Source organism: Halobacillus litoralis, assembly GCF_009856415.1.
GTDB classification, from domain to species: domain Bacteria; phylum Bacillota; class Bacilli; order Bacillales; family Halobacillaceae; genus Halobacillus; species Halobacillus litoralis_C.
The window spans coordinates 114,307-171,102 of the sequence record NZ_WMEZ01000007.1 but is presented as its reverse complement, the minus strand read 5'-3'; the positions used below and the strand labels follow the sequence as shown (position 1 = coordinate 171,102).

At 43.2% G+C, this 56,796-nt stretch carries 62 protein-coding genes, 1 tRNA gene, 1 riboswitch and 1 other annotated feature (2 of these 65 cut by a window edge); of the genes, 24 read left to right on the top strand and 39 right to left on the bottom strand.

What is annotated here, in order from left to right; translation table 11 throughout:
* Together GLV98_RS16195 and GLV98_RS16190 are read right to left on the bottom strand one after the other, a co-directional pair.
* Positions 1-85: the beginning of a gamma-type small acid-soluble spore protein gene (locus tag GLV98_RS16195; protein ID WP_089653790.1), read on the bottom strand. Its footprint begins 92 nt before the window's first position; the window shows 85 of its 177 coding nt (coding positions 1-85); its start codon is at positions 83-85; its stop codon lies off the left edge, out of view.
* Positions 86-195: 110 nt separating this feature from the next.
* Positions 196-1,248, bottom strand: coding sequence for a LysM peptidoglycan-binding domain-containing protein (locus tag GLV98_RS16190; protein ID WP_160917110.1), 1,053 nt, complete (start codon positions 1,246-1,248; stop codon positions 196-198).
* Positions 1,249-1,513: 265 nt separating this feature from the next.
* On the opposite strand from GLV98_RS16190, the gene GLV98_RS16185 reads away from it, so the two are divergent.
* The gene (locus tag GLV98_RS16185; RefSeq protein ID WP_160917109.1) at positions 1,514-1,738 is read left to right on the top strand and encodes a cytosolic protein; all 225 of its coding nucleotides are present in this window, start codon (positions 1,514-1,516) and stop codon (positions 1,736-1,738) included.
* Here the strand turns inward: GLV98_RS16185 and mutY are convergent.
* Positions 1,728-2,816, bottom strand: coding sequence for an A/G-specific adenine glycosylase (gene mutY, locus GLV98_RS16180; RefSeq protein ID WP_160917108.1), 1,089 nt, complete (start codon positions 2,814-2,816; stop codon positions 1,728-1,730). The genes GLV98_RS16185 and mutY overlap by 11 nt on opposite strands.
* A 64-nt stretch (positions 2,817-2,880) precedes the next feature.
* Here mutY and GLV98_RS16175 point away from each other — a divergent pair, with 64 nt between their 5' ends.
* Positions 2,881-3,870: a metal-dependent hydrolase gene (locus GLV98_RS16175; protein WP_160917107.1), complete on the top strand. Its 990-nt coding sequence runs from the start codon at positions 2,881-2,883 to the stop codon at positions 3,868-3,870.
* Positions 3,871-3,948: 78 nt separating this feature from the next.
* On the opposite strand, the gene GLV98_RS16170 is transcribed toward GLV98_RS16175, so the two are convergent.
* Positions 3,949-4,215: a YfhJ family protein gene (locus GLV98_RS16170; RefSeq protein WP_160917106.1), complete on the bottom strand. Its 267-nt coding sequence runs from the start codon at positions 4,213-4,215 to the stop codon at positions 3,949-3,951.
* A gap of 108 nt (positions 4,216-4,323) precedes the next feature.
* On the opposite strand from GLV98_RS16170, the gene sspK reads away from it, so the two are divergent.
* A complete protein-coding gene (gene sspK / locus GLV98_RS16165) occupies positions 4,324-4,500 on the top strand; it encodes a small acid-soluble spore protein K (protein ID WP_370632777.1) in 177 nt (58 codons plus the stop codon).
* Positions 4,493-4,636 carry a YpzG family protein gene (locus GLV98_RS16160; protein WP_160917105.1) on the top strand — a complete coding sequence of 48 codons (144 nt, stop codon included), beginning with the start codon at positions 4,493-4,495 and terminating at the stop codon, positions 4,634-4,636. The genes sspK and GLV98_RS16160 overlap by 8 nt, the downstream gene beginning before the upstream one ends.
* 34 nt (positions 4,637-4,670) lie before the next feature.
* Here GLV98_RS16160 and GLV98_RS16155 read toward each other — a convergent pair whose 3' ends face one another.
* On the bottom strand, positions 4,671-5,012 hold the full coding sequence (locus GLV98_RS16155) for a YfhH family protein (protein ID WP_160917104.1): 342 nt from the start codon (positions 5,010-5,012) through the stop codon (positions 4,671-4,673).
* A gap of 90 nt (positions 5,013-5,102) precedes the next feature.
* On the opposite strand from GLV98_RS16155, the gene GLV98_RS16150 reads away from it, so the two are divergent.
* Entirely contained in the window at positions 5,103-5,762 is a 660-nt protein-coding gene (locus GLV98_RS16150) for an SDR family NAD(P)-dependent oxidoreductase (RefSeq protein WP_160917103.1), read from the top strand.
* A gap of 155 nt (positions 5,763-5,917) precedes the next feature.
* On the opposite strand, the gene GLV98_RS16145 is transcribed toward GLV98_RS16150, so the two are convergent.
* The 3 genes from GLV98_RS16145 to glcT form a co-directional block, all read right to left on the bottom strand.
* The gene (locus GLV98_RS16145; RefSeq protein ID WP_089653809.1) at positions 5,918-6,184 is read right to left on the bottom strand and encodes a phosphocarrier protein HPr; all 267 of its coding nucleotides are present in this window, start codon (positions 6,182-6,184) and stop codon (positions 5,918-5,920) included.
* A 15-nt stretch (positions 6,185-6,199) separates the two neighbouring features.
* A complete protein-coding gene (gene ptsG, locus GLV98_RS16140; RefSeq protein ID WP_160917102.1) occupies positions 6,200-8,236 on the bottom strand; it encodes a glucose-specific PTS transporter subunit IIBC in 2,037 nt (678 codons plus the stop codon).
* A gap of 267 nt (positions 8,237-8,503) precedes the next feature.
* Entirely contained in the window at positions 8,504-9,346 is an 843-nt protein-coding gene (gene glcT / locus GLV98_RS16135) for a glucose PTS transporter transcription antiterminator GlcT (RefSeq protein ID WP_160917101.1), read from the bottom strand.
* Between the two features lie 188 nt (positions 9,347-9,534).
* Here glcT and GLV98_RS16130 point away from each other — a divergent pair, with 188 nt between their 5' ends.
* Positions 9,535-10,353, top strand: coding sequence for an HAD family hydrolase (locus tag GLV98_RS16130; protein ID WP_160917100.1), 819 nt, complete (start codon positions 9,535-9,537; stop codon positions 10,351-10,353).
* Between the two features lie 21 nt (positions 10,354-10,374).
* On the opposite strand, the gene recX is transcribed toward GLV98_RS16130, so the two are convergent.
* On the bottom strand, positions 10,375-11,187 hold the full coding sequence (recX, locus tag GLV98_RS16125; RefSeq protein ID WP_160917099.1) for a recombination regulator RecX: 813 nt from the start codon (positions 11,185-11,187) through the stop codon (positions 10,375-10,377).
* Between the two features lie 109 nt (positions 11,188-11,296).
* Between recX and GLV98_RS16120 the strand changes: the two genes are divergently transcribed.
* The 5 genes from GLV98_RS16120 (at position 11,297) to GLV98_RS16100 (ending at position 15,948) form a co-directional block, all read left to right on the top strand.
* Positions 11,297-12,202, top strand: coding sequence for a TIGR01777 family oxidoreductase (locus GLV98_RS16120; protein ID WP_160917098.1), 906 nt, complete (start codon positions 11,297-11,299; stop codon positions 12,200-12,202).
* Positions 12,203-12,302: 100 nt separating this feature from the next.
* Positions 12,303-13,424: an amidohydrolase gene (locus GLV98_RS16115; protein ID WP_160917096.1), complete on the top strand. Its 1,122-nt coding sequence runs from the start codon at positions 12,303-12,305 to the stop codon at positions 13,422-13,424.
* A 218-nt stretch (positions 13,425-13,642) separates the two neighbouring features.
* Complete coding sequence (locus GLV98_RS16110; protein ID WP_160917093.1) at positions 13,643-14,443, top strand: DUF4397 domain-containing protein; 801 nt, start codon at positions 13,643-13,645, stop codon at positions 14,441-14,443.
* A complete protein-coding gene (locus tag GLV98_RS16105; protein WP_160917091.1) occupies positions 14,444-15,124 on the top strand; it encodes a class F sortase in 681 nt (226 codons plus the stop codon).
* 275 nt (positions 15,125-15,399) lie between these two features.
* Entirely contained in the window at positions 15,400-15,948 is a 549-nt protein-coding gene (locus GLV98_RS16100; RefSeq protein ID WP_160917089.1) for a GNAT family N-acetyltransferase, read from the top strand.
* A 181-nt stretch (positions 15,949-16,129) separates the two neighbouring features.
* On the opposite strand, the gene GLV98_RS16095 is transcribed toward GLV98_RS16100, so the two are convergent.
* The 4 genes from GLV98_RS16095 to GLV98_RS16080 all read right to left on the bottom strand — a co-directional run bounded on the left by GLV98_RS16095 (position 16,130) and on the right by GLV98_RS16080 (position 19,522).
* Positions 16,130-16,813, bottom strand: a complete 684-nt coding sequence (locus GLV98_RS16095) for an RsiV family protein (RefSeq protein ID WP_160917087.1) — start codon at positions 16,811-16,813, stop codon at positions 16,130-16,132.
* Between the two features lie 155 nt (positions 16,814-16,968).
* Positions 16,969-17,973 carry an aliphatic sulfonate ABC transporter substrate-binding protein gene (locus GLV98_RS16090; protein ID WP_160917085.1) on the bottom strand — a complete coding sequence of 335 codons (1,005 nt, stop codon included), beginning with the start codon at positions 17,971-17,973 and terminating at the stop codon, positions 16,969-16,971.
* An 18-nt stretch (positions 17,974-17,991) separates the two neighbouring features.
* Positions 17,992-18,750 carry an ABC transporter permease gene (locus GLV98_RS16085; protein WP_160917083.1) on the bottom strand — a complete coding sequence of 253 codons (759 nt, stop codon included), beginning with the start codon at positions 18,748-18,750 and terminating at the stop codon, positions 17,992-17,994.
* On the bottom strand, positions 18,734-19,522 hold the full coding sequence (locus GLV98_RS16080) for an ABC transporter ATP-binding protein (protein WP_160917081.1): 789 nt from the start codon (positions 19,520-19,522) through the stop codon (positions 18,734-18,736). Before GLV98_RS16080 ends, GLV98_RS16085 begins: the two co-directional genes overlap by 17 nt.
* A 206-nt stretch (positions 19,523-19,728) precedes the next feature.
* On the opposite strand from GLV98_RS16080, the gene GLV98_RS16075 reads away from it, so the two are divergent.
* Both GLV98_RS16075 and GLV98_RS16070 read left to right on the top strand, forming a co-directional pair.
* Positions 19,729-20,088, top strand: coding sequence for a Lin0512 family protein (locus GLV98_RS16075; RefSeq protein WP_160917079.1), 360 nt, complete (start codon positions 19,729-19,731; stop codon positions 20,086-20,088).
* A gap of 122 nt (positions 20,089-20,210) precedes the next feature.
* Complete coding sequence (locus GLV98_RS16070; protein ID WP_160917077.1) at positions 20,211-20,570, top strand: Lin0512 family protein; 360 nt, start codon at positions 20,211-20,213, stop codon at positions 20,568-20,570.
* A gap of 55 nt (positions 20,571-20,625) precedes the next feature.
* Here the strand turns inward: GLV98_RS16070 and GLV98_RS16065 are convergent, their stop codons facing one another.
* The 6 genes from GLV98_RS16065 to GLV98_RS16040 form a co-directional block, all read right to left on the bottom strand.
* A complete protein-coding gene (locus GLV98_RS16065; RefSeq protein WP_160917075.1) occupies positions 20,626-21,300 on the bottom strand; it encodes a TraR/DksA C4-type zinc finger protein in 675 nt (224 codons plus the stop codon).
* Between the two features lie 100 nt (positions 21,301-21,400).
* On the bottom strand, positions 21,401-22,537 hold the full coding sequence (locus GLV98_RS16060) for a bifunctional cystathionine gamma-lyase/homocysteine desulfhydrase (RefSeq protein ID WP_160917073.1): 1,137 nt from the start codon (positions 22,535-22,537) through the stop codon (positions 21,401-21,403).
* 4 nt (positions 22,538-22,541) lie between these two features.
* On the bottom strand, positions 22,542-23,459 hold the full coding sequence (locus GLV98_RS16055) for a PLP-dependent cysteine synthase family protein (protein WP_160917070.1): 918 nt from the start codon (positions 23,457-23,459) through the stop codon (positions 22,542-22,544).
* A gap of 21 nt (positions 23,460-23,480) precedes the next feature.
* Positions 23,481-23,942 (bottom strand): S-ribosylhomocysteine lyase, encoded by a 462-nt coding sequence (locus GLV98_RS16050; RefSeq protein WP_160917068.1) that lies wholly within the window; start codon positions 23,940-23,942, stop codon positions 23,481-23,483.
* Positions 23,943-23,946: 4 nt separating this feature from the next.
* Entirely contained in the window at positions 23,947-24,588 is a 642-nt protein-coding gene (locus GLV98_RS16045) for a class I SAM-dependent methyltransferase (RefSeq protein ID WP_160917066.1), read from the bottom strand.
* Between the two features lie 166 nt (positions 24,589-24,754).
* Entirely contained in the window at positions 24,755-25,927 is a 1,173-nt protein-coding gene (locus tag GLV98_RS16040) for a DEAD/DEAH box helicase (protein ID WP_202410098.1), read from the bottom strand.
* A gap of 676 nt (positions 25,928-26,603) precedes the next feature.
* On the opposite strand from GLV98_RS16040, the gene GLV98_RS16035 reads away from it, so the two are divergent.
* Positions 26,604-27,791 (top strand): M14 family metallopeptidase, encoded by a 1,188-nt coding sequence (locus GLV98_RS16035; RefSeq protein WP_160917063.1) that lies wholly within the window; start codon positions 26,604-26,606, stop codon positions 27,789-27,791.
* 60 nt (positions 27,792-27,851) lie between these two features.
* On the opposite strand, the gene GLV98_RS16030 is transcribed toward GLV98_RS16035, so the two are convergent.
* The 3 genes from GLV98_RS16030 to GLV98_RS16020 form a co-directional block, all read right to left on the bottom strand.
* On the bottom strand, positions 27,852-28,190 hold the full coding sequence (locus GLV98_RS16030) for a hypothetical protein (RefSeq protein WP_160917061.1): 339 nt from the start codon (positions 28,188-28,190) through the stop codon (positions 27,852-27,854).
* A 107-nt stretch (positions 28,191-28,297) separates the two neighbouring features.
* Positions 28,298-29,671, bottom strand: coding sequence for an argininosuccinate lyase (gene argH / locus GLV98_RS16025; protein WP_160917059.1), 1,374 nt, complete (start codon positions 29,669-29,671; stop codon positions 28,298-28,300).
* Positions 29,664-30,899: an argininosuccinate synthase gene (locus GLV98_RS16020; RefSeq protein ID WP_160917057.1), complete on the bottom strand. Its 1,236-nt coding sequence runs from the start codon at positions 30,897-30,899 to the stop codon at positions 29,664-29,666. Before GLV98_RS16020 ends, argH begins: the two co-directional genes overlap by 8 nt.
* A 52-nt stretch (positions 30,900-30,951) precedes the next feature.
* Positions 30,952-31,164: a binding site (T-box leader), on the bottom strand.
* 771 nt (positions 31,165-31,935) lie between these two features.
* Positions 31,936-31,980, top strand: a riboswitch (PreQ1 riboswitch).
* 86 nt (positions 31,981-32,066) lie between these two features.
* Here GLV98_RS16020 and queC point away from each other — a divergent pair.
* From queC to queE, 3 genes are read left to right on the top strand one after another with little or no spacing between them, the layout of a single operon-like run.
* Positions 32,067-32,732, top strand: a complete 666-nt coding sequence (queC, locus tag GLV98_RS16015; protein WP_160917054.1) for a 7-cyano-7-deazaguanine synthase QueC — start codon at positions 32,067-32,069, stop codon at positions 32,730-32,732.
* A complete protein-coding gene (gene queD, locus GLV98_RS16010) occupies positions 32,732-33,199 on the top strand; it encodes a 6-carboxytetrahydropterin synthase QueD (protein WP_160917052.1) in 468 nt (155 codons plus the stop codon). The genes queC and queD overlap by 1 nt, the downstream gene beginning before the upstream one ends.
* Positions 33,192-33,920 carry a 7-carboxy-7-deazaguanine synthase QueE gene (queE, locus tag GLV98_RS16005; protein WP_160917050.1) on the top strand — a complete coding sequence of 243 codons (729 nt, stop codon included), beginning with the start codon at positions 33,192-33,194 and terminating at the stop codon, positions 33,918-33,920. The genes queD and queE overlap by 8 nt, the downstream gene beginning before the upstream one ends.
* 44 nt (positions 33,921-33,964) lie before the next feature.
* Here queE and GLV98_RS16000 read toward each other — a convergent pair whose 3' ends face one another.
* From GLV98_RS16000 to GLV98_RS15960, 9 genes are all read right to left on the bottom strand, one after another.
* Positions 33,965-34,132, bottom strand: coding sequence for a YqaE/Pmp3 family membrane protein (locus GLV98_RS16000; protein ID WP_160917048.1), 168 nt, complete (start codon positions 34,130-34,132; stop codon positions 33,965-33,967).
* Positions 34,133-34,139: 7 nt separating this feature from the next.
* The gene (locus GLV98_RS15995; protein ID WP_160917046.1) at positions 34,140-34,883 is read right to left on the bottom strand and encodes a phosphatase PAP2 family protein; all 744 of its coding nucleotides are present in this window, start codon (positions 34,881-34,883) and stop codon (positions 34,140-34,142) included.
* Positions 34,884-35,200: 317 nt separating this feature from the next.
* Positions 35,201-36,460: an L-lactate MFS transporter gene (locus tag GLV98_RS15990; RefSeq protein ID WP_160917044.1), complete on the bottom strand. Its 1,260-nt coding sequence runs from the start codon at positions 36,458-36,460 to the stop codon at positions 35,201-35,203.
* Between the two features lie 207 nt (positions 36,461-36,667).
* On the bottom strand, positions 36,668-37,456 hold the full coding sequence (locus tag GLV98_RS15985; RefSeq protein ID WP_160917041.1) for an ABC transporter ATP-binding protein: 789 nt from the start codon (positions 37,454-37,456) through the stop codon (positions 36,668-36,670).
* A 55-nt stretch (positions 37,457-37,511) separates the two neighbouring features.
* The gene (locus GLV98_RS15980) at positions 37,512-38,693 is read right to left on the bottom strand and encodes an ABC transporter substrate-binding protein (protein WP_160917131.1); all 1,182 of its coding nucleotides are present in this window, start codon (positions 38,691-38,693) and stop codon (positions 37,512-37,514) included.
* A 94-nt stretch (positions 38,694-38,787) separates the two neighbouring features.
* Positions 38,788-39,849, bottom strand: coding sequence for an ABC transporter permease subunit (locus GLV98_RS15975; RefSeq protein ID WP_160917039.1), 1,062 nt, complete (start codon positions 39,847-39,849; stop codon positions 38,788-38,790).
* A gap of 4 nt (positions 39,850-39,853) precedes the next feature.
* A complete protein-coding gene (locus GLV98_RS15970) occupies positions 39,854-40,738 on the bottom strand; it encodes a branched-chain amino acid ABC transporter permease (protein ID WP_160917037.1) in 885 nt (294 codons plus the stop codon).
* A gap of 1 nt (position 40,739) precedes the next feature.
* A complete protein-coding gene (locus GLV98_RS15965; RefSeq protein WP_160917034.1) occupies positions 40,740-42,623 on the bottom strand; it encodes an AMP-binding protein in 1,884 nt (627 codons plus the stop codon).
* Between the two features lie 15 nt (positions 42,624-42,638).
* Positions 42,639-43,412 (bottom strand): ABC transporter ATP-binding protein, encoded by a 774-nt coding sequence (locus GLV98_RS15960; protein WP_160917032.1) that lies wholly within the window; start codon positions 43,410-43,412, stop codon positions 42,639-42,641.
* A gap of 329 nt (positions 43,413-43,741) precedes the next feature.
* Here GLV98_RS15960 and GLV98_RS15955 point away from each other — a divergent pair.
* Both GLV98_RS15955 and GLV98_RS20190 read left to right on the top strand, forming a co-directional pair.
* Positions 43,742-43,814 (top strand) — tRNA-Ala (locus GLV98_RS15955).
* Positions 43,815-44,001: 187 nt separating this feature from the next.
* Positions 44,002-46,026: a methyl-accepting chemotaxis protein gene (locus GLV98_RS20190; RefSeq protein ID WP_237417160.1), complete on the top strand. Its 2,025-nt coding sequence runs from the start codon at positions 44,002-44,004 to the stop codon at positions 46,024-46,026.
* 37 nt (positions 46,027-46,063) lie between these two features.
* Here the strand turns inward: GLV98_RS20190 and GLV98_RS15945 are convergent, their stop codons facing one another.
* The 8 genes from GLV98_RS15945 to trpE all read right to left on the bottom strand — a co-directional run bounded on the left by GLV98_RS15945 (position 46,064) and on the right by trpE (position 54,617).
* Positions 46,064-47,476: a sodium:solute symporter family protein gene (locus GLV98_RS15945; protein WP_160917029.1), complete on the bottom strand. Its 1,413-nt coding sequence runs from the start codon at positions 47,474-47,476 to the stop codon at positions 46,064-46,066.
* 611 nt (positions 47,477-48,087) lie between these two features.
* Positions 48,088-48,672: a glutamine amidotransferase-related protein gene (locus GLV98_RS15940; RefSeq protein WP_160917027.1), complete on the bottom strand. Its 585-nt coding sequence runs from the start codon at positions 48,670-48,672 to the stop codon at positions 48,088-48,090.
* 31 nt (positions 48,673-48,703) lie between these two features.
* Positions 48,704-49,504, bottom strand: coding sequence for a tryptophan synthase subunit alpha (trpA, locus tag GLV98_RS15935; protein WP_160917025.1), 801 nt, complete (start codon positions 49,502-49,504; stop codon positions 48,704-48,706).
* A 1-nt stretch (position 49,505) separates the two neighbouring features.
* A complete protein-coding gene (gene trpB / locus GLV98_RS15930; protein ID WP_160917129.1) occupies positions 49,506-50,696 on the bottom strand; it encodes a tryptophan synthase subunit beta in 1,191 nt (396 codons plus the stop codon).
* The gene (locus GLV98_RS15925; RefSeq protein ID WP_160917023.1) at positions 50,680-51,336 is read right to left on the bottom strand and encodes a phosphoribosylanthranilate isomerase; all 657 of its coding nucleotides are present in this window, start codon (positions 51,334-51,336) and stop codon (positions 50,680-50,682) included. The genes trpB and GLV98_RS15925 overlap by 17 nt, the downstream gene beginning before the upstream one ends.
* Positions 51,333-52,097 carry an indole-3-glycerol phosphate synthase TrpC gene (gene trpC, locus GLV98_RS15920; protein WP_160917021.1) on the bottom strand — a complete coding sequence of 255 codons (765 nt, stop codon included), beginning with the start codon at positions 52,095-52,097 and terminating at the stop codon, positions 51,333-51,335. The genes GLV98_RS15925 and trpC overlap by 4 nt, the downstream gene beginning before the upstream one ends.
* Positions 52,090-53,112, bottom strand: a complete 1,023-nt coding sequence (gene trpD / locus GLV98_RS15915; RefSeq protein WP_160917019.1) for an anthranilate phosphoribosyltransferase — start codon at positions 53,110-53,112, stop codon at positions 52,090-52,092. Before trpD ends, trpC begins: the two co-directional genes overlap by 8 nt.
* Positions 53,109-54,617: an anthranilate synthase component I gene (gene trpE, locus GLV98_RS15910; protein ID WP_160917017.1), complete on the bottom strand. Its 1,509-nt coding sequence runs from the start codon at positions 54,615-54,617 to the stop codon at positions 53,109-53,111. The genes trpD and trpE overlap by 4 nt, the downstream gene beginning before the upstream one ends.
* A gap of 602 nt (positions 54,618-55,219) precedes the next feature.
* Between trpE and sigY the strand changes: the two genes are divergently transcribed.
* The 5 genes in view from sigY to GLV98_RS15885 are tightly spaced (at most 40 nt apart) and all read left to right on the top strand, a layout consistent with a single transcriptional unit that may run on beyond the window.
* A complete protein-coding gene (gene sigY / locus GLV98_RS15905) occupies positions 55,220-55,738 on the top strand; it encodes an RNA polymerase sigma factor SigY (protein ID WP_160917014.1) in 519 nt (172 codons plus the stop codon).
* Positions 55,728-56,048, top strand: a complete 321-nt coding sequence (locus GLV98_RS15900; RefSeq protein WP_160917012.1) for a YxlC family protein — start codon at positions 55,728-55,730, stop codon at positions 56,046-56,048. The genes sigY and GLV98_RS15900 overlap by 11 nt, the downstream gene beginning before the upstream one ends.
* A complete protein-coding gene (locus GLV98_RS15895) occupies positions 56,045-56,269 on the top strand; it encodes a sigma-Y antisigma factor component (protein ID WP_160917010.1) in 225 nt (74 codons plus the stop codon). The genes GLV98_RS15900 and GLV98_RS15895 overlap by 4 nt, the downstream gene beginning before the upstream one ends.
* Positions 56,270-56,309: 40 nt before the next feature.
* Positions 56,310-56,531, top strand: coding sequence for a PLD nuclease N-terminal domain-containing protein (locus GLV98_RS15890; protein ID WP_202410097.1), 222 nt, complete (start codon positions 56,310-56,312; stop codon positions 56,529-56,531).
* Positions 56,528-56,796, top strand: partial view of an ATP-binding cassette domain-containing protein gene (locus tag GLV98_RS15885; RefSeq protein WP_160917007.1) — the 5' end (the start) only. The gene runs 652 nt beyond the window's last position; only the first 269 of its 921 coding nucleotides appear in the window; its start codon is at positions 56,528-56,530; its stop codon lies beyond the right edge, outside the window. Before GLV98_RS15890 ends, GLV98_RS15885 begins: the two co-directional genes overlap by 4 nt.

Sequence of the window (56,796 nt, the reverse complement as noted above, 5' to 3'; positions counted from 1 at the left end):
CTTGTGCAGCTTGTTGGTTTTGTTGTTTCACGTGGTTAACGTCTGTACCAGCTGCTGTTTTGTTTTGTTTCGGTTGCTTAGCCATGATTATCACCTCCGCAAAAATTATTGTGTACAGGAGGGGGTTGTTTCATTCCAAAAAACAAAAATTTTTATATAAAAAACCGCTCCTAGTGTTAGGAGCGGTTCTCACAATTAATGGGATAATCTTTTCGTACCGATATAACGTTGGCTCCAGTAGTTACTGGATAATGAACTAATCTCAACACCATTTGTGGATCCCGTGTGGATGAAACTGTTATTACCTACATAAATCCCGGCGTGGGAAGCACCTGGCTTATAAGTTTCAAAAAACACTAGATCTCCAACTTGACGATTTGAACCACTTACAGAATCCATTCTGCTGTCGGCATAGATCGAAGCTACTGTACGTGGGATACTTACGCCTTCCTGAGCAAATACGTATTGAAGGAAGCCGCTGCAATCAAATCCTGCCGGGCTTGTACCTCCCCACTGATAAGGTGTACCTATATGCTTTTTCGCTGCGTCTATCAGACCTGAATTTGAAACCGCGTTATTGTTTGTAGAAGTTTGTGTCGGAGAAGAAGTGACTTCACCGGATACTTTCAACTTTTGCCCTGAATAAATGACATTACTGGATAGGTCATTCAATTTCTTAAGGTGACTGACAGACATTCCGTATTTCGTAGCAATTACCCATAATGAATCTCCACTCTTCACCGTATATGTATCATTCGTTTCTTGTTTTGGTTCAGACTTCTGTTCATCCGATGTTTCTTTTTCATCAGAAGAGGTGGGCTTTGTTTGACTTGCTTCTCCTGTGAGGGTTAGATTTTGCCCTGAATAAATGACGTTACTTGTCAATCCATTCAGTGCTTTCAATTCTGATACCGACAAACCATAACGAGTAGCAATGGCCCAAAGAGAATCTCCACTTTTCACTTTATAAGAAGTGGTTGAAACATCCTCTGTCTTTTCTGGCTGTGATTGTGGTGTTGTGTCAGAACCCTTATCAACCACCAAAGTCTGTCCCACACGGATAAGGTTTGAATCGAGATTGTTCCATGTTTTGATTTCAGAAACGGATGTATCGTATTTCGTACTGATCCTCCACAATGTTTCCCCGGATTTCACTTTATGTAATTCGTCAGCAAAAACGGAACTTCCCCACAACGAGGCTCCAATCAAAGAACCACAGACAGCAGTGACCACCTTCGTTTTATTCATCTATACAACCCTCTCATATGTATGACATTAGTCAAAAAAGATAATCGTTATGTTCTATTACTAATTATTCATAAATGACACTGAATTGTAAATAGTCTTAAACTTCGCCAAATGAGGACATTATTTGTCTAATCCTTGTCACATAAAGGATTGTATGCTTTGGTTACATTTACGTTACAAGTTTGTTACGTTTTATCAGGTGACTTTTTACATGTATGAGGAAATCAAATGTACATAAATTATCTAAGAAGGAGGATGGAATGCTATGTATGTGGGACGAGATTTATCGGCTTTATCTATGGAACCAAAGCAAGAGTGGCAAGAAAAAGAGCTGGGTTACTTTCACTATGCTCTATCCCAATCTTCTCCTTATTTGAACTCGGAAGGAATTACCCTTTTACGTGAAATCAATGAGGAAATTAAGCGCCGCGGCGGCTTGGAGCAGCAAGAAGCTACCTGGACCAGCGGCACTCATCCTGTCATCGATTAATATGAGGGTGGGCTTTTTGATGGGAGACCGGAAATGGATAGTCTTCCATGTCTTCAGGTGCAATGAATTGTGCACGCTCATGGTCAAGCGTTCCTTCTTTTACAGTAACCTTGATGACTTCCATTTCCCATATCAAATGAGAAAATACATGTTTGATGCGATCTACAGATTCCCCTATTTCCACTTTCAAACCATATTCACCATAAAACCAATGAACGACCGCTTCATGACCTACGTCTTCAAGTGGAACCATCGGATACTGCCATAAAGAAGCGAGCAGACCTGTGTCTGGTCTTTGTTCGATCAGTACGTCTCCCTTTTCATTTTGTACGAGCAGCAATAAATAAGGAGATTTCTTTTGTTTCTTTTTAGAAGCTTTAACCGGCAACTCTGTTTCCACTCCTTCATCAAAAGCTCTACAGTGCTCTTGAACTGGACATAGCATGCAGGAAGGGGTTTTTGGCGTACAGACCAAGGCACCAAGTTCCATCAATCCTTGATTAAAAGAAGAGGGATCCTCTTCAGATATCAATTCACTCACAAGTTCTTCAAAGAGCTTCCTCGTACTTTGTTTGCTGATGTCATCCTCGACACGAAGAATTCTTGATAAGACCCTCATCACATTCCCATCCACCGCAGGCTCTGGTATATCATAGGCAATACTTAAAATAGCGCCTCGCGTATAGGGTCCCACGCCTTTAAGATTGCCTAATTCTTCAGCATTATCTGGAACGACTCCCTCGTATTCAGATACAACTTCTCTCACAGCGTTTTGCAAATTTCGCGCACGGGAATAGTATCCTAAACCTTCCCACGCTTTCAAGACCTCCTGCTCATCTGCCTGAGCTAATGATTCAGGCGTAGGAAACTTATCCATAAAATGATTAAAATAGGGAATGACCGTATCAACCCGTGTTTGTTGGAGCATAATTTCTGATACCCACACCCGGTAAGGATCTTGATTTTCCCGCCATGGGAGAATCCGCTGCTCTTCTTTAAACCAATGTATCAAATCCTTTCTGTAGGAATCCTTGTCGAAGTTATTTAAAATATGATTAACTCTTTCAGCTCTTTTCATCTTTTTTCACCCTTCGTGATAAACTACTGTTGGAACGTCCGACCTGCCAAAGGAGGTATGGAACTTGGATACAGGCACACATGTCGTCATGGGCGTCGCATTAGGGGGGCTGGCTACGCTTGATCCCGTAGTCAATGCAGACCCCGATCTTTTTAATGCCGTTCTGATTGGAACAATGATCGGTTCACAGGCGCCCGATTCAGACACAGTACTAAAATTAAGGAATAATGCGGTCTACATCCGGCACCACCGTGGCATCACGCATTCCATTCCTGCTGTGATACTATGGGGCATCGGCATTCCCGGTATCATTTATTTGTTCACACCTGAGGTGAACTTTCTACATCTTTGGCTATGGACTTTTCTTGCGGTCATATTGCATGTATTCGTTGATGTGTTCAATGCTTATGGCACCCAAGCGTATCGCCCTATTACAAAAAGATGGGTCGCCTATGGGTTCATCAATACATTCGATCCGTATATCTTCACCCTGCACATTGCAGGTATTGTTGCATGGAATTTAGGCGCAAACCCTGGAACTTTGTGGCTGATCATATATTTTGTCATCGCCCTCTATTACTTGAAAAGGTACTTTGATAAGAGAGAACTGGTTCGTTTGATACATGAGAACATCAAGGATGTCACCCAAATTGCCACCTCCCCTACAATGAAGCAAAATGTTTGGAGGGTTGCCATCACTACGCCTACTCACTATTACGTGGGTAGGGCTGAAAATGGACACTTAACCATCCTTGATACATTCACCAATAAACCGATTGATTATGATGATCCGGTCATTCAAAAAGCTTTAACCGATCATAACATCAAAGCTTTTTTATCGTTTTCCCCAGTTTACAGGTACGAAATGAGCTATTATGATGAATATACAGAAGTGAGGTTCATCGATCTTCGGTATCGCTCCCGGGGCCGTTATCCGTTTGTAGCATTGGCTCAAATTGATGATGAGCATGGAGATAATTTGAAAATTCTCAATTCCTATACAGGATGGGTGTTTACCGAAGAAAAACTTCAGAACAAAGTAAGCCCCATGTGAACGAATCGTAAGCGTGAGGAAAACATAAAGAAGGAGTCTCTCACGATGAGAGGCTCCTTTTCAAATCCTGTACTTTTTTTAATGAAGATACCCTTTTTTCTCAAGCATCTTTTTGTATTTTGGATTTGTAGCGACAAATTCATGAAATTTCGGGCCATAATGATGAATCCACTGCAAGACAATCTGTTCAGTCACCTGTTTTCCTTGGTAATCATGACCAGCTTTTGCTCGCGTTGATTCAAAGTCTTCCCATAAAAGTTCCACCCATGTTCTTGCTTCATCTATCGTTAACTCAGGATTTTTCTCATATAGCTTTTCAGCTAAACGCTGATATATTTCATTCATGTGACCACTCCATATTTGGCAATGTTTACACTGCCATTGTAACACATACAGGCTCTAAGACGGTACATACTAATATTGTCTCTTCAATGAGACTCATGAGGAGGGTAACTGATGCGTAATAAGGCAAAGAATTTCCCTAACGTAAAAATGACGCACGCACCGGACGACCAAAGCGAATACCTCGCGAAACGTCCAGATGGCACGATCAATAGTAAACCTCAAGAGAGAGCGGCTAGATCGAGACACCGTGACGTCAACGATGTAGGGAGGAATTACCATGGGTAAACGTAATTTCAAATCGAAAGCCTCTGGCGCCTATTCACACCGCAGCATCAAACATTTGAGCAGCCGTGTAAATGGGGAAACAGAACAAACGCAAGCAGACCAAATCACTGAAATCCAAATGCGTAAACGCAACTAAAAATACCGGGCACGTTTACACGTGCCCGGCTCCTTTATTTTTCAGTCACTTTATGCCCTAACATAGAAATGGGCAAAGCTTCTTCTTCAGCACTTGCTTTCTCACCTTGCTGGGTTTTCCTGTATCCCCAGGCAAATACACCGTTCATATATTCAATATAAAAGGTGTGCTCGGGGTCCACCTCAATTTCGTACGTTTCCCCAGCCTTAAAATCGCCTGGATCCATCATATAAGATTTCGCCATAATGATTTTGCGTTCATGAACAGCAAATTCGTTTACCATACCTAATTGTTCAGCCTTTTGAGCTTTTTCAGTCAGCTCAGCAATTTCAAGTCGTAACTCTTCTTGTGTGTACTCACTATATCTTTTTTCCATGATGCAACCTCCTACATACAAGCTCTCTTTACATTCTAGCAGGGTTTGTTCACAATGAATATAAAGCAATACAGATAAGGAGAGATAGGTATGAAAAATGTGTGGATTACAGGGGCCGGAACAGGCTTGGGACGAGCTCTTGCCCAAATTTACGCTAAGAACGATTATAAGGTATTCCTTTCAGGAAGAACCGCTGAGCATTTACAAATCACTCAGAACGAAATTATTAATGAAGGCGGAAAAGCAGAGGTTCTCATTTGTGATGTAACGGAGCAATCATCAATCAAAGAAGCTGTTAAACAGATCGATTCCTTAGATGTATTGATCAACAACGCCGGTCTTGGGCATTTTGGAGATCTTTCCTCCTATACCGAAGAAAAAATCGATCAACTTTACAACACAAACGTTAAAGGGACCATAATGACCACTCAACTTGCTGTTCCGATGTTAGCATCTACAGAAGGTCGTGTGTTGAACATCATCTCAACTGCAGGTCTACGCGGGAAGAAGAATGAAAGCATATACTGTGCAAGTAAGTTTGCTGTACGCGGATTCACCGAAAGCCTGCATAAAGAATGGGAAGAATCACCTATGACAGCGACTGCTGTGTACATGGGTGGGATGAACACTCCATTTTGGAAAGAGACGGATCACGTGGCAAATCCAGGCAAGTTAAAAGGTCCAGAAATTGTCGCTGAACAAATCTTTGCAGAGGATGACGGTCGAAACGAAATATTCATCGATCGCTAATCGTATCGAGCAGCTGTTTCGCGCAGTTCGACTGCCTTTTTTCGCGATTCGCTTGTCCTTTGGCGCGATTCGACTGCTCTTTGGAACAAACTCAATACGTACATAAAAGAGGGGCTCGCCGTAACGGCAAGCCCCTCTTTTTATGTTTGAAGAGATTACTCTCCAAGACCTTCTTCTTTTGCTTTTGCTACAACAGCTTCGACAGCTTCTGCTTCGTCAGAGCCTTCCGCTTTGAACGTTACTTCTGCACCGTTTGGAATTCCAAGGGACATTACGCCCATGATGGACTTCATGTTAACAGATTTGCCTTTATACTCGATGTTTACATCGGATTGGTATTTTCCTGCTACTTGTACAAGTGCTGTTGCTGGACGTGCGTGTACACCGTCAGCTGCTGTGATTTTCATTGTTTGTTCTGCCATGTTAAACTCTCCTCTTTATTCGTTAATTTCAATGATGTCTGGATCATTGTGATTGACTTTACCTGATGCTTTAATGTTTACAGACTGTCCTTCTTGCAGGTTCGTGAACACGATCGGCGTTACGATGGATGGAGCATTTTCTTTTACGAAGTCCAAATCCACTTCCATCAATGCCTGACCTTGCTTCACTTCATCTCCTTCAGAGATCTTAGCTGTAAATCCTTCCCCTTTCAATCCGACCGTATCAATTCCGATGTGAATCAGGATCTCCATTCCATTTTCGGCTTCAAGGCCAATCGCATGTTTTGTAGGGAATACGTTCAAGACTTTACCATTAATCGGTGAAACAATATTACCATCTTCCGGCTCAATTGCAAAGCCATCGCCCATCATTTTACCAGAGAATACTTGATCGGGCACTTCAGTGATTGGCATGATCTTTCCTTTGATCGGGCTTACAAATTCCAGTTCACCTTCAGTAACCGGCGCTTCTGCTGCTTTTTCTGCGTTCTTCATTTCAGAAGCGTCTTCTCTTGATCTTGGTGTTTTACCATCTATGATGTCTTGCATTTGGCCACGCAGAGTATCAGATACTGGTCCGAAAATAGCCTGGATGTTGTTCCCGACTTCCATTACACCGGAAGCTCCAAGTTTTTTCAAACGGTTTTTGTTTACATCGTTTTTATCATTCACAGAAACACGTAGGCGGGTAATACATGCATCCAGGTGGTCGATATTCTTTTGTCCACCCATCGCTTCAAGGATTTCGAACGGCAGATCGCCGACTTCGCCATCCTCCTCTGCATCTTCCGCTTCATCTTCACGTCCAGGTGTCGCCAAGTTGAACTTGAGGATTGCCCAGCGGAATCCAAAGTAGTAAACCACAGAGAATACAAGACCTACGATGATGACCCACCACCAGTCGGTACGGTTTGGAAGAACACCGAACAGGATAAAGTCGATCAAACCACCAGAGAATGTCTGTCCAATTTTAACTCCAAGAATCTCCATAATCATAAAGGAGAAACCAGCAAATACAGCATGAATCGCGAACAATAGTGGTGCTACGAATAAGAATGAAAATTCGATTGGTTCTGTAATACCTGTCAAGAAAGAAGTCAAGGCTGCAGAAGCCATGATTCCTCCGACCACTTTTTTACGTTCAGGCTTTGCTGTGTGATAAATCGCAAGTGCCGCAGCTGGAAGTCCGAACATCATGAATGGGAATTTACCAACCATAAATGTTCCGGCAGTGAATTCAACACCGTCTCTCAACTGTTCGAAGAAGATCGTTTGGTCTCCGCGAACAATCTCGCCCGCAGCGTTCGTATAAGAACCGAACTCAAACCAGAATGGCGAATAGAAAATATGGTGCAAACCGAATGGAATCAAGGAACGCTCAATCAGTCCGAAGAAGAATGCCGAAACCGTTTGGTTCCCCTCCAACATTAAATGGGAAAGAGCATTCAATCCTGTTTGAGCAAATGGCCATACCCACAGCATGATAATTCCTAAGAAAAGGGAAGAAAAAGCGGTGATGATTGGCACGAATCGCTTCCCGGCAAAGAACCCGAGAAACTGTGGTAACTCAATATTGAAGAACCTGTTGTATAGAGCAGCGGCCAAAATACCGACTATAATACCGCCAAATACTCCTGTTTGAAGCGTCGGTATACCGAGCACTTCTGCATACGCAGGGTCTGAGGTCATGTCAGCATCGACATTTCCAAGCACCCCCATGACCACGTTCATAATCAAATAACCGATGATGGCAGCAAGACCTGCTACCCCATCCCCTTTCGCTAATCCGATGGCAACACCGACAGCGAATAACAACGGCAAGTTGTCAAAGACAATTCCTCCGGCTTCAGCCATTACTTGCAGCAATGTTTGAACCCAAGGTGTTCCGAAGAATGGCACTTTATCAACAAAGTTGTCTTGAGCAAAGCTTGTACCAAAAGCAAGAAGAATACCAGCCGCAGGCAAAAGTGCGACAGGAGTCATCAAGGCTTTACCAACTTTTTGCAGTGTGCCGAAAGCATTCTTGAACATTATGTTTTCCTCCTTTTTTTTGTGACGCAAGCCTCTGGCCCCATAAAATCCATTTGTCAGAAAAATAAAACGTTTTCAACAAAAAAGGAACGATAAGCGTCCAGTTTGGACGCCGAGTATGGATAATAGCTCGTCCTACTTTCTTAGCAGGACATAAAAAAGCATGAGCACACGAGGTGAATGGGTTCCATAAGGATAGTCCTATCCCTATGATAACCACTTCACCTTCATGTACTCATGCCTGATCGTGTCAGTAACACGTACGTTTTAGGTTTTATGGGTTAAACGTTGTAAATGGATCGTCAAATAAATCGCTTCCGACTCATCTACAGGTTTATTCAGTTGCCTTTGCATCACTTTTATCAGTTTCCATGCTAAATTATAGCACACAGGATATTCTTCTTTCAACATGTTTGCCAAACGAATTTCATCCCCTACGTGTTCATCTTGATAAACACGGTCGATGGCTCTGTGCAAATGTTGAACAAGCCTATGGTAGTCCACACTCTTTTTATCAATTTGAACGTCCATCGTATCTTCAACAAGTTGAACGAGATGTGTGATGAGCTGGTTATGACGGTTGAGTTCCCTTAGCGTCTTGTCCGTTACAGCACTATGAATATGAAGAGCAATGAAGCCTACCTCTCCTTCTGGAAACTGGATGCCCATTTTATCGTAAATCATCGTCACAACTTCCATCGCAATTTGATATTCCTTTGGATAAAGGGATTCAATTTCAAGCAAAAATGGATTCGCGAACTGGAGGTTTTTTTTTGCTCGATTGATGGCGAATGCCAGGTGATCTGTCAACGCGACGTGAATATGTTGGTTGAGATCTTGCCCCATTCGCGATTCTACGTGATGGAGGATATCACTCATGAAGTCAATCAAACTCTCGTCGATGTATGGCAATAAACTCACATATTGTTCTTTTTCCTGTTCATTACTCAGCAAAAATGTCTTGTCGGCTTTTTCGGAAGAAATTTCGTCTCCCTTCTTCCTGTTAAAACCAATTCCTTTCCCAATTAACACCACTTCTTCATAAGTTGGGTGGGAAGCAATGACTACATTATTATTGAGCACTTTTTTTATCTTTATCTGCTTTTCCATAATGGTCCCCCACTTAAATTACACTAAAAGCGTTTTCAGTCATCTCATAACTTCTATCCTATATTTGATTTGTTTTTTTTACAAGTGGGATGCTATGGAATAAGCTTTCCTCTTTGTGTGAAAGCGATTACGTCGTGTACAATCATTTAGGTGCTGGGGAATTCCCCGGAAGGAAAGGAGATGAAACAATGATCAAACTATTTGTCACAGACCTTGACGGTACCCTTCTTGGTGTCGATCATTATATTAAAAACGAAGATATTGATGCATTGAAGCGCATGGTTGAAGAGGGCCTCCCTCTTGCTGTCGCCTCCGGTCGTATGGATCACGAAATTGTAGAGGTTCTAAAACGTGTAGGTGTAAACGGACACCGCGTCAGTCAAAATGGGGCCTTTGTATTCAATGACGAAGATACACAAATCCATGCCAAAACGTTTGAAACAGAACTGGCGAAACGAATCGTTCAAACCATTGATCAAGAACCGATGATTAAAACAGTGTCTACAGCTGATGAAACATTTACGAAAGAATCGAACAGATTCATTGACATGATTTCTGAACAGATGTTCCACGAAATTATTGTCAAACCCGAACTGAACGATCAAGTAGGTGAAACAATTACCCCTTCAAAATTTACCCTCCATGGGAAAGAAGCGGATGTTGTGAAAGCTGCCAATCGGATTAAAGAGACATTTGGAGAAGAAATCGACAGTTTCATTTCTCATGAAACATGTGTCGATATGATGCCTAAATCGATTAACAAGCAAAGTGGTCTTAGAAAGTTGATTGAAGGCCTCGGCATTCACCCTGATGAAATCGCATGTGTTGGAGATTCTTTCAATGACTTGAGCATGTTTGAAATGACTCCCCACAGCTATGCCATGTCAAAGGCTCATGACCAGGTGAAGGAAAAGGCAAGTACGGTTGTCGATCATGTACATGAGGCAATTGAGGACTTGGATAAAAAAGGACTGTTGAGTAAAAAAGAACAAGCGGCTGACATTTAAGTCAGACGGCTTGTTCTTTTTTTATTCCTTCACATACTCATCGATAAAACGATCAATAAGATCGAAAGAGAAACCTTTTCTGTACAATCCTGATTTGACTTTCTGCGTCAACTCAAACCCTTCAGCTTTGGATTGAAATTTGCGAAGCATTTTTTCTCCCTGATAAACGACCGCTTCCCATTCTGTGTCTTCGTCCTCATCTTCCGGTAAATTCGCAAGCACTTCCTGGATGACGTCTCCCTGAAATCCTTTTTGCATCAGCGTCTGCTGCACGTTTTGAACTTGCTGACGGTATGATTTCCGGCCGTCGTTCCTCAATTTCTTTTCAGCAAATTTTATCGCTTTTTCATATTGCTTCTCAAAAGAATAATGAGTGATGGCTTCATCCGCTTTTACTGCAGACACCCCTTTATCCAATAATTCTTTTTTCAAAAGGAGCGGACCTTTACTGGAAGTCATAATCCTTGTCCTCACAAGGGAGTTCGCGAACTCCTGATCATCCAGCAACCGTTCTTTATTCAATCGTGAAACAATTTCTTCGATGTGCTCCGGGTCCGTCTCTTTGTCTTTTAAATAATCACGGATCTCTTTTTCCGAACGCATACGATAGCTTAAATAATTGATGGCAAGGGTATAGGATTTATGAAGCGTATCGGTCTGTATCAACGCGTTGATTAGAGCATCGTCAAGTTCCATGTTTTTTTGAAGACGATACTTCACGAGAACATCTTCATCGACACTGAACCCATACTCTTCTCCATTCCCTTTATCAAGGAAGATATTGTAACGACTCTTATGCTTTTTTTGTGTCGTAATTTTTGTAAGTTTAGCCATCCGCTTCACCTCTTTGACCATATTTTATCATGGATTCGGCGTGTGTATCGGTAAACCGAATCAAATGGAGTAAACTATTGACAACCTCACACTGACAGGAGGAATGAACATGAAAATCGCCATTACAGGAGGTACTGGTTTTGTCGGTACCCAATTAAAAGAGAAGTTCGTCCAAGAAGGGCATGACGTGTACATATTGACACGGAGTCCAAAGAAGTACAACGACACGGAGCAAGTCACTTATGTCGGTTGGTTGAAAGAGGAATTCCACCCGGAACAAGAGCTCCCTGCTCTTGATGCCATCGTCAATTTAGCTGGAGAATCATTGAATAGTGGACGATGGACCGAGGAAAGGAAACAATCGATTTTGGAAAGCCGTATCAAATCGACAGAAGGGGTATTGGACTTGGTTGATGCATTGCCGGAAAAGCCCGAGGTCCTCGTCAACGCCTCTGCTGTAGGTTATTACGGGCAATCTAAAACAAAGACTTTCACAGAAGAAACAACCGAACCAGGGAACGACTTTTTAGCTAATGTTGTAGAGGAATGGGAAACGCGTGCTTCACAAGCCGCAGAAAAAGGTATTCGGACCGTGTATGTCCGCTTCGGCATTATATTGGGTGAAGAAGGTGCGCTTCCGAAAATGATCCTCCCTTACAAAATGATGATTGGCGGGAAACTAGGGTCAGGTGAACAATGGATGTCCTGGATCCATATCGATGATGTCGTCGGGCTTGTTCATTTCGCCATTGAAAACAAAGACATTCACGGCCCCTTAAACGGAACAGCTCCCAACCCGAAAAGAAACAAAGATTTCGGTCAAACCCTTGGGGAAGTATTGAATCGTCCCCACTGGATTCCCGCTCCCGCCTTTGCCCTGAAAGCTGCACTCGGAGATATGAGCACACTCCTTTTAGATGGACAATGTGTCATCCCTAAAAAAGCAATGGCTTCTGGGTACACGTTTCACTACCCAGAATTACAGCCTGCCCTTTCATCCATTTTAAACAACTAAAGGTGTGCAATGAGTAAAGCTTAGCTTTGCTCATTTTTGTTATCCAAAAGGCTATTTTAAAGTATAATAATTGTATAACGAAGGGAAAGGCTGTATGTCTATGAACACTGTAATAAAAAATGTCAGTATCCACCCTATCACATCTCCTTCTATAAAAAATGGATATGTCCATGTAATCGATGGGAAAATACACGATTACGGTGAGAGCATCGATTTGCCGGAGCAAGCTGAATTTATCGATGGCAAAGGGTTGGATCTATACCCAGGATTCGTTGATGTCCACACCCACCTTGGTCTTTATGATGAGGGAACGGGCTGGGCAGGAAGTGATGCAAATGAAACCATTGAGGCCGTGACCCCACACTTGAGAGCAATCGATGGAGCCCACCCTCTTGACCCTGCTTTTTTTAATGCGAGGAAAGCTGGTGTTACCACGGCGCACATCATGCCGGGGAGCGCAAATATGATTGGTGGTACGACCTCTGTTATTAAAACCGTGGGCCATACGATTAACGATATGATCCTCAGAGAGACGGCCGGCCTTAAACTCGCTTTGGGAGAAAACCCAAAACGGATTCACTCCCAGTCTAAAAATGCCTCGATAACCAGGCTTGGAATTATGGGGACATTAAGGGAGACCTTCTATGCAGCAATGAAGGACCCAGAACCCGGCCTCCGTGTAAAACCGATTCTACAAGTCTTGAACAAAGAGATACCTGTGAGAATCCACGCTCATAGAGCGGACGATATCATTACAGCTTTGCGCTTTGCAGACGAATTCGACCTGGACTTGCGCATCGAGCATTGTACGGAAGGGCATTTAATTGCTGATCACCTGGCAGGAAGAGAATTACAAGTCTGTGTAGGGCCGACATTTACAAGGGCATCGAAAATTGAGCTAAGAAACAAAACGTGGCAGACGTATAAAATTCTGCACGACCACGGGATCCGTGTCTCCATTACGACGGACCATCCTTATACACCCATCCAATATTTGAACATATGTGCAGCACTCGCAGCTAGAGAAGGTCTCGACGTCGAGGACGCTCTTCGAGGAATCACGATCACCCCTGCTAAGAACCTTGGAGTTGATGACCGGGTCGGTTCGATTGAAAAGGGAAAAGACGCCGATCTTGTCTTGTGGAGCGGACATCCATTCGAGTATCTGTCTAAACCTATATGGACAATGATTGACGGAAAAATGGTATATTTCCAAGAATAGTGAAGCACTCTAACACCGGAAGGATTTTCCGGTGTTTTTTCTATGTTCTCTAAAAGCATATTGAGCATAGCAAAAGGTTTGAAAGTTGTACAAAGGGTGTATATGATGAATATACAAAACTTGTACAAGATTTTTACAACGCGTTGTGAAAACCCCCATGGTAGAAATTGCCGTTCTATAGAATGGCAGTGGATATAAAAAATTTAAGGAGTGGGAACATGAAAAAATTATTTTCGTCATTAGCTGCTGTTGTATTGATTTTGGGAATCTTCGCACCTTCTGTCTTGGCTGACAGTCACGATCAGAACGCCATGGTCCGCGTTCTCCACGCATCACCTGACGCCCCTGCAGTTGATGTGTATTTGAATGATGAAGCTGTTGTTGAAGGTGCTGAATTTAAAGCAGCTACAGATTACTTGGAAGTGCCGGCCGGCGAACATACAGTAGAGATTTATGCAGCTGGAACAAAAGGTGAACAAGAGCCTGTCATTTCTACCACAGTAAATGTAGAAGCTGGTATGGCTTATACAGCTGCAGCGATTGATAACTTAGAAAACATTCAATTGAAGGCCATCCAAGATTCTATGGAAGCAACCGAAGGTAAGGCTAAAGTCCGTGTCGGTCATTTCATTCCTGGTGCACCAGCCGTTGATGTAGGTCCAATTGGTGGAGATGCTCTATTCTCAGGTGCAGAATTCCCAATGGTCACCGATTATATGGAAGTGGACCCAGGTTCCTACGACCTTGAAGTACGTACAACAGATGGAACACAATTGATTGATCTTTCAGGTACAAACCTTGAAGCAGGAAAAGTTTATAGTGCGTTCGCTGTTGGAACAGCAGATAATCCAGAAGTATTGCTTCTCCAAGACTCTGCTGCTATGCCGACAATGATGCCTGCTACTGGTTTCGGTGGAACAGCTGATTCCTCATCAAATGCTTGGATGTATGCTGCTCTTCTAGGTGTTCTAGCCATGGGTGCTGGCTTTATGCTGACACGTAAACGCTCAGAAGCATAAATGGTAAGAAAACTTTTCCCTTTAGCCCTGGGTCTCCTCGTATTTCTCATCAGTTTCCAATGGCTGAATGAAGAACCTGCAGAGGAACCCAGGGCTCTTTCTACATCCGAAACCACACGCACCCAAGGTGTAGAAGTTAAAAAGGAATCTTTAGTCCGTGATCAATTAGAAAATGCACCAATCAAAAAAAATTACACGCCTGCTGTACAGGCTTCATCCGAACAATACGGCATCACTCCTGACCGAATTGAAATTCCTTCGATAGATGTGGACACCTCCGTTAAGGCTCTTGGCTATACACCAGATGGAGGAATGGCGGTACCGAAAAGCTTAACTGATGTCGGATGGTTTGAACCAGGGACAATGCCTGGAAACCAAGGAAATGCGGTTATTGCAGGCCATGTAGACGGTAATAGCGGGCCCGCTGTTTTTTATGACCTTAAAGATTTGAAACCGGGAGATGAAATTCATGTTTATGACGAAAACATGAAACTTACGTTTGAAGTAAGCAGAATTGAATCATATCCTTACCAAGATGCTCCGATCAGGAAGATCTTCGGGCCCACAAATTCACACGGTTTGAATCTCATCACTTGTACGGGACCGTATGATAAAGAAGCCTCCACTTATTCTGAGCGACTAGCTGTATTTTCCGTTTTAACGGATCAACAAAAACCATAAGAATTTGTAAAAAAAATCCACGTCCATTTTACAAAGTTTTTATTCACTTTTTTCTCGGAGTGGATTATTATAAGTTTAGATGATATTTTATAAGCTTTTGGTGTAGGGAAGGCAAATGGTGCGCCACCAGTCATAGCACTGGTTCTAGTGGGTTCGATTCCCACCCCGAATTTTTGTGAGCAATTGATAAAAATTCGAGGGTGGTCCGAACTGGCCAGTGAACGCCTATTTCCTATGCGTTTGGACCACCCTCCTCATTCAAGGAGGGATTTTTTATGCTAAAAAAGCGTGACTTACATGACGCCCCGGTTTTATTTGAGTTGATGAGCCATCCTGAAGTGTTTCCTTACGTCCGTCACAAAGCATCTTCCAGTGACGAATTCTACTTTTTGACCAAACAAACCATAGAAGCTGAAGATCGGGGGGAATTGGTTTCACGTACCATCCTTGATGAGTGGGGGCAGCCCATCGGAACCATCAACCTTTTCGATATACAGGAGAACAAGGGCTTTTTAGCTACCTGGATCGGTCAGCCATTTTTCGGCAAAGGATACAATCAAATAGCCAAAGAAGCATTTTTCGAGGAATTGTTTTTCCAATTGAATATTGAAGCTATTTTTATGAAAATCAGACGTACCAACGTCCGATCAATGAAAGCAGCTCTCAAAATTCCTTATGTATCCATTGGCAACGACGCTTATCCAGAGGTATTTTCTTGGATTAATCGCACCGATGATGTCTATGACCTGTATGTCATTACAAAAGATCAATATTTGTTCCATTATTACGGAGAGCAAAATGAAGAAGAAATGTTAGAAGCATAAGCAGCACTTATGCTTCTTTTTTTGCCTGTTATTAACATTATCCACAAGGTTGTGCACAATGTGAGTAAGTGAGTCAAAGGCCCGCCATAAAGATCATGCACCCTGATTATCTGTGGATAGAATTTTTGCAAACACTTGTTAATTATGTGGATATACTCCAAAAACCTCGTTAGTGCGCTATTCAATATGTGGATAATGTATAGGAAGGCAAAGGAGGCACTTTTTTCTCTAATTCTTCCTTAAGTATCCCTTTTAGAGGGACTGATATCTCAGGAGTGCCGTGAACACCAGCAGCGACCTCAAACTTATTGAATACAAGGACAAGGTGTTCATCCTTCACATAAAAAGCGGTATTGTCTCGCACACCAGCAAAAGGCTCCTGCAAATACATCTCCGGGTCAGCTTCTAATGCCTTCTTCACTTCTTTATTTAATCGATCGATATACACAAGGTCTTTCAATTTCTTGATTGACCCCCCTCGGTCATCTTGAAAATTGATGGAGGTGACGGTTGAATTGTAGCGATTCCCCCTGGATATGTGGGAGGTCATCACGACAGAATAAAAAGTCTTTTCTTTAAACACCGATGTTTCTTCATAATAAAGATAAGGGACACCCATCATTTCTCCGGCCCCTCTCTTTACATCTCTCAACGTATCTTCAAGTTTCTGAACGATTTGAAAGTTTACAGTATCTTGAAGATCTTTACTTTCCAAGTGCTCAAACCTTGGATAATCGACATGGACTTCCCAATCTTCTGTTACTTTATCTTTATGGACGATTTTATATTCGCTTTCAGCTGTAACCGACTGCCCTGCAATGAAAAGTATCCCAATAATGAAAAAAACGATTGAAATGCGCTTCAAACAGCATCCCTCCTGTACCTTATAGTTTGACCTAAATCATAAAAACTAAAGGGATGTTTTAAATATTATTGGGTTTTTTGCATGCGGGTTCCGTTCAAAAAGACTCAAAAGAACTAAAAAAGAGACAGGAAATTTCCCGTCTCTTTTCCTACTATTTAATCAAGAAAGCTTGTGTCCACCAGACCAGTCAAGTCCGGCTTTTCTTTCAGAAACTCAAGATCATAAGAAGCATCCGCGAACTCCTGAAGGTTTTCTTCTTTCACTTCATAAGTGAAATCAATACGCTCCCAGGCACGGTCGATGACTTCTTTTGAAAGTTCTTGGTCCGTGATGTCTTTGATTTTATCAATGGCAATCTGTTTCGCTTCTTCTGGGTTTTCATTAATAAAGTCTGTCGCTTTTTTATGAGCTTCTACGATGCTCTCCACCATATCCGGGTTTTCATCCACAAGTTTTTGAGAAGTGACGAACACGGCTGCCGGTAAAGTTTCACCAAAAGCAACATCCGGTGTGTCGACAAGGACTTTACCGCTTCCTTGTTCCTCAATGGAAGATGCCCAAGGTTCAGGAACGGTTGCGACGTCCACATTTTTCGTTTCAAACAAGCTTGCATAAGTGGCCGGCTTACCTGTGACGTGCTTCATTTCACCGTCAATACGGTCAGACGTTATACCGAATTCCTCTTTCATCATCGTTTCAAATTGTACATCATGTGTACATCCTACCCTTGGAGAAACAAACGTCTTTCCTGCCAGGTCTTCTGGGGAGTCAATATCCGCTCCTTCTCTAGCCATGATGACTGTACCACCTGTTGAGCCTGCAGCGACAACATTAACTTCCGCTCCACTTGTGAAGTGGTTCATCGCCGGGCCAGGTCCTACAAGGCCTCCCTGGATATCCCCCGTTTCTATAGCTGTCATAAAAGAAGATCCATCAGGAAAATATTGATAGTTCACTTTTGTTCCATCCGGCAATGTCTCAGAATACAAATCCTTCGTCTCTGCCACCATACCCGCTACGTGGTTGATGTTCGGAAAGTAACCAATCGTAATTTCTTCTGTACTTCCACCATCATCAGAATTCGCGCCTGCATCACTACCGCAAGCAGCGAGCACCAGACTCATGACAGCAAGAGCAATTATGGATAACCATTTTTTCATTTTCTCCTCATCTCCTATCTATGATTTCAATAATCCCCAGCGTTTCCTAACATTTCTTTCTAACTTAGAAAAGACCACTTGATCCACTACTGCACCGATGACGCCAATGATAATGATGATTGCAATCACTTGATCCATGCGTGCATAATCCTGAGCGTACCGTAAAGAGTAACCCAATCCAGGACCATTGCTTAACAGCTCACCAGCCATGAGAGCTCTCCAACTGAAAGCCCAAGCGAGTCTGAGACCTGTCATAAAATATGGAATGCTCGATGGAACTTCCACTCTGAAAAAAAGAGGAATTCCATTGGTCCCCATCGTCCGAGCTGCACGGACCAACTGGGGTGGAACACTATAAATGGCCGTCCGTACGTTCAAAGCCATAACAAATGTACCTCCAAGGACGACAACGAACACAACGGCAAATTCAGAAAAACCAAACAGCATAATGGCAAGCGGCACCCACACAATGCTTGGAATACTCTGTAAAGCAATGAGATACATTCCTGCTGTTTCATCCGCCTGTTTCGATTTCCCAAGCAGGACGCCAATGACGGTCCCAAACAATATGGCAAGGGACAAGCCCATGAATAAGTGACGGAAACTCGCGCCCAATGCTTTAATGAAATCCCCATCAGCAAACCCCTCATACAGCGCACCTGCTACTTTGAGCGGTGATGGAAACACGATATCTTCGAAGACACCAATGGAGTACACCAGCTGCCATAATCCTAGAACAACAACTAAAAAACCAACCCTTTTAATAGCTATCTTCATAACGAAGTTCTTCCTTCAATACTTTGTTGATTTCACCTTCCAGCAGATCCATCACTTTTCGCTCAAGCTCGATAACCCTCTCATCTTCCCTCTTTCTAGGTCGTGGAAGATCGATGGAAAAGTCAGCGATGATCCGTCCTGGTCGTGTACCCATGACGACGACCCGATCAGATAATTTAATCGCCTCCTGAATGCTGTGTGTAACGAACAGGATGGTCTTTTGCGTCTCCTGCCAAATCTTCATCAGTTCTTCATGAAGAATATGTCTCGTCTGTTCATCAAGGGCCCCGAAAGGTTCATCCATGAGCAACACTTTAGGATCCATGGCAAGTGCTCTTGCAATGGCTACCCGCTGCTGCATCCCTCCAGAAAGCTCATGGGTGTAATTTTCTTTGAACCGGCTCAGGTGGACCATCTGTAAGAAACGATCCACTCTCTCTTCTGCCTCTTTTTTTGACCCATGCCCTTTTAACGGAAAAAGAACATTTTCCTTTACATTCAGCCATGGAAAAAGAGAAGGTTGTTGAAAGACCATGCCTCGGTCAGGACCAGCTTTCTTAATTTCTTCTCCTTCCAATCGGATTGACCCCGATCTGACGCTCTCCAGACCTGCAACCATTGAAAGGAGCGTTGATTTCCCACATCCGGACGGTCCTAGGAGTGAGACAAATTGATTTTCTTCAATCTTCAAATCGATTCCAGAAAAGACCTCAAAACCGTCTTCTCCTTTACCATTGAAGGTTTTCCCTACTTGATCTATGGACAAAAACAATACGTCACATCCTTATGATTATAATTCCTATAGAAATAGTATGCTTTATGATTATATTATTAGATTATACAGTTGAACAGAATATTGTGTCAATGAACTGTGGTTATTCCTTGCACCGTATTTAAATCCAGCATGTTTTACCTCATCCATGACGTGTTAAACAATAAATGAAGGATCATGAATTATTTTAGAAAGGTGGTTATCCTATGGATCAAATTATCTTCATTCAGACAGGTACTGGAATTGATGTTCATGGACAAGACGTAACAAAGGCATCCGTTCGGGCGATCGAGAATGCTATCCATTCAAATTCTATGCCAGGTGTCCAGGAAGCGTTGCCGGAAGGGTCTATGGAAAATATGAAAACCACTGTGAAACTGGCCTTACCCAGTGACATTGATGAATTAAACCATACGAAAATTAAAGAAACGATTCCATATGGACAGGTTGAAATCAAGTTAATGGATGGAGGAATGCGCACGACAAGCGGCATCACTTTAAACGATGAGGGAGATCATAACGATCAAATGTATATTGTGAATGCTGCTGTAGAAGTCGGATATTGACGCTAAAAGGTCAGGGGATCCCCCTGACCTTTTTATATTAAGAAATGCTAGCGCGATGGATATCAAAGATGCCACTTTCTCAAATTATGATATGATGGAGAAAAATAAAAGGGGGAATAATCATGGATCATTTGATGTTTATCCAAACAGGAATGGGAACAGATGTACATGGTCAGGATGTGACAAAAGCTTCAATTAGAGCCATCAAAAATGCCATACATACCAATTCCATGCCAGGAATCCGTTCAGTGCTTCCTGAAGAGTCTCTAGACAATATGAAAATTAACGTGAAATTAGCCGTACCATGCGACTTAGACCAACTTGATTTTAATCAATTAAAAGACGCTATTCCTTACGGAGAAGTTAACATAGAAGTGATGGAAGGTGGCATGCTTACTACAAGTGGCATCGTCTTAGAGGATAAACAAGATAAAAATGATCTTATGTATATTGTCAACGCAGCAGTAGAAGTCGGATATTGAAGGTGTGACTTCCATAAAAAGACGCCAAGGCTATCAGCCCTGGCGTCTTTGGTAGTTAGTACGTATCTTCAGCTTCATCCTGACTATCCATATACTTATCATAATGCTCATTACGCTGAAAGCTTACCCCTTCAGACCCTGTATAACCATGCATATCTGTAGATACAAAAGGTTCGAATTCTTCTACATACCCCACGCCATCTTGATTATCCATTAATGAGGAATCGTCATACGTCATGCTGCTTTGATTAAAAGAAGCTGCCTGCTCATAGGCATTCTGTTCATTATACTCTGGATCATCTGCATCCCGACCATAATGATTTTCTAAATCTGTAATCACATCTTCTTCCACTGGTCGATCTCCTGATATGTCTTGATTTGATGAAGCTTTCGCAATTGTACGCGCAGTCGGCAACGCCTCTAGCCTTTCCTTTGGAATTTGTCTTCCCGTTTCTTCACAAATCCCATAGGTACCTTGTTGAATCTGCTTCAATGAATATTGAATATCTGATAATTCTTCTTCCAAATGTCCTAGCAAAGCGATATCTTTTTCCCGCTCGTAAAGTTCAGTGCCTGAATCAGCGGGGTGATTGTCATACTGTGACAATTCCCCTGATGCCATATCACTCGCCAAACCTCTTTCTAAACCAAAATGATTATTGTCAATTAATCGTTGTTCGATTTCTCTTTTACGCTCTTCCAATTGCTTTTTATAATGTGTGTAATCCATGTCATTTTCACTCCTGATTGATAATCCTTTTTAGTTTGGCTCAGGTGTTAAGGAGCTATACAAAAAGGAGCCCTCCTGTACAGGAGGGCTCCTTTTCCGATTACTTTCTTAATGCTTGTAAAAAATCTTCCTTCAGATCTTCAATATCTTCAAGGCCGATGGAAACACGGACAAGTCCATCTGTGATCCCAAGTTCTGCCCGACGCTCTTTTGGAATAGAAGCGTGAGTCATCATTGCAGGAACGGATATAAGGCTTTCGACGGCTCCAAGGCTCTCTGCCAGCGTGAAATATTTTACGTTCCGGAGAACTTGATCCGCTTTCTCCCCACTACCGACGTCAAAGCTGATCATACCGCCGTTGCCACTCGCTTGTTTTTGATGAACATCGCTACCTCTATGATCATCGAGACCGGGGTAATAAATATCTGTCACTTCCGGCAGACCTTGGAGAAACTCCACAAACTGACGTGTATTCTCCTCAATTTCTTCCATGCGAATCCCAAGTGTCTTGATTCCTCTCATAAGAAGCCATGAATCCTGGGGTCCCAAAACACCACCCGTAGAGTTCAGCACAAAGTGGACATCTTCTGCCAACTGCTCACTGTTCACAACGACGAGACCAGCGACGACGTCACTATGTCCGCCTAAATACTTGGTTGCACTATGCAAGACGATATCAGCGCCAAATTCAATAGGATTCTGCCAATATGGTGTGCTGAAGGTATTATCAACGATGAACGTCAATTCTTTTTCCTTTGCTAAAGCAGATACTTTTTCAAGGTCTGTCACTTTAAGCAATGGGTTGGTTGGGGTTTCAACGTAGATCGCTTTTGTACGATCGGTGATCGCTGATTTAATATTTTCCACGTCACTTGTATCAATAAAGCTTGCTTCTAGTCCAAAGCGGTTGATGATCTTAGATACAAGACGATACGTCCCTCCATACACATCATCGGTGAAAATTACATGATCTCCATGATTAAAAGTCATAAGAACAGCTGTAATGGCTGCCATTCCTGATCCGAAAGCGAAACCTTTATGTCCGCCTTCCAAGTCCTTGATCAATTCTTCCAAAGCAAACCGAGTCGGGTTTCCCGTACGCGAATATTCATATCCACGGTGCTGACCGACCCCATCTTGTTTGTAGGTGCTTACCTGATAAATGGGTACGCTGACAGCTCCAGTCTTTTCATCACCCGTGATTCCCCCATGGATCAGCTGTGTTTTTTTCCTCATGTCATCACTCCTCATATATGCCCTGACTTAAATATCGCTCGCTACTGTCCGGAAAGACGGTTACGATTTTTGCCCCTGGCTTTGCTTTTTCAGCTTCTCTCCACGCAGCTTCAAAGGCTGCTCCCGATGAACTGGCTACGAGCAAACCTTCATTTATAGCCAGTTCTTTTACACGACGAAAAGCCATCTCATCAGAAATGGTAAGAATCGCATCAAAATAATCGGGGTTCATATAAAAAGGCAGAAACTCCATCCCGATTCCTTCTGTTCGGTGTGGGCCAGCTTCTCCTCCGTTCAAAATGGAGCCTTCTGGTTCAACAATTACGGTTTTCACATTTCCCATTCGCTCTTTCAAATAACGGGAGGTCCCCATAAATGTCCCACCTGTACCAGCACCAGCCACGAAAATATCAAATTCGCCATTCATATCCTTAAATATTTCCGGTCCGAGGGTTTCGTAATAAGCATCTGGATTCGCTTGATTATGAAATTGCTGCGGACTAAAGGAACCGGAAATTTCTTTAGCCAATTGATTCGCTTTCTCTATGGCTCCCTTCATTCCTCTTTCAGTAGGAGTATTTACGACTTTAGCCCCTAAGGCTTTCATCAAGGTTTGTTTTTCCTGACTGAACTTCTTTGGTGTCACAAAAATGACGGTGATCTCTTTTCCGATCGCAGCAAGTGCGAGGCCAATGCCTGTGTTTCCAGCCGTGGGTTCAATAATGGTTCCCCCGGGTTTTAACAATCCACGTTCTAACGCATCCTCAATCAGTTTTAAACCCAGACGGTCTTTGATGCTCCCGCCTGGGTTCATGAATTCAAGCTTAGCGAAGATTCTAGCTTGATTCGGGATTTCGGAATGAGTGAGTTCGATCATCGGTGTCTGACCAATTAATGATTGTATATTCTTCACGTAACCCATCGCATCCTCAACTCCCGTTATTTATTGAAAAACTTCCGTCCATTCTTCCCGTTTTTCGAGTAATTCTTTTGCCAGTTCCTGAGCTCCTTCCAAGCTGTGACTCGCAGCAAATCCGCACTGAACTTCGTTGCATGCAGGAACTTCATCCGCTTCTAACACATCTTGAAGAGTCTTCTCGATTACATGAAGCACGTTATCATAGCTGTCATCATTCAGGATGGCAATATAGAAGCCTGTTTGGCAGCCCATCGGTCCAATATCGACAATGCGGTCATGGTGATTCCGGCTGTTCTCTGCCATCAAATGCTCCAGAGAATGAAGGGCTGGCATTTCCATATGTTCCTGGTTCGGCTGCTTGATACGAAGGTCATATTTGTAGATTTTATCTCCCTTTTCACCTTCTGTTACTCCTACTAGACGTACGTAAGGGGCACTGACTTTCGTGTGGTCAAGATTAAAGCTTTCAACGTTCATTTTTGGCATGTGATCATTCTCCTTTTTTGGCCTGAATGAGCCAGGCGTATTTGTTCAGTTGTTCAAAAGTTACCTCGAACCCGTTGAGGACAAACATCTCTCTTAGTTCTTCTAGAAATGGGTAGTATTCTTCCTGCAAATCCTGAGCTAAATTTAAAAATCCTTGTCTCTTTGCGTTTTCGATCAGCTGTTGTTTATGTTTCTCGTCTTTAAAGATTGTGTCTATAAAAACTACTTTCCCATCATATTCAAGACGATCCCGAAAGCTCTGGATTGCTTCAACTTTCTCACTAGTCGTCAGGTGATGAAAAGCAAACGAACTGATAATGGATCGGATGGGTGTAAGTAGTTTCGGGTAATCGAGAAAGTTCCCATCATAAATGGCAGATTCTGGACATTTCACTTTAGCAATTCTCCGCATTTCAGAAGATGGTTCAATGCCTAGAACGACCTTATTTTGGTCAATGACCTTTCTCGTTAAATTCGCTGTACCTACTCCGAATTCCATAACCGGGGATACGGAAAGCTCGGCTAAGCGGCCCAACATTTCATCGTACCCTTCAAACACTTCACGATATTCCGGATCCTTACCAGCTACTGTATCGTCATATGAACTCGCCCATTGGTTGAATAGGTCGACGAATTCCATCCCCATAAATTTCATCTCTCCTCATTATTTATAATTCCAATGCGTTAACTCGGAATTATGCTTATAATGTATCATATTTCAGAACTCCCCTCAATGTTATTGTTTTTTTAGTAGCAATTTTTTATAAAGACCAAATAAAAAACCAGAGTCTAGAAGGGACTCTGGTTTCAGCTTATCTTCTTCTTTTTTTATGGCGGGGATTTTTCTCTTCCTCTTTTTCTCTTTTCCCAGGAGAAAGATGCTCCATAGACCTTCTTTCTAACTTTTGTTTGATATGCTGTTCGATTTGTTTAAGAGCAGCCTTATCTTTAGGCGCTGCAAAAGTAATCGCCAATCCCTTGCCTCCTGCTCTCCCTGTTCTGCCGATCCGGTGAATATAACTTTCAGGGTCTTGTGGAATATCATAGTTGAACACGTGTGTGATCCCTTCCACATCAAGGCCCCTCGCCGCTACGTCTGTAGCTACAAGGTACTGAATTTTAGCATCACGGAATCGCTGCATGACCTTTTCCCTTTTAGCCTGAGAAAGGTCACCGTGGAGTTCATCAGATTCATACCCTTTGGCAGTCAAGGCGTCATTCAGCTTTTTCGCTCTGCGTTTTGTTCTACAAAAGATGACCGCAAGAAATGGTCGGTGCTCGCTCATGATTTGAATAAGAGCATCCTGCTTTGCTCGATCGGTCGTTTCATATAACAGTTGTTTAATGTTAGAGACCGTCACTTTTTCCTCTTTGACTTCAATCCGCTCTGGATTATGGGTAATTTTTTTTGCTAATGAATGGACTTGGGAGGTGATTGTCGCTGAAAATAACATCGTCTGCCTGTTTGATCCACACTGCTCAATAATATCCTGTACATCAGGCAGAAATCCTGCTTCCAACATTTGATCAGCTTCATCAATGACCAGCTGTTGAATATTCATAAGCTCGACCGTTTCTCGTCTCAAGTGATCCAGTAAACGGCCTGGTGTCGCTATGACAACATGGGCTTTTCCATTTAATTTGTTCGCTTGTTTCGCTACATCCTGACCACCATACACAGCTAAAACATGCGTATCCTCATTCTTAAGTTTATTTACTTCATGAGTTATTTGCAAAGCCAATTCTCTCGTCGGGGTGATGATCAAAGCTTGAACAGTTTCCAACGACGTGTCTACCTTCTCTAAAATAGGCAAGACGAATGCGAACGTTTTTCCTGTTCCCGTCTGAGCTTGACCTATGATGTCTTTCCCATCCATTAATGGCGGAATCGCTTGTTCCTGTACAGGAGTCGGTGAAGCAATTCCCTGCCTCTTCAGCTTTTCAGTCAACTCTTTCGATATTCCTAATTTTTCAAATGGTTTCATATATTTTTCACTACTTTCTATAAATTTAAATCCGTCATTTATCCCACATAAGCTCCCTTTTCTTGAAGACTCAGTTTCGAGACTTTTGTTGTGTGGATGGGGCTGCGGGGAATAGCTCGCTTTCCGCGGGAGCGCGGTGAGCCTCCTCGGACTGCGTCCTGCGGGGTCTCACCATGCACTTTTGTCCCGCAGGAGTCTCGCCATTCCCCTCCGCCCACTAGCCGGAAGAAATTTTCGAAACTACCTTCCAGTAATATGAGCTTTTATGGTTAAGAATCCTATATCGACGCAGATTAAACAGGATTTCACAACACAACTAGGCAGGTTACTATTAAGAGGGATTTCGAGAACCTCATTTGGTAAAGGGGCGGAGGGAAAAGGTGAGACTCCTGTGGGAAGTGCGTGGTAGATGAGACCCCGCAGAGCGTTAGCTCGAGGAGGCTCATCACTCGCCCACGGAAAGCGAACCTTTTCCCGGAGCCCTAAACTTTAACAAAAGTTTCGAAATCGAGTCTTCAACAATCCTGCCAGTTAGCTGAATAAGACCATTCCTTTATTGTACCTGAAAAAGAAGGTGTATGTTGGGATTCATGAAAATTGGTCGAGAGATGTTTGTTCATCAATTCATCCATTTTCCATATAGTTATAAAAAGGACTGTAAAAAAGGGGGGCTCTTATGGACGTTAAAGTAAGAAGTGGTGATTCGTTATGGTACTACTCGACTCTTTTTAACGTACCGTTGGATTTAATCATAGATTCTAATCCACAAGCGGAACCATCTTCGCTTCAGATTGGACAAACCATTCGTATCCCTGGTTATGAAACGAGCCAATACCGGATTCAATCCGGGGATACCTTTTGGAAAATTGCCAGTGAGCGTAGGATTTCTTTGGATGCCATCGCATTGTTAAACCCTTCCGTCAATCCTAGAATGCTTCAAATCGGTCAGTTTTTATCCCTCCCCGTCCAAGTAAGCTATAGAGTAGTCGATGGAAACCGCCCTTATGACTTTAACGTACTAACTACTGATTTGAGTGAACTTTACGAACTTTATCCATTTGTCAGGAGACAGACGATTGGTAATAGTGTAATGGGAAAAGATCTTGTAGAACTTCAAATTGGCCGTGGTCCGAAAGTGGTGCATTGGAATGGTTCTTTCCATGCAAATGAGTGGATTACCACTGCCGTCATTATGCAATTTTTAAATGACTACTTGCTCGCCTTAACAAATAAAGAGACCATTCGAGGCTTAGAAATCAATCCTTTTTACAATGAAGTGACACTATCTATTGTTCCTATGGTCGATCCTGATGGCGTTGACCTCGTTTTGAACGGACCACCCGAAGGAGATTTCGGGGAGTTGGCGTTACGTATCAATGATGGAAATACTGATTTTTCCGGATGGAAAGCAAATATCCGAGGGGTGGATTTAAATAACCAATACCCGGCCAAATGGGAGGTCGACGCAGCAAGAAAACCAACATCCCCCGCTCCAAGAGACTTCCCTGGCTATCAACCGTTAACAGAACCTGAGACGGTTGCAATGGCTGAGCTTGCGGGTGCCCGTAATTTTGAAAAAATGCTTGCTTTCCACACACAAGGAGAAGTGATCTACTGGGGATACGAGGGCCTTGAACCTCCTCGATCCATGACGATTGTCAATGAATTTGAAAGGGTTAGTGGCTACAAACCCATCCGATATGTAGATAGCTTTTCGGGCTATAAGGATTGGTTCATTCAAGACTTTCGACAACCTGGATTCACAGTAGAATTAGGGTCGGGGGTGAACCCTCTTCCCCTTGAGCAGTTTGATGAAATCTATCAGGAAACGATGGGAATCTTTTTGGCAAGTTTGTATATGTAGGCGGATTATTCACTAAAAAACCCCTGCGGACTCATTACGTCACTGCAGGGGTTAATGTTTTTAAAAATCTTTTTTGTCCATATGACCATTATGCTCTTTGATCACTTGGATGGCTCGATCGTATTCCTCTTCTTTAATAGAAAAATGGAGCACGTGCGTTAAATGCTTTTTATCAGATAGTGCACTGTCCCGGTCATGTTTAGGCGAGACAACCTCCGTAAAGTTGAAAGTTCCTCCCCCAGAATTCGTTGACCCTGCCACAGGAACAATTGGAGTCATGTCTGCATCCTCAGGGATTGCTTCTACTGTATCCTGATCGACCGATAAAGATTGTAACGATGCTTTTGCACTTTCTGCATCATTTTCTGTGGAAAAGTAAGCTTGAATTGTCTTTGCCATACGATCATCCCTCTCTATAAAAGGTGGTATGGTTATAATATCCTTCTCTTTTCTTTTTCAAACCTTTGACGAACCTCTTGATGGGGCCATAAAAAAGAACACCTCTTTTAAGAGAGATGTTCTTTTGCCAGCTGTATTTGTTTTTGCACTTGATCAAACCCCGTTCCGCCTTCACTGTTCCGCGCAGCTACGACTTGATTCGGGTTTAGTTTATCAAAAATATCCACTTCAAAGAGTGAAGAAAATTCCTGATATTCTTTAAGCGTCAAATCCAACAAGTATTTGTCCTTTTGAATTGAGTACAAAACAATTTTCCCGATCACTTCATGCGCTTCTCTGAACGGCATTCCTTTGACGGCCAAGTAATCAGCTATATCAGTGGCATTCGAATAGTCTTCGTTTACAGCATTCTTCATTTGATCCCCTTTGACCTGCATCGATGCAAGCATCGGTGCTAACAAAGACAAGGCACCTTCAAGGGTCTCAACCGTATCGAACATCCCCTCTTTATCTTCCTGCATATCTTTGTTGTAAGCGAGAGGCAGGCCTTTCAGTAATGTGAGCAATCCCATTAAATGGCCATAGATTCTTCCCGTTTTTCCACGAAGGAGTTCAGGCACGTCAGGATTTTTCTTCTGGGGCATGATGCTCGAACCCGTACAAAAAGCATCATCCAATTCTACGAATTGAAACTCCTGACTTCCCCATAGAATCAGCTCTTCGGACAAACGAGAAATATGTGTAATCATAATAGAGGAAATAGATAAAAACTCAAGGATAAAATCACGATCACTGACGGCATCCAATGAATTCGGATAAGGTTGATCGAACCCTAAAGCATCCGCTGTCATTTGTCTGTCAATTGGATAGGGCGTCCCTGCAAGAGCCGCTGCCCCAAGCGGAGACCAGTTGATTCGTTTCAAACTATCCCGCAAACGTTCCTTATCTCTCTCAAACATCCAAAAGTAAGCCATTAAGTGGTGCCCAAAAGAGACGGGCTGAGCACGCTGCAAATGGGTGTACCCCGGGAGAATGGTTTCCACATGTTGTTCCGCCTGCTCCAACAGGGAGGATTGAACCGCTTCTACTAATTCCATCAAACCCTTTGTTTTTTCACGTAGATAAAGGTGCATATCTGTCGCAACTTGATCGTTCCGGCTTCTGCCGGTATGCAGCTTCCCTCCGACCGGTCCGATCTCATCAATGAGCAGTTTTTCTATATTCATATGAATATCTTCGTGCTCTACTGAAAAAGTGACGTCCCCTTTTTTCACTTTCTCTTTAATCGTAAGCAGTCCTTCCTTAATTTGCATCACTTCATTCATTTCAATGATGGCACATGCACCGAGCATTTCCACGTGAGCAATACTGCCTTCGATATCCTGTAAGGCCAGTTTTTGATCAAAGGTGATGGAAGAGGTGTACTCTTCCACCAATTTATTTGTAGGCTTTGTAAAACGACCGCCCCACAATTTAGTCATGCTGGCTCACCACCGCTTGATCCAGTAACTTCGCTCCTTTATGGACGTCCGCATGGACTTTTGTCGGCAATCCCCACAACTTTATGAAACCGACAGCTGCATTGTGATCAAACGCATCTTCCTTTGAATAGGTGGATAGTTCTTCATTATATAGACTGACCGGTGATTTCTTACCAATCACTGTATGGTGCCCCTTGAACAACTTCACTTTAACGGTCCCTGTGACGACTTGCTGCGTAGAATCAACGAATGCAGATAGAGCCGGTTGTAGTGGTGAATACCAAAGACCGTCGTAAATGATTTTAGAAAGCTGCTGATCAACATTGGTTTTGTATTGAGAAACCTCTCTCGTTTGAGTCAGGAACTCCAGTTCTTTATGCGCATTGATCAAAATCATAGCTGCAGGGTTTTCATACACTTCTCTTGATTTAATTCCAACAAGACGATTTTCTGTATGATCAATTCTGCCAACCCCATGTTTGCCTCCCAGTTCGTTCAAGTACTCAATGAGCGGAACAAGCTCCATTTTTTCTCCATTCAATCCAACAGGCTTTCCTTCTATGAAATCAATTTCAAGGGTTTCCGGCTGATCAGGTGTCTCTTCAATTGGATTGGTCCAAGCATACGCTGCTTCGGGAGCTTCTTTCCAAGGATCCTCAAGCACTCCAGCTTCACAAGCACGGCCCCAGATGTTTGCATCAATAGAGAATGGGTTCTCCAGGTTGACAGGAATCGGAATTCCATTCTCTTCTGCATAAATGATTTGTTCATCACGTGTCATTCCCCATTCACGAACAGGTGCAATGACTTCAAGATCAGGATTCAATGCCTGTATAGAAACTTCAAAACGGACCTGGTCGTTCCCCTTACCTGTACAACCGTGAGCGACAGCAACTGCTCCCTCCTGCTCGGCTACTTCAACGAGCAGTTTAGAAATGAGCGGACGGGAAAGTGCAGAGGATAAAGGGTACTTCCCTTCATAAAGAGCATTCGCTTTAAGGGCCGGCATCAAGTATTCTTCAGCCAATATCTCTTTCGCGTCCACCATAATCGCTTTGATCGCTCCAACATCCAACGCCTTTTTACGGATCGTTTCCAAGTCTTTCCCTTCACCGACATCCAAGCCTAAAGCGATGACATCATACCCGTACTTTTCCTGAATCCATTTAATAGAAATCGATGTGTCCAATCCACCGGAATAAGCTAATACTACTTTTGGTTTTGTCATATGAATAACCTCCTCAATTATTGTCCATAAAAAAATCCGTCTCCTACCTGGGGTAAGAGACGGATTTTGAATCATCCGCGGTGCCACTCTCATTGTCTGTATGTCAGACCAACTCGAAGCTGATAACGGGGGCTCCCGGTTCTGGCTACTTGTTTCACCGAACATCTCAGAAGTGCGATTCCGTATCAATCCGTCACCAGGCTTCCACCGCCCCCGGCTCGCTGTCGATCAGCTTCATACGTACTCTCTTCGTCCATGAATGTATTTTTATAATGAATTGTTTATAATTATACAAAATCATATGCAGAAGTCAACACAATAAACACATTCTTCTTAAAAGTTTTTCAGTTTCCCATTTTCATAGCCCCTTCTTCCATTATCGCCCCCGTTTGTGTAAGACTCAGTTTCGAGATAACCGGGGTTCGTTTGCTATATAGGCGGTCAGGGGTGGTTGGGAAGCTACTCGCTTTCCTGTGGGGATGACGGCAAGCCTCCTCGAGCTTCGCTCTGCGGGGTCTCGCCAGCCACTCCATTCCCACGGGAGTCTCGCAGCTTCCCAACCACCCCATTCCATGCAAAGGAGAAACGAACCCTTATACCAATTTGGCTTGTCTTCCACTATCCGACTGTTAGAAGCATAAAGCGCATTGTATCAAGCTTTCAGGATTCATAAACCAAGGAATGGGGAGTTTAACCTTACACTCCCATCAAGGTAGATAGCTACTGAACTTAGAGGTGGTTTCGAGTCCCTGAATATGGCGAAGGGGCGGAGGGGAATGGCGAGACTCCTGCGGGAAAAAAGTGCATGGTGAGACCCCGCAAGGCGTTAGCCTGAGGAGGCTCACCGCGCTCCCGCGGAAAGCGAGTCATTCCCCGCAGCCCCACCCACTCAACAAAAGTCTCGAAACTGAGTCCTCAAGAATCCTGCCATATTGTTCAATAAAGCTCATGTAGGTAAACTATATATGTCAGGGTTTCCAGGGGCATATTGTCGTGTTAAGATGAGTAGGGTAAATTAAATAAAGTCTGCTTCAGGGCAGGAGAGGTTCTAGCGACACCCTCTATAAAAAACTAAGGATGGAACTGTACCTTGCCTTAGGTGCGGTTTTTTTAATGGTTTTGGGTGTGTAGAATTCTCTTTTTCAATGATGAAAGGAGAATTTTTTAATGGAAAAAAATAATAAAGCTGTGGTTGTATTCAGCGGTGGACAGGACAGTACGACTTGTTTGTTCTGGGCATTGAAGAAGTTCGATTCCGTTGAAGTCGTTACTTTCGATTACAATCAACGTCATAAAGAAGAAATTGAAGTGGCGAAAGAAATCGCTGATGATCAGCAGGTGCGTCACCATATCCTCGATATGTCTTTACTCAACCAACTCGCCCCTAATGCTTTAACTAGGGATGATATTGAAGTGAAAGATGGCGAAGATGGAGAACTTCCTTCTACTTTTGTACCGGGAAGAAATCTATTATTCTTGTCTTTTGCTACCATTCTTGCGCGACAGATCGGCGCGAAACATATTGTTACGGGAGTGTGTGAGACAGACTTTAGCGGTTATCCAGACTGCCGTGATGTTTTTGTTAAATCCTTGAATGTCTCACTAAATCTCTCGATGGATGATGAATTCGTTATTCACACCCCTCTCATGTGGCTCGACAAGGCAGAAACGTGGGAAATGGCTGATGATCTCGATGCCTTTGACTACGTTCGTGAAAAAACATTAACTTGCTACAACGGTATCCGGGGAGATGGATGCGGGGAGTGCCCAGCTTGTGAACTTCGCAGAAATGGACTTGAAGCTTATGTGGCGAAAAAAGAGGTGACTGAATAATGTACGGATTTACCATCGTGGAAAACTTGCAGAAGATCGACCAGGACATCAAACGTCACGAGTTGAAATACCACCAAAAGCGTGTGCTTGTCAGTAAAGAATTCACTTTTGATGCTGCCCATCACTTGCATTGCTATGAAGGAAAATGCAAAAACCTCCATGGACACACGTATAAAGTGATTTTTGGTATCAGCGGCTTTGTTGATGATATTGGGCTAGTCATCGATTTCGGTGACATCAAGTATATTTGGAAAGAACAGATCGAGGTCCATCTCGACCACAGATATTTGAATGATACGCTACCGAATATGAATACAACCGCTGAAAATATGGTTGTCTGGATTTACAAGAAAATGGAAGATACCTTAAAAGATGACCCGAATAAATGTCGTGTTGAATTTGTAAAGCTTTATGAAACACCGACAAGTTACGCAGAAGCAAGACGGGAGTGGATGACGGATGAATAAGTTTCCCGTGTTAGAAATTTTCGGACCGACCATTCAGGGAGAAGGAATGGTTGTCGGGAGAAAAACGATGTTCGTCCGTACAGCCGGATGTGATTACAGTTGTGCTTGGTGTGATTCCGCTTTTACATGGGATGGAAGCGCCAAGCATGACATCGAGCGGTTAACTTCAGAAGAAATTGTGACTCGATTGATCAATACCGGTGGCGATCAATTCGATCATGTTACGATATCAGGTGGGAATCCTGCTCTTTTAAAAAATCTGCATGAACTTATCGATCCATTGCATGATAGAGGGATTGAAGTAGCCCTTGAGACGCAGGGAAGCCGTTGGCAGGAATGGTTCACTCAAATTGATGACCTGACCCTCTCGCCTAAACCGCCTAGTTCCGAAATGAATACGGACTGGGATATTCTCGACGATATTATTGCCCGTCTTGAAGCTGCTGGCCGTGGGAAAAACACGAGCTTGAAAGTCGTCATTTTCAATAAAGACGATTTGATTTACGCTGAAAAAGTCCACGGTCGCTATCCTCATGTGCCTTTCTTTTTACAAGTCGGAAATGATGATTTGGAAGAAAACGAAGCAGGAACATTAGCCAGCCACCTCCTCGATCAATACGAGTGGCTCATTGATCAAGTTGTCGCTTCATCAAAGCTGAATAAAGTCCGCGTCCTCCCACAAGTGCATGCACTTGTCTGGGGCAATAAGCGAGGAGTATAAAAGAAAAAAGTCTGACAGCACGTGAAGTGCTATCAGACTTTTTCTTATCCACGTTTTTTTTCGTCATAATGCCCCTTCACTACTACCGCCGCATGGACGGCTCCCGGAACATAAAAAATCAAAGTTAAAATTAAATTCAATAGCGCCTTTAGTGGTTTTCCTGTAAACAAAACAGCTAAAGGTGGTAAAAATATAGCTAAAATATACAACATGATTCGATCATCCTTTCTCTTGCTTCCTCTCAGCTTTCCCTTTTGAAAGGGTTTGAACACTCCCTGATTGTCTTCTCCTCTGATTCCATATGGTGATTTCCAGCGCTGCTATGCAAACGAGCAGCCATGCAAGACCGAATAACGTGCCTCCAACAACATCCGTAAAAAAGTGCACCCCGAGATAAACTCGAGAAAGGCCGACAAGTGCAATTAATAATCCCAGCGCTATATTTATTGTCCATTTCCAAGGCTTCCTCAACGGGCTGATGACGATTAAATAAATGAGAAATCCGTAAAAAACAACAGACCCTGTCGTATGTCCACTCGGAAAGCTGAAGCCCGTTCCATCATATTCCGCCAGCACTTCTGGACGTTGGCGCTCGAAGGTAACTTTCAACAATTTAGTTAAGGAACTAATACCGATCATGAGGATCGCAAAATAAATCCCTACCCACCGGCTGAATGGTGAAAAAAACAATAAAAAGATAAGTAATGCTACAGAGGCTATAGAAATGAATAATACGGACCCTAAATCCGTCGTCCATCCCCAAAACGTATCCATCCACGGGGTCGTGATTGATCTCACTACATCTGTCGCTGCCTGATCCACAACGAATTTTTCCTGTTCAAGGACTTCTGCCGCAAGTTCAGTAAAGAAATATACGGCTCCTCCTACCAATAGGAACCCCGCCAAAATAAGAATAATAGACGCTTTCGAAAGGTCTGAAATCTTCGTTCCTGAAAACAACATCACAATTCCTCCTGACTGCCAATGACTCTTAATTCAACCCTTCCCCTAATCACATGAGGTTAACCTTGAAATACCAGCCTCAATACTCTCTAGTCGCCAATCGTCACTTAAGTGAACACCCATGAGGAACGTTCACATCGCTTATACAAGAATAAGACTAGACCTATGCCTAGTCTTACCGTTACATCACGAAGGCAACCATGAGGTTCATTGATATAGCTTCTATCCATCCTTCCGTCATTTCCACATCTCACATAGATGGTCTCCAAAAAATGAAAACTCGGATGCTATTCCTGCATCCGAGTTTTATTTTTTCTTTATGCTGTTTTTTCTTTGCTCATTAATGCTTTTCGCTTTTTCCGTTCATCAACCTTGGTCAGAATGGATACCACCAGGGCGATGACAAATAAACCAGAGAAGAAAATGAGGCTGTTCTCATAGCTTCCTGTCGTATCTTTCATCCAAGCCGCAAAAATCGGACCTGCAAGACCGGCAGCCGCCCATGCTGTCAAAATATACCCATGAATGGCTCCAAGTTCTTTTGTTCCAAATAGGTCCCCGATAAACGCGGGTATAGTAGCAAATCCGCCACCATAGCAAGTGTAAATAATAGAAAAAGCAATGACAAAAATCCAAGTCGCGGTTGTCCAAGGCAGAACAAGAAATAACCCGATCTGCAGAACAAAGAAAGTGATATACGTATTCGCACGGCCTATATAATCGGAAGCACTTGCCCATCCGATTCTTCCCAGTCCATTAAAAACTCCCATCACACCAACGAGAGTAGCTGCAGTAGCGGCCGATACCCCGACACTTTCCTCCAACAACGGTTTAGCGGCAGAAATAACAGCGATCCCACACGTGACATTAATGAACAACATTGTCCAAAGGTAATAAAATCGCTTGGTCTTCAACGCTTCCTTTGCACGCAAGTTTGCTAAATCTTGATTTTCCGTATCCGTTTCCTTATCTGCATCATACCCTTTAGGTGTCCAACCTTCAGGAGGGCGGGACATGTAAAGAGAAGAACCAATCATAACAACAAAATAACTGATCCCTAAAATATAGAAGGTGGCTGCAATTCCAACTGAATTGATAAGAAAATCCATCAATGGACTAGCAATGGCGGCTGCAAACCCGAAGCCCATAATCGCCATCCCCGTTGCCAAACCTCTACGGTCAGGGAACCATTTGACTAATGTAGAAACAGGTGCGATATAACCGACACCTAAACCTATTCCTCCAAGAACACCATAAAATATGTACAGCATCCATAAGGACCCTGCGCTTACAGCAATTCCTGATCCAGCCACACCAATCCCGAAAAAGATGGCAGCTGTGATTCCGGCGACCCTCGGTCCATATTTCTCCACGAACCATCCTAAAAAGGCTGCAGATAATCCTAAAAATAAAATAGCAATGCTGAAGGTCAACTGAACTTGACTTGCTGACCAGCCAAACTCTTCGCTTAATGGGCCTGTAAAGTTACTCCAGGCATACACAGAACCGATAGAAATATGAATCCCTACCGCTCCTAAGGCGATTAACCATCTGTTCTTTACTTTTCTTTCTGACATTTTTTCACCTCTTCTTCATTAATTACCTGTCTTTTTCCTATAATCTCAATTTCTAAACAAAATTCCATTTATTATGACACATTTTGTCCATATTCTTCCTCTATTGAAATATTTCCTGGACAATAAAAAAACACCTCCTATCCAGGAAGTGTCCATTAAGTATAAGCTCCCAATTGTGGAAGATAACTTTTCTAAAAAGCTCAACCTCTAAATCCAGCGTTGTTTTTTTCTGTAAGACTTTACGTCTCTGTAATTTTTGCGACCTTCTTCATTCATACCTAAATAGTGTTCTTGTACTTCCTGGTTAGAAAGCAGTTCTGATACAGGAGCTTCCAAAACAGAGCGTCCATCCTCAATGATATATCCATAATCTGCGATGGAGAGCGCTACATTGGCATTCTGCTCAACGACGAGAATGGACATCCCTTCTTCTTCATTGATCTGTTTAATGTTTTGAAAGATCTCTTTCACGAGAAGCGGTGCAATCCCAAGAGATGGTTCGTCCAACAACAATAGCTTCGGTTTCGCCATGATCCCTCTGCCGATGGCAAGCATTTGTTGTTCTCCTCCTGAAAGTAAACCTGCATGACGGGAACGTAACGTTTTTAATTTTGGAAAATAATGATAGACTCGTTCCATATCTTTTTTTATATTCCTTCGATCTTTTCTCGTGTGAGCGCCTGCGGTCAAATTTTCTTCGACCGTAAGATGCTTGAAAACTCTTCTTCCTTCCATACTTTGAAAAATACCTTTTTGAACAATTTTATCAGGGCTCATCGAAGTTATATCTTCCTCTTGATACGTAATTCTTCCTTTCGTCACTTGACCACTATCTCCCCCGAGCAAACCTGAGATCGCTTTCAATGTCGTAGATTTTCCAGCTCCATTACTTCCTAACAATGCGACGATGTTTCCATCTGGCACCTCGATCGACATCCCTTTTAAGACTAGAATCATCTTCGAATACACCACTTCAATATTATCCACTTTTAACATGACCATTCACCTTCCTTTTGAAAAAGGGGGCCTCTTTACGAGACCCCGCACTCTTTTAATCTTCATAACTGAAATAATCCGTGATGACTTCAAACTTCCCATTCTTAACTTCTGCCAGACGGACTTGGTTCGTTCCTGCATGGTTGTCTTCTGAAAAAGTGACAGGTGCAGCCAGACCACCCAAATCCATGTCTTTAATTTGTTCGATTCCTTTTCGGATGCCTTCTCCATTCAACTCTTCGGCATTTCCAATACCCTCAGCCATAATCTTTGCTGTTACCCAGCCTTGAACGAATTTTTGACTGACATCTTCTAGACTTTCTCCTCTAGACTCCAGGTACTCTTCCATTTCAGCCAGCCCTTCCAAGTCTTCATATGGAAAAGCGTGGGTGACGACTCCTAACATTCCTTCAGCCGCGTCACCGGCAATTTCTACAACTCCTTCTCCAGTTGCCCAGTTCAAACCGATGAATTGGGTATCAATGTCAAGCGTCTGTGCTTCACGTAAAATCGTGGCTGTCGCTCCCCATGTTTGCTGAATGATGGCGTAATCTGGATCTGCCTCCTCCATATTCAACATTTGGGACTGGGCTTCTGTCGCCGTCACCGGAATGACCTGTTCATCCACCACTTCAACACCGACTTCAGCTGCATAGGCTTTAATGTCCTCAATCGGGGAACGTCCGAACGCAGTATCGTTATAAAGGAGAGCGAGCGTCGGATTGTCTCCTTCATGATTATCCTTGATCCATTGAACAACAGCTCGTCCCTGGTCAGAATATGTAGCTGCTGTTAAAAAGTTGTACGGACTCTCTTCTAAATTTTTCAGGTTTTCTGAATACGAAGCAGAGAAGTATGGAAGTTGATCATTTGCTACTTGCTGACGGAGCGCTTCTGTGTCCGCCGTGCCCCATCCAAGAATCGCCGATACGTTGTCTTTATCACGCAACTCTTGATACAAGCGTTGACCTTTTGCCATATCATAGGCATAATCGTCACCAATCAGTTCAACTTGTACACCATCAATTCCTCCTTGACTATTCAAATATTCATAGTAAGCTTTCTCACCTTCGGAATACGGAGTACCCACATCACCCGTACCGCCTGTAATATCAAAAAGCGCTCCAATTTTTACTGTGTTGCCATCAGAAGCTTCTGCATCTCCACCAGCCGCTCCCTCGTCTCCACTACAAGCAGCCATTATCCCCACCAAAAACATGAAACACAACAAAAGCATCGTCGACTTTGCGTACGTTTTAATCAAATCCTCGACTCCCTTTCTTTTTGTTTTATAGTTTTGAGTAAAGAGCGCAGAACCCTCCCTCGACTTACTAATAAGAAAATGGCCAAACTTTGAAGTAATTTTTGATATTACTCCATATATGTGCCAGCCCGCCTGGTTCAAAGATAAGAAACAGGATGATGGCTGCACCAAAGGCAAGTTCCTGGAAAGCCGCTAACGTGTTTTGCATATCGGGCATATAGACAGCGATAGAATCCATGACAAAACCAAGGCCCACAGGCAAAAGCGTTATGAATATGGCTCCAAGAATTGACCCAAGGATACTCCCGAGACCACCGACTAGAATCATGGCCAAGTATTGAATTGATACTGTGATGCTATATAGTTCCGGGCTGACAATCATCGTATAATGAGCAAGCAATGCACCAGCGATCCCAACAAAAAAGGAGCTGATGGCGAAGGAAAGCACTTTGTAAGTGAACAAGTTGATGCCCATAATTTCCGCCGCTACGTCACGATCCCGAACAGCTAGAAAGGCTCTGCCCGTACGGCTCCGGAATAAATTCAAAGCATAGACGATAGTAAAAAGCAGAATGATGAGACACAAATAGTAGTAGCTGCTTGCAGACATAAGAGAAAACGACCCGATGGACGGACGCTGAAGTACCATTCCAGAGGTCCCACCAGTTAAGCCCGTCCATCGGCTAATGATGAACAAGATGATGAACTGCGCCGCTAATGTCGCGATCGCCAAGTAAAGCCCTTTAAGTCTTAGAGACGGAATTCCGAATAACGCCCCTACAGAAGCTGTGATGAGACCTGCGACAGGCAAAGCCACCCAAAAGCTCAACCCTAACGTACTTGTTAAAATGGCAGATGTATAACCTCCTACACCAAGGAAGGCACCGACCCCGATGGATATTTGACCAGTAAAACCTGTCAAAATGTTCAATCCGATGGCGCCTATCGAAGCAATTGCACATAAAGTCGCAAGGCCGATGACATAATTATCAGCCAGCAAAGGAAACAAGAAAGCGAGAATGGCCAGTCCAAGCATCCTGATTTTCACCCGTTTTATTGAGAAAATGGCCATATCTTTCTCATATCGAGTTTTGTAATTGCCACATTCCATTACAAATGGATTTTTCACATCCTCACACCCTTTCCATTCCACCTTTTCCAAAGAGACCATAAGGCTTGATCATTAATATCAAGATGACAACGATGAACGGGAAGACTTCTTTCAATCCCCCTCCGACCAGGGGATCAATGTATCCACCAGCCATGCTTTGCAATATTCCAATGATGAATCCACCAACAATAGCTCCAGGAATACTATCCAGTCCTCCCAGAATAACCACAGGTAAAACGGTAAGACCGATGACGCTCATCGTTGCGTTGACTCCGTTTATGTTTCCAAGCAGCACCCCACCGACAGCGGCAACAATACAGGCAATCGCCCAGGTGATGGCAAATACTCGTTTCACATTAATTCCCATACTAGCGGCTGCCTGAAGGTCATCCGCTACAGCACGCATAGCCACTCCCATTTTTGAAAATTTAAAGAAAACAGTAAAAGCAAGAAGCAGAGCCATAACAATAATGAAGGACCATAAATAGACAGGTGTAATAAGGACTTCACCAAAAGTCACCGGGGTGTTCGGAAAGAGATTGGGATACACGCGCGTCTGGTGTCCCCATACCATATGGACCAACCCTGCAAGCAAGTTACCAAGACCAATCGTCGCCATAATCACCGAAATGGTCGGCGCGTTCAATAATGGTCTCAGTACGACTCTCTCAACCAATAACCCAAGTACACCACACACGCCCAAAGTAACCGCAAGAGCCACTAAGAAAGGCAGTTTCAAAGCTGTGACAAGTGTCAAACAAATATACGATCCGATAAGTACGAATTCTCCATTTGCCAGATTCAAAGCATCGCTAGCTTTATAGATAAGTACAAACCCTAAGGCTACGAGCGCATAAATACTTCCTACTACAACTCCACTGACCAGCATTTGCATAAAGAAAGTCAACTCAAGCCACCCCCTGTGATCGATCCAATAAGATGACAGGCACGATTTCCCCCTCATTCGTTCCTTCAGCATATAAATTTGAAAGGGTATCAAACTGTCCAGCATCGTTATATAACGCAGCTAAATAACGCTTGTAATTCTTCTCCACAGTTCTCCGTACCGTTTTCTGTGTGGACGTCATTTCCCCATCACTCAACCGTAACTCTTCAGGAAGGATGACGAACCGTTTGATTCGACTTTCTTCAGGTAAAGATTGCATCATTTCAACAACTTGATCCCTGATGAGTTCCATGACCTCCGGATGCGTGGTTAAATCCCTGTAACTCGTATAAGAGATCTGATTCTTTTCTGCCCAACGGCCCACGCTGGCTCGATGAATGGTGACCATAGCCGTCAAATAAGATCGTCCTTCTCCGAAGACTACAGCTTCTTGTAAATAATGACTCTTCCGAAGCTCGATTTCGATTTCACTGGAGGATTGTCCGTCCGTCGAGTCCAAAGCCAACCGTTCCTCCATTCTTCCGCGGATTTCGATTTCACCTGAATCAAGAATTTTGCCGTAATCTCCAGTAGAAAGTTCCGTTACAGGGTGCTCCCCCAAATAGCCGGCGAAAACTTGAAGACCCTCGACTTGAATTTCTCCTCTGGACGCTATATTCATAGATAAACCAGGCAATGGTTTCCCTGCTCCTTCTGCCGACCACTCGTCATCCCTTTGAATAGAGGCATACCCTGTGGTTTCGACCGTCCCATACGTTTGTTTCACATTGACACCTAATCCTTGGAAAAACTCGAAAGCATCTTTATTTAACCTGCCGCCCGTCACGTAAGCCCGTCTTAAACGCGAGAGGCCTAAATGGTCACGGATGGCACTATACATAAAGAAGTCATTGAGAAAATAGTTGAATCTCGATAAAAAAGAGACCGAACGGTTGCTCAATTTTGCTCGTGCGTTTTTTTCTATACCAGATTCGGTACGTTCATATACTTTTTTCTTCAAGCGTGTGGAATCATTCATTCGAATTTGGAAGCGGGTCAATATGTTCTCAAATGTTCGTGGAGGTGCTTGGATCAAGTGTGGTCCGATTTCCCTTAAATCGTTTAATATGGTTGAAGGTTCTTCAGGAAAATTGATGGTCATGCCTCTTGTCAAGGAGAGTCCGACCGCCATTACTTGCTCACAAATCCAAGCGAGCGACAGGAAGGATAAGTAGTCATCATCGGCTCTTACAGCGTCTACTTCATGAATAGATAAAGCCGTTTGAATCAGGTTGGTATGCGTGAAAGTTGCAGGTTTTGGATATCGGGTTACGCCCGAAGTGAACGTAATTAAAGCAATATCCAGCGGTTTCACTTTTTGTATTTGATGCTCAAAAAAAGACGGGTCTTCACTGGCGCATGTGCTACCAATGGACTGTACGTTTTTTAAGTCCATAAGCTTTTCATGAGAATAGGACCGGAGACCTTTTTCATTGTAGTAAAGAATGGCATCAATGGTTGGGAACGAATCGATGATTCCAAGAAGTTTGTCCACCTGTTCCTGGTCTTCAACCACTAAGATTCTCGGTTCACATTCGTCTAAGTAATGGGCCATCGCGTCCGGCGAAGCATCCTGATAAATCCCTACAGGAACAGCTCCAATCGACTGGGCCGCAAGTTCTGCGACAATCCATTGCGGTCGATTGTCCCCGATGATTCCAATGCGGTCTCCTGCTTGGATCGAAAATTCTTCTTGGAACCCTAGGGCAAGTGATTCTACCTCTTTGTAGTATTTATGCCAGGTCCATTCTTTCCAAATGCCTAAATTTTTCTGGCGAAAGGCCACTTTCCTCCCTTCTTTATCTGCTTTTTCAAACAAAAGCTGAGGCAGCGTTCGGTGCGTCATTCCACAGTTCCCTCCTTATGTGGTCACTTCTTGTTCTCCCAAATAAGCTTTAATGACTTCCGGGTTCTTCTGAATTTCCTCAGGTGTACCGAAACCGATTCGTTTCCCAAAGTCAAGGACAGCAATCTTGTCAGAAAGATCCATGATGACCCCCATATCGTGTTCAATGAGGAACACCGTAATTCCATTCAGTTCATGCATATCCAAAATAAAACGGGCCATGTCTTCTTTTTCAGCACTATTCATTCCAGCCATCGGTTCGTCAAGCAAAATCAATTCAGGTTCAAGGGCAAGCGCTCGTCCGACCTCCACCCTTTTTTTCAATCCGTATGGAAGTGTACCGACTGGCGTATGACGGATATCCTGCATCTCAAGAAACTCAATGACTTCTTCGACCGACTGACGATGCACGACCTCTTCCTTCTCTGCACCACCCCAGTAAAGTCCACCCGTAAAAATTCCCGCTTTCATTTTGACATGACGCCCGAGTTTCAAATTATCCAAAACAGACATATGTTCAAATAAAGCGATGTTCTGAAACGCACGGGCAATACCTAGAGAAGTCCTTTTGTACGGTTTCATCCCCAGTAATTCTTTTCCGTTAAAACGGATCGATCCTGCTGTCGGTTTGTACAGTCCGCTTATACAGTTCAGCATACTTGTCTTCCCTGCTCCATTCGGACCAATCAACGAAAAGATCTCACCCTTTTCCAGGTGATAGGACACATCGTCCAGAGCTTTCACACCACCGAACTGTAGCGAAACATTTTCAACCTCTAAGATAGGCAAAAGTGAGAATCCCCCTTTATGTAAGCGTTGTCATAGCTATAAAAGTATTATATAACCTAAGAAGGAGAAGTCAACATAGTTTTTGTAATTTTAAGAATATTAAGTATATTGTTAGATTATGTAAAACTTCTTCGCTTTTGATGTGTCGGGGTTGGAATCGGTCCCTAGTTCAATCGACCTTCTCTCAAAATTTTTCAATGATATCATAACCCACTCGTTCCCTTAGAAATACTTTCCTCACTTTAATAACTACGATTGGAAGAAGAATACAAAAAACTCTTGATTTTTTCCATCTGTCTATATACAATAATAATTGTCGAAAAACATACGGGGCATTAGCTCAGCTGGGAGAGCGCTTCGCTGGCAGCGAAGAGGTCAGCGGTTCGAGCCCGCTATGCTCCACTACACAAAGCCACCATTTCTACTACTTGAAATGGTGGCTTTTTCTATTCTCATTTTCAATTATGAGAAACTCTTCCCTTATAAAATATTTTAGTGTCTATTGAAATTCACTTTTACCATCCGATAAATGTAGAGGAACGCTGCTGTTAAATCAGCACAGATTTTACATAAGAATCGGAGGTACACCATGTTAAAAAAAAGAAAGAAGAGTAAACAAGAATCCTTTTGGAAACGAACCCTGCAAAGGCAGATTTTAATTCCATTCCTCACATTGATTACCGCCGCTGGCATCATCATTGGATATGCGAGCTATACATTCGGCGTTTCCATTACGACCGATGAACTGACCGACAATGTGGAGAAACAAATGAACTCGTTAAATGATTCATTCGAATTGTTTTTCCAATCCCAAGAAGACATCGTCAATCATTATTCTCAGGAACAAGCATTCATCAATTATGCCTCTGAAGAAGACCGCGTAATCCGGCGTATGGATGATATCCGCTCTTCCAATGAAATAATAAAAAATGCTTACATGGGCATCGAAGATTCAGGTGAAACCATTACAGACTCTACCTTGACTTTACCATCTGATTTTGACCCTAGAGAGCGGCCCTGGTATAAAGATGCCGTCGCAAACGGAGGAGATTTAATATGGACAGCTCCTTATATGGATACCAATACCAACGAAACAATTATGAGTGTAGCCCGCGCAGTTATGGATGGCAATGAAGTGATGGGAGTATTCTCCATTGATCTTAATATGAACTCCCTTCTTAATCTTGTGGAAGGTGTGAAGATTGCCGAGACAGGTTATGCAGCGATTTTCTCTAAAAATGGTACATTCCTTTCCCATCCAGATCCTGAGCTTGTGGGTGCAGACGTATCAAAGGAGAGTTATTATCTAAAGATTATGGGGCAGGATCAGCCTTCAGGCATCATCACTTACGAGTATGATGGAAAAGGTAAAACATTAGGCTATTCAATCAATGAAACAACTGGGTGGACCATCATCGGAACAGTAGATAAAGCAGAACTCGAAAAAAAAGGAGCTGCCGTTCTTCTACCGATTACCATTACTGTCTTGGGCATTTTGATTATATCCGTAATCGTTTCAGTGATTATAGCGCGCCGGATTCGTCGACCAATTGCTGACTTACAGAAAAATATGAAGCGTGTTGAAGAAGGCGATCTAACGGTTGATCTTATTCAATACAGAGACGATGAAATTGGACAATTGTCAGGTTCCATTCACGAAATGAAAGAAAGCATCAAACGAATCATCGAACAATTGCAAGACGCAACAGAAGCTGTATCAGAACAAAGCCGGGGATTGAAACAATCAGCGGATGAAGTTCGAGAGGGAAGTGAGCAAATTGCTTCCACAATGGAACAGCTTTCTGCTGGTTCTGAATCACAAGCGCACAGTTCTTCTCGTTTGTCCGAAATGATGGATTCATTCGTAAATGAAATCAAGGAAGCCCGCCAAAATGGAGAAAACGTTGCGGAATCTTCTCAACAAGTTTTATCCATGACGAATGATGGCAGTGAGATGATGCGGCATTCGGTAAACCAGATGCAGAATATTGATCAGATTGTTAAAGAAGCCGTTGAAAAAGTACGTGGACTAGATCAACAATCCCAAGAAATTTCTAAACTTGTACAAGTGATCCAAGATATCGCAGAGCAAACCAATTTACTATCTTTGAACGCTGCTATTGAAGCTGCTCGAGCTGGAGAACACGGAAAGGGCTTTGCCGTTGTCGCGGATGAAGTTCGTAAATTAGCTGAGCAGGTCACCAACTCGGTAGAAGATATCACAGGAATTGTCACAGGCATTCAAAAGGAGTCTACGAATGTCGTCACAACATTAAAGCATGGATATGAAGAAGTCGATCAAGGCACAAAACAAATGAAGGTAACGGGGGACACATTTAATAGAATTGAAGAATCTGTAACAGATATGGTAGCCAAAAGTCGTGAAATTTCCGACAAGCTCACAAAAATTTCTGATGACAGCTATGAAATGAACGCTTCTATTGAAGAGGTGGCGTCTGTTTCACAGGAATCTGCAGCCGGTGTAGAACAAGTGACAGCTGCTGCTCAACAATCCAACAGCTCTGTAGAAGAGGTTTCCCACAGTGCTGATGAATTATCTTCTCTTTCCAAGCAATTAAATGAACAAATCCGCCAGTTTAAAGTAAAAGAGTAAACAAAAAAACCTCCCGGTACCGGGAGGTTTTTTAAAATTATGAAGCTTTTGCAGCCTTTTCGGCTGGAGATCCAGATGTCGTCATTAACGTTGCGACAATCAAGACAATAACCGCAACAGGTACAGCAACGACTACACTGTTTACTTCGAATGGCTGCCCTAGAACAATTTCCCATGTCAGAGTTGCCATTACACCAGCGATCATGGAAGACACACCACCGACCGCGTTGACGCGTTTCCAGAAGAATACGGCAAGTACAGCCGGAGTCAATCCTGCGCCATAAACCGTGTAAGCATACATTTGCACACTTAATACGGTTGGGAAATAACTGATGATGACAAATGCGAAGACACCAAGGGCCACAATGAAGATTCTTGTCATAGCCAGAAGCTTTTTGTCAGAAGCATCTTTATTTACATATTTACCATAAAGATCGTAAGTCAAGTTCGTAGCCGCAGACAGCAAGTAAGAGTTTCCTGTCGTAATGATGAAGGAAGCCGCTGCTGCAAGCAAAATACCACCGATAGCGACTGGCATTGCTACTGTTGTAGCCATCAACGCCATTCCTGGATCGATATCCGGGAATAAGGAACGAGATGCGAAAGCAATTAATGAAATAGATGGTGAAATGACGATCATCGCAATCAGCCAACCCATCTGTGCACGCTTCGCAGATTTATCTCCTTTGGAAGATGCGAGACGCTGATACATGTTTTGGTCACCAAGCAATAAGAACAAAGAAGGCAATAGATAACCGATCATTTGAATTGTCGTTAAACCGCCCGTAGCACTCATGTGGGACTCGGGAACATTAGCGACGATTTCGCTCCATCCACCAGCAACCATAATGATTGTAGGGACAGTAATGATCAAGCCTCCGACCATTAGAAATCCACTGATCGCGTCCGTTTGTGAAACAGAACGAAGTCCCCCGATCATCGCAAGGAAGATGATCATGGCAGCCCCAATCATCGTTCCTGTCTGAACCGTCATTCCTGTGGTTAAATTAAGAATAAATCCGAAACCTTTCATCTGATAAGAAACGATACCGACATAAGCAAGAATGATAATAACACTCGCAAGGTTACGGGATGTACGCCCATATTTCGACTCTAAAATACCAGCAACGGTGAATTTCCCGTGTTCGCGGATTTTAGGTGCGACGACATAAAGAATGATAATACCGACTAACGTTGGGAGCATCATCATCAAAGAAGGAAGAATACCGTAAGAGAAAGCCATTGACGTTTCTCCACCTGAAATACTTCCACTTCCTGTCCATGTAGCTAGAAGCGTTCCCATCAATACAAAAGGTCCTAGACTTTTACCGGCTAATACGAAATCTTCACTGCCAGCTACTTTCTTCGACATGAATACACCTATGCCGATCATTAATATTCCATAGATTGCTATAAACCATAACAAAGTTGGATCTTGTTGCAGTTCCATAACTACTAAATCATCTCCTGATGTTTTTTGTTGTTGGCTGGTTCTTGTTGAGCTGCTCTTTTATAAACATCGGCCGATGTGAAATCGCTCTTTGAACACAACGCTATTAAAACTAACATAGATTTTATTTTTGTGAAAATAGCAAATGAAGAAGTGAAAAAGGGCTATTTCAAGCGTTTTTAGAGGATTCCATTTTTTCACATACCTTTATGAAAGCGATAACCACAACCTTTCCAAGAATTGCTTTATTCTTACGAAATTTCTGTTAACTATGCAAATCCTCGCCAGAATTTTGTAGTAAAATTAGTTCTAATTACCTATAAAAGAAGTTGAGTTAGGGCATGTATGAAAAGAAAAACACATACCCGCCCCCCTTTTGCTTTTCATACCTATTAAGACATGTAAATCCGTGAGTTTGTTTTGCTATAACCGAACTAATCATATACCGGTGACTTTCAACTTTATACAGTGGCACTTGAAAGGTTTATATGAAGGTCCAATTTGGTTTACAGCACTCCCACCGAAAATTTACTCCCCCACTTTTAAACATAAAAAAAGCTGGCACCCCTTTGGAGGTACCAGCTTTAGTTTTCTGTTATATAAATATCACGTTAAGGGGTGAAAGCCTTCACACGGTTTTGGATGACATTTTTCAATAATTGTTTCCCCTCACCTGTACCAATAGACTCCGGGTGGAATTGAACCCCTTCAATGGGGAATTCGAGGTGGCGGATGCCCATCAATTCCCCTTCGACTGTTGAAGCCGTCACTTCAAAGCACTCTGGTAAATCTGAGAGCTCTACGATCAGCGAATGGTAGCGCATCGCCTCCATTGGGTTGCTTAAGCCTTCGTAAATCCCTTTTCCATCATGGAAAATGCGTGATGTTTTTCCGTGCATCAGCTTCTCTGAACGTACGACACTTCCACCGAACACTTGAGCAATGGCCTGGTGACCAAGACAAACCCCAAAGATGGGAATGTCTCCTTTGAATCGGTCGATGACCTCGAGGGTCACCGGCGTTTCATTTGGGGAACACGGACCTGGGGAAAGAAAAATCAAGTCCGGTCTCAGTTGTGTAATCTCATCTATTTCTATTTCGTCATTTCTCTTCACTATAACTTCTTCTCCAAGCTCTCCAAGATACTGGACAAGATTGTAGGTGAAAGAGTCATAGTGGTCGATCATATAGATCACTCTGCTCCACTCCTCTCAGCTCTCACAAAACTTACTGAACGAGGGCTCTGATTTCTTGGGTGAAATGTTCGAGAGCTACGTCCATTCTACCTTCTTCTATAGTTTCAAGCTGTGACTCGATCAACCGAATGATTTTACTTCCAATGATGACACCGTCTGCGTGATTTCTCACAAGTTGGACGTGATCGTTCGATGATATACCGAATCCGACAGCAACAGGAACTTGACTGTGCTGTCTTACTTTTTCAATGAATGACAAAGCCTCAGAAGACATTTCCTTTCGCTCTCCTGTTACTCCTAGAGAAGAAACACAATAGAGAAAGCCTTTCGCATGTTCCGCAATCTGCTTGATCCTTTGATCAGAGTTAGGCGCCACAAGGGAAATGAATTCGATGTTTCTTTCTTCAGACTGGGTGCGAATTTCCTCACTTTCTTCAAATGGGAGATCGGGTATAAGAAGGCCCTCGACTCCATTCTGTTCTAAAAGATTAAAGAATTCTTCATGCCCGATTTGTAAGACAGGATTGTAATAAGTGAAAATGACAACTGGAATTTCGAGTCCATTTTCTCGTAACTTCGGAACAAGCTCAATGGCTTTACGTAAAGACATCCCTGACTTCAATGCGCGCTGAGCTGCTCGTTGTATAGTCGGTCCGTCTGCAAGTGGATCCGAATAAGGGACGCCCAATTCCAAAACATCTGCACCTTCTTCCTGCAAACGCAAAGCGAATTGAATCGTTAATTCCGGACTTGGATCCCCTGCTACAAGGAAGGGAATGAACAGATTTTCTGTTTTCGTTAGTTTTCCTTGAAATGATGTCTTCGTCAGCATGTCAAACCTCCTCCTGGAAATGTTCCATTAATGTTGCCATGTCTTTATCCCCACGACCAGAAAGGTTGATCAGAATCGTTTCGTTGTGGCTCATCTGAGGTGCTTCTTTAAATGCCTGAGCAAGGGCGTGGGCACTCTCAATCGCCGGAATGATTCCCTCCGTCTGTGTCAGAAGCTTCAATGCATCAAGCGCTTCTTTATCTGTGATGGCTTCGTAGCGTACTTGTTTCGTTTGGAATAAATGAGCATGCTCTGGACCGATCCCAGGGTAGTCGAGGCCTGCGGAAATGGAATAAGGCTCGGTAATTTGTCCATTTTCATCCTGCATGAGATAAGTCATCGATCCGTGAATCACACCGGGAGTTCCTTTTGAGAGCGTCGCTGCGTGCTCGGGTGTGTCGATACCTTTCCCGGCAGCCTCTACCCCCACCAATTCACTCGTGTCTTCAAGGAATGGGTAAAAGATTCCCATAGCGTTGCTTCCACCGCCTACACAGGCAAATATACGATCTGGAAGCTCTTTCTCGACCTCTAAAAACTGACGTTTAGATTCGTCCCCAATAATCCGCTGAAAATCCCGAACCATGCGAGGATAAGGATGAGGGCCGACGACAGAACCGATTAAATAAAAGTGGTCTTCACAGTTGGCGACCCAATAGCGGATCGCTTCATTTGTCGCATCTTTGAGAGTGCCGTTTCCACTAGAAACCGAAACGACCTCCGCTCCGAGCAGCTTCATCCGGAAAACGTTCAGCTCCTGTCTGCGGATATCTTCTTCTCCCATAAACACGATACACTGAAGTCCAAATTTAGCGGCAACCGTAGCTGATGCAACGCCATGCTGGCCTGCTCCTGTTTCCGCAATGATTTTCTCTTTCCCCATTCTTTTAGCAAGTAAAGCTTGACCAATGGCATTGTTAAGCTTGTGTGCGCCTGTATGGTTCAAGTCTTCACGTTTTAAATAAATTTTTGCTCCTCCAAGGTGGCCGGTCAATTTGTCTGCGTAAGACAAAGAAGTGGGGCGCCCTGCGTACTCTTTCAATACATGATGGTACTCTTCCAAAAAGGCCGGATCCGCCATCGCTTGATCAAGCGCTTCTTCCAGCTCTTGCAACGGCCCCATGAGGGTTTCCGGTACATATTTGCCTCCAAAATCACCGTAGCGTCCTTTTAAATCAGGAAATACTTGCAACATTTTGCTCCACCTCTTTCATGATTGCTTGAATTTTGCCGATGTCTTTACCGTCCTCAATTTCAATCCCACTGGAAAGGTCGATGCCGTCCGGACGATAATGCAACAGCTCTGTGACGTTTTCTGGTTTAATCCCTCCTGCAATTAAGCACGGGACACCCTGGCCATACGCTTCATTCTGATAGGTCGGCACAGACTCCCAGTCGAAGCGGACCCCGGTTCCACCTGAAACACCGTCGACTTTACTGTCCACAATATATCCATCCGCAACACCACGGAAGACCTCCATTTGCTTAATGCCATCCGATTGATGGTGAACCACTTTCCAAACCGGCAGTCCGAACGCTTCTTTGATTCTCAACAACTGAGATACCGTTTCGTTTCCGTGCAGTTGAATAACATCTAATGGCACAAAATGAAGAATCTCTTCGATTTCCTCAATCGTGGGCTCGATGAAAACCCCGACGATCTTTTGTCTTGGTCGAATTTTTTTCACCCAGCGCCCGACATATTCAGGTCGGACATATCGTTTTGTTCTCCTGACAAAAATGAAACCAAGATGGGAGGCTTGGGAGGAAGATGTTTTGGCTACATCTGATAAAGATCTGTTTCCGCATAATTTCACAATCGGTTCTTTCATCGAACATTCACTCCTTCCAACAACTGACGGACTGCTTCTTTGATGTTCTTCTGACGCATAAGAGATTCTCCAACAAGCACTCCCTCAGCTCCGTAACCAGCTACTTTCTGTAGATCATCATGGGAAGAGATGCCACTTTCTGAAACCAACAAACACTCCTCCGGTGCAAGTTTCGCCATTCGCTCGGTTTGAAAAAGTTTCGTTTCAAACGTATGAAGGTTTCGATTGTTGATGCCAAGGATCTTTGGTGTGAACTCATTCAGGACTTTCGTTAATGTTTCTTCACTGTGTACTTCGACAAGGACTTCCAATCCAAGTTCGTAGGCTTGAAGATAAAGTTCATGCAGCTTCTCCGCTTCCAGCGCTTCCCCGATTAGGAGAATAGCATCAGCACCGATATAAGCACTCTCAGCTATTTGCAATGAGTCGATAATAAAGTCTTTGCGCAATACAGGAACATCCACAACTTTTTTGATATTCGTCAAGTAATCACGGTGCCCTTGGAAAAAATGCTGATCGGTAAGAACCGAAATGGCTTGCACACCTGCGGCAGCATAGTCATGAGCAATTCGGACAGGATTGAAGTCCTCACGGATGATGCCCTTGGATGGAGATGCTTTTTTCACCTCTGCAATCAACCCTGCTGCAAACGGTGCGGTTTTCAGAGATTCATAGAGGGAATGATGAGCGAATGATTGCTCATCTGGCAAATATAGTTTTTCGATTTCTTGTTGTTTTACAGCTAAGATGGTTTCAAGCATATTGACGATTCTCCTTTTCATTCACAATCGATTCATAGTATTTGCTTGTGACGCCTTCACTGATCGCTTTTTGAACAAGATGAACACCTTCTTGAAGGTCTGCTGCTATTCCTGCCACGTAAAGTCCCGCGGCTGCATTCAGTGTGACAATGGAAGCGGCACTTTCATTGGAGCAACCATACAAGACATCCTTAATGATTTGGGCACTTTCTTCTGTTTCTGAAATACGAATGTCTGTCAGATTCCCTAAAGGAAGACCGAAATCTTCAGGAGAAACCGTGAAACGAGTGATCTCCCCATCTTTCAATTCAACGAGGTCGCTTTTCCCTGTAATCGTAATTTCATCCAAACCATCTCTTCCCGTTGCTAGGAGTACGTGAGTAGAACCCAGGTTTTTAAGAGTTTCAGCCATTTTCTCTGCGTAATTCGTATCATAAATGCCGATCAGTTGTCTTTTTGCATTCGCAGGGTTTGACATGGGACCAAGCAAGTTGAAAATGGTACGAAAGCCAAGCTCTTTCCGTGCAGGTCCTGCGTGTTTCATTGCTTTATGGTAAAGAGGTGCGAACATGAACGTCATCCCTTTTTGAGATAGCGCCTGTGCCCCTTGTTCTGGAGTTGTGTCAATCGGAATGCCCAGCTTTTCCAGGACATCAGCACTCCCACTTTTTGAAGAAACTTTTCGATTCCCATGCTTGGCGACTTTTACGCCCATGCTCGCAAGAACGATGGAAACAGCTGTGGAAATATTAAATGTAGAAGCCCCATCGCCACCTGTGCCACATGTATCTACAATGGAAGGATCATTCGTATCCATTTTCGTCATGTTCTCACGCATCGCCCGAACGAAACCGGTCATTTCTTCAACTGTTTCTCCTCGGTAACGCATCACGCTGAGCATGCTCATCAACTGGCCGGTCGTCGCTTCTCCATTCATGATCTTATCCATTGTTTCAAAAGCTTCCTGTTCCGTCATGTTCTCTCCTGTGACAACTCTACTCAATGTATCTTTCATCTCGACTCCACTCCTTCTCCACTCTTCTCAAATATCTTCTCAGCTAATTGAATCGTCTTCTTCAAAGCACTCGCTTTACTTAGCGTTTCCTGATACTCTGCTTCAGGGTCAGAATCAGCAACGATCCCTGCCCCTGCCTGTATATATAGATCTTTTCCTGTTATTGTCATCGTCCGAATGGTAATGCAGGAGTCAATGTTTCCATCAAAGCCTAAATATAAAATTCCTCCACCATAGAGGTTTCTGGGTGTGGGTTCAAGCTCCCGGAGAATCTGCATGGCTCTGACTTTTGGTGCTCCCGATAATGTTCCAGCCGGAAAGGAAGAAATCAGGGCGTCAATCGGTGAAACGCTTTCCTTCAATCGGCCGGTCACTTTACTGATGATGTGCATTACTTTTGAAAAACGCCCGATGGTCATATACTCGCTTACCTTTACCGTTCCATATTCAGCTACGCGGCCAATATCGTTTCGTGCTAAATCCACGAGCATGCGATGTTCCGCTAGCTCTTTCTCATCATGCAGTAGTTCTTCAGCAAGGGCGTCATCTTCTTCTTTGGTTCGTCCTCTTTTTCTCGTTCCAGCTATGGGATGGATTTCAAGGTTTCGGTCACGGACCTCAAGAAGTCGTTCTGGAGAACTTCCGATGACTTCCACTTCATCCATTTTCAAATAAAACATGTATGGAGAAGGGTTCACTCTCCGGAGTACCCGGTAAAGTTCAAAGCCACTTCGGTCCGTTACTGTATGAAAACGTTGAGATAAAACGGCCTGAAAAACATCTCCGGCACGGATATACTCTTTGATTTTTTCCACATCGGATTTGAATTTTTCTGGTTCATAATTGCTGTCTAACTGAAAGGATTCATCATCTGTTTCATTCTCGATAAGCATTAAATCAGGAAGCGTATCGACCTTCTGCAGTTGGCTTGTAATGGATGTAATTCGCTTTTTCGCCTTAGAATAAATTTCTTCTAATGAGCGATCCGCTTCTTTTCTAGCGAAGGATAAAATCGTCGTTTCTTTTGTCTTATGATGATAAGCAATTAAAGTCTTGCAGAAAAGGAGATGATAATTTGCGAGATTCAACTCATCCGTCTTGGCTCTTTCTACAGGTTCATAATCTGAAATGGCATCATAGCTGATATATCCGACCCCTCCTCCTTTAAAAGGAAGGTCGATCGGAGGCTGTTTCACATTAAGCTTTGCAAGTACTTCCTCATAAGCAGACTTAAAGTCTTGAGCATACGTGACATCATTTTGATCAAAGTCTTTGATTTGAAACTGCTGCTTCTCCTCTTTGATTTGAACCATCGGATCAAGACCAAGGAAAGAATAATTCGACCATGGCGATTCAGGATCCTGGCTCTCCAGCATGTACACGGCTTCATGATTCAATGCATGAAACATGTGAATCGGTGTTAACGTATCCGTATAAAATGATTGTGTTACTGGGATGGTCTGATGCTCTTCAGCATCGGTTTGAAATGTATTAAAAGTGGTCATAAAGGCTCACCTCTCCATAATAATCATGGAGAATGAGACGTTGAGGGATGAAAACGAGTGGATAGAAAAGGGGTGAAAATTGGCCAGGCAATCCGTCGGCTCCTTACGTCCGAAGATCCCTCGCTCACTCAGCTCAGCTCATCCTATACCTCAACTCAACTCATTCTCTACTCAACTTGCTTATTTCGACTTTATAATAAAGCCACTTTTTAAAAATATCTTTCCAATAGTCTATAAAATTCAGATAATAAAGTCAACCAGTCTGTCCCAATAATTCTTATGGCATGAATCTCCATGCAATTCAAAATAAGCTCCCTATTGTGAATGACTCAGTTTCGAGATGTTTTCAGGGCTTCGTTTATCATAACGGGAGTCAGGGGTGGCCGGAAAGCGAGCCATTCCCCGCAGCCCCATCCACTCGACAAAAGTCTCAAAACGGAGTCTTCCACAATCCTGCCATATAGTTCAATAACTTTTTCAGATCATGGACCTTAATAAACCATTATGATGGATAATAGGAAAATAGAAACTTTTCAACATTCATTTGAACGAATCAATCAAATCTTACGTCTTATAGTCAGGGAACGAAATGAGGGATGTTTATGGATTCGGATCTCATCAGGAGAGCACAAGATGGAGAGGATCAGGCGCTTGCTGAACTTCTGAAAAAACACTATAGCTTCATCGTTAAATATGTATGGAAAATGAGCGGGGATGAACAATTGGCTTATGATGTAACACAGGATGTATTAATCAAGGCCATCCAGAAAATCAACCAGTTTAATCATCGATCCAAGTTCTCTACCTGGCTCATCCAAATTGCTACACACACATACTTGGACTACAAACGAAAGCAAAAAAAGAAAGATAAACTGGATGAGAAACTGCGGAAAGAATTCCCCCGCTCCTCTGTTTCTTTTCCGAGTGATTGGCATGAAGTCCAGGAGGCTTTATGGAAACTGGAGGATGAACACCGGATCCCCCTCATCTTGAAGCATTATTACGGCTATGACTATAAAGATATTGCAAAAATGACAAAGCTGAAAGTAGGGACAGTGAAGTCCAGGGTCCATTATGGGCTGGAGAATTTACGAAAGGAGCTGAGAACGGATGACAGATGACAAGACACCGAACAACCTGGAAGAAAGGCTTCAGGAAGCAGCCCGGCACACAGAAGAACAAATGGAACTAACGGAACCTTCCCTCTCCTACTTCGAGAATCTTATCGAAGAACAGGCCGCCCTTTGGTACCGGCGACTATGGTTTGAATTGACTTGTTTATGGGGGATTGCGTTCATTTTTATTTCTTTCCTTATTTTCAGCTTATTCTATGTCCCTCTTTTGTTTGTTTTCGCACAAATCTTTTCCATTATCATTTTAATCCGCTACTTCTATAAAGAACGCTATGAAATGGTGGAGATGCGGCAATGAAACATTATGGACCTGAAGAAATGCCTTTATGGGGATGGCTTCTCGTTATTCTCATTCTGATGACACAAAGTTCTATTCTTTTTATTAAAGCTAGAAAAATTGGAAAAGCTCCCTGGTTGTGGGGAATCATAGGGCTGATCCAATTCCCTGTGCCAAGCATCATCTTTTTCATCTTATGGAAAACGGTCTGGCAGAGGAAAGAAACGAGGACAAAATCATAATATTTTCTAGAGGAAAAAGAACCTATAAGGAGGTGATCTTATGTTACTCACTCAAAACGCCATTCAATTCATCAACGAAAATTTAGCAATTATTGCTCCCCTACTCATCATCCAAGTCGTTTTGATGATTACCGCTCTTGTAAGCTTAATCCGTGCAGAAGCTACAAATGGACCGAAATGGATGTGGGTCCTCATCATCTTATTCATCAACACGATCGGTCCCATCGCTTATTTTATTTTTGGAAGGAGCCATGAGTCGTGATTACCCTGAAAAATATAACGAAAACATTCGATAAAGAAAATGCAGTAAAAAACATTACCTTCCATTTGTCACCGGGAAAATGTGTCGCATTGCTGGGCCCCAATGGTGCAGGGAAAACCACAACATTAAAGATGATCGCAGGGCTCATGCACCCCACCTCAGGCCAAGTTGAACTAGCGAATGGGGGAAGCGGGGATATCCGAAAACACATCGGATATTTACCTCAGCATCCACAGTTTCATAATTGGATGACTGGGAAAGAGTT

What these genes read in the sequence shown, in the direction of transcription:
- sigY (WP_160917014.1), top strand. Translation starts at nt 55,220, where the DNA reads ATGGATTCGGATCTCATCAGGAGAGCACAAGATGGAGAGGATCAGGCG.
- GLV98_RS15895 (WP_160917010.1), top strand. Translation starts at nt 56,045, where the DNA reads ATGAAACATTATGGACCTGAAGAAATGCCTTTATGGGGATGGCTTCTC.
- GLV98_RS16040 (WP_202410098.1), bottom strand. Translation starts at nt 25,927, where the DNA reads ATGAAACCATTTGAAAAATTAGGAATATCGAAAGAGTTGACTGAAAAG.
- GLV98_RS15925 (WP_160917023.1), bottom strand. Translation starts at nt 51,336, where the DNA reads ATGAAAGAACCGATTGTGAAATTATGCGGAAACAGATCTTTATCAGAT.
- recX (WP_160917099.1), bottom strand. Translation starts at nt 11,187, where the DNA reads ATGGCTAAACTTACAAAAATTACGACACAAAAAAAGCATAAGAGTCGT.
- GLV98_RS16115 (WP_160917096.1), top strand. Translation starts at nt 12,303, where the DNA reads ATGAACACTGTAATAAAAAATGTCAGTATCCACCCTATCACATCTCCT.
- GLV98_RS16045 (WP_160917066.1), bottom strand. Translation starts at nt 24,588, where the DNA reads ATGGGGATGGAATTCGTCGACCTATTCAACCAATGGGCGAGTTCATAT.
- GLV98_RS20190 (WP_237417160.1), top strand. Translation starts at nt 44,002, where the DNA reads ATGTTAAAAAAAAGAAAGAAGAGTAAACAAGAATCCTTTTGGAAACGA.
- GLV98_RS16110 (WP_160917093.1), top strand. Translation starts at nt 13,643, where the DNA reads ATGAAAAAATTATTTTCGTCATTAGCTGCTGTTGTATTGATTTTGGGA.
- GLV98_RS16155 (WP_160917104.1), bottom strand. Translation starts at nt 5,012, where the DNA reads ATGGAAAAAAGATATAGTGAGTACACACAAGAAGAGTTACGACTTGAA.
- glcT (WP_160917101.1), bottom strand. Translation starts at nt 9,346, where the DNA reads ATGGAAAAGCAGATAAAGATAAAAAAAGTGCTCAATAATAATGTAGTC.
- trpE (WP_160917017.1), bottom strand. Translation starts at nt 54,617, where the DNA reads ATGACCACTTTTAATACATTTCAAACCGATGCTGAAGAGCATCAGACC.
- mutY (WP_160917108.1), bottom strand. Translation starts at nt 2,816, where the DNA reads ATGAAAAGAGCTGAAAGAGTTAATCATATTTTAAATAACTTCGACAAG.
- GLV98_RS15900 (WP_160917012.1), top strand. Translation starts at nt 55,728, where the DNA reads ATGACAGATGACAAGACACCGAACAACCTGGAAGAAAGGCTTCAGGAA.
- argH (WP_160917059.1), bottom strand. Translation starts at nt 29,671, where the DNA reads ATGACTAAATTGTGGGGCGGTCGTTTTACAAAGCCTACAAATAAATTG.
- GLV98_RS16020 (WP_160917057.1), bottom strand. Translation starts at nt 30,899, where the DNA reads ATGACAAAACCAAAAGTAGTATTAGCTTATTCCGGTGGATTGGACACA.
- GLV98_RS15890 (WP_202410097.1), top strand. Translation starts at nt 56,310, where the DNA reads ATGTTACTCACTCAAAACGCCATTCAATTCATCAACGAAAATTTAGCA.
- queC (WP_160917054.1), top strand. Translation starts at nt 32,067, where the DNA reads ATGGAAAAAAATAATAAAGCTGTGGTTGTATTCAGCGGTGGACAGGAC.
- GLV98_RS15990 (WP_160917044.1), bottom strand. Translation starts at nt 36,460, where the DNA reads ATGTCAGAAAGAAAAGTAAAGAACAGATGGTTAATCGCCTTAGGAGCG.
- GLV98_RS16090 (WP_160917085.1), bottom strand. Translation starts at nt 17,973, where the DNA reads ATGAAAAAATGGTTATCCATAATTGCTCTTGCTGTCATGAGTCTGGTG.
- GLV98_RS16000 (WP_160917048.1), bottom strand. Translation starts at nt 34,132, where the DNA reads ATGTTGTATATTTTAGCTATATTTTTACCACCTTTAGCTGTTTTGTTT.
- GLV98_RS16120 (WP_160917098.1), top strand. Translation starts at nt 11,297, where the DNA reads ATGAAAATCGCCATTACAGGAGGTACTGGTTTTGTCGGTACCCAATTA.
- trpA (WP_160917025.1), bottom strand. Translation starts at nt 49,504, where the DNA reads ATGCTGACGAAGACATCATTTCAAGGAAAACTAACGAAAACAGAAAAT.
- GLV98_RS16075 (WP_160917079.1), top strand. Translation starts at nt 19,729, where the DNA reads ATGGATCAAATTATCTTCATTCAGACAGGTACTGGAATTGATGTTCAT.
- GLV98_RS15985 (WP_160917041.1), bottom strand. Translation starts at nt 37,456, where the DNA reads ATGTTAAAAGTGGATAATATTGAAGTGGTGTATTCGAAGATGATTCTA.
- GLV98_RS16150 (WP_160917103.1), top strand. Translation starts at nt 5,103, where the DNA reads ATGAAAAATGTGTGGATTACAGGGGCCGGAACAGGCTTGGGACGAGCT.
- GLV98_RS15945 (WP_160917029.1), bottom strand. Translation starts at nt 47,476, where the DNA reads ATGGAACTGCAACAAGATCCAACTTTGTTATGGTTTATAGCAATCTAT.
- GLV98_RS15965 (WP_160917034.1), bottom strand. Translation starts at nt 42,623, where the DNA reads ATGACGCACCGAACGCTGCCTCAGCTTTTGTTTGAAAAAGCAGATAAA.
- queE (WP_160917050.1), top strand. Translation starts at nt 33,192, where the DNA reads ATGAATAAGTTTCCCGTGTTAGAAATTTTCGGACCGACCATTCAGGGA.
- GLV98_RS16185 (WP_160917109.1), top strand. Translation starts at nt 1,514, where the DNA reads ATGTATGTGGGACGAGATTTATCGGCTTTATCTATGGAACCAAAGCAA.
- GLV98_RS16105 (WP_160917091.1), top strand. Translation starts at nt 14,444, where the DNA reads ATGGTAAGAAAACTTTTCCCTTTAGCCCTGGGTCTCCTCGTATTTCTC.
- GLV98_RS16160 (WP_160917105.1), top strand. Translation starts at nt 4,493, where the DNA reads ATGGGTAAACGTAATTTCAAATCGAAAGCCTCTGGCGCCTATTCACAC.
- trpC (WP_160917021.1), bottom strand. Translation starts at nt 52,097, where the DNA reads ATGCTTGAAACCATCTTAGCTGTAAAACAACAAGAAATCGAAAAACTA.
- GLV98_RS16130 (WP_160917100.1), top strand. Translation starts at nt 9,535, where the DNA reads ATGATCAAACTATTTGTCACAGACCTTGACGGTACCCTTCTTGGTGTC.
- GLV98_RS16065 (WP_160917075.1), bottom strand. Translation starts at nt 21,300, where the DNA reads ATGGATTACACACATTATAAAAAGCAATTGGAAGAGCGTAAAAGAGAA.
- GLV98_RS16070 (WP_160917077.1), top strand. Translation starts at nt 20,211, where the DNA reads ATGGATCATTTGATGTTTATCCAAACAGGAATGGGAACAGATGTACAT.
- GLV98_RS16060 (WP_160917073.1), bottom strand. Translation starts at nt 22,537, where the DNA reads ATGAGGAAAAAAACACAGCTGATCCATGGGGGAATCACGGGTGATGAA.
- GLV98_RS16145 (WP_089653809.1), bottom strand. Translation starts at nt 6,184, where the DNA reads ATGGCAGAACAAACAATGAAAATCACAGCAGCTGACGGTGTACACGCA.
- GLV98_RS16170 (WP_160917106.1), bottom strand. Translation starts at nt 4,215, where the DNA reads ATGAATGAAATATATCAGCGTTTAGCTGAAAAGCTATATGAGAAAAAT.
- GLV98_RS16055 (WP_160917070.1), bottom strand. Translation starts at nt 23,459, where the DNA reads ATGGGTTACGTGAAGAATATACAATCATTAATTGGTCAGACACCGATG.
- GLV98_RS16190 (WP_160917110.1), bottom strand. Translation starts at nt 1,248, where the DNA reads ATGAATAAAACGAAGGTGGTCACTGCTGTCTGTGGTTCTTTGATTGGA.
- GLV98_RS16050 (WP_160917068.1), bottom strand. Translation starts at nt 23,942, where the DNA reads ATGCCAAAAATGAACGTTGAAAGCTTTAATCTTGACCACACGAAAGTC.
- trpD (WP_160917019.1), bottom strand. Translation starts at nt 53,112, where the DNA reads ATGAAAGATACATTGAGTAGAGTTGTCACAGGAGAGAACATGACGGAA.
- GLV98_RS16085 (WP_160917083.1), bottom strand. Translation starts at nt 18,750, where the DNA reads ATGAAGATAGCTATTAAAAGGGTTGGTTTTTTAGTTGTTGTTCTAGGA.
- ptsG (WP_160917102.1), bottom strand. Translation starts at nt 8,236, where the DNA reads ATGTTCAAGAATGCTTTCGGCACACTGCAAAAAGTTGGTAAAGCCTTG.
- GLV98_RS15995 (WP_160917046.1), bottom strand. Translation starts at nt 34,883, where the DNA reads ATGTTGTTTTCAGGAACGAAGATTTCAGACCTTTCGAAAGCGTCTATT.
- GLV98_RS15980 (WP_160917131.1), bottom strand. Translation starts at nt 38,693, where the DNA reads ATGCTTTTGTTGTGTTTCATGTTTTTGGTGGGGATAATGGCTGCTTGT.
- GLV98_RS16100 (WP_160917089.1), top strand. Translation starts at nt 15,400, where the DNA reads ATGCTAAAAAAGCGTGACTTACATGACGCCCCGGTTTTATTTGAGTTG.
- queD (WP_160917052.1), top strand. Translation starts at nt 32,732, where the DNA reads ATGTACGGATTTACCATCGTGGAAAACTTGCAGAAGATCGACCAGGAC.
- GLV98_RS16030 (WP_160917061.1), bottom strand. Translation starts at nt 28,190, where the DNA reads ATGGCAAAGACAATTCAAGCTTACTTTTCCACAGAAAATGATGCAGAA.
- GLV98_RS16035 (WP_160917063.1), top strand. Translation starts at nt 26,604, where the DNA reads ATGGACGTTAAAGTAAGAAGTGGTGATTCGTTATGGTACTACTCGACT.